Source organism: Pseudomonas sp. TH07 (assembly GCF_016651285.1).
Taxonomy (GTDB): domain Bacteria; phylum Pseudomonadota; class Gammaproteobacteria; order Pseudomonadales; family Pseudomonadaceae; genus Aquipseudomonas.
The window spans coordinates 7,100,299-7,157,969 of sequence record NZ_JAEKED010000001.1; the positions used below are offsets into that span (position 1 = coordinate 7,100,299).

At 58.3% G+C, this 57,671-nt stretch carries 47 protein-coding genes, 4 tRNA genes and 1 pseudogene (1 of these 52 running past the window's edge); 20 read left to right on the top strand and 32 right to left on the bottom strand.

Translation table 11 applies throughout. The features are described from left to right. Positions 1 to 931 carry the 5' portion of a CaiB/BaiF CoA transferase family protein gene (locus tag JFU57_RS32335; RefSeq protein WP_201131993.1) on the bottom strand. 251 nt of this gene lie to the left of the window's left edge, so the window shows 931 of its 1,182 coding nt (coding positions 1–931); the start codon lies at positions 929 to 931; its stop codon lies beyond the left edge, outside the window. Between the two features lie 150 nt (positions 932 to 1,081). Next, positions 1,082 to 2,416 (bottom strand): dicarboxylate/amino acid:cation symporter, encoded by a 1,335-nt coding sequence (locus tag JFU57_RS32340; protein ID WP_020295640.1) that lies wholly within the window; start codon positions 2,414 to 2,416, stop codon positions 1,082 to 1,084. 334 nt (positions 2,417 to 2,750) lie between these two features. On the opposite strand from JFU57_RS32340, the gene JFU57_RS32345 reads away from it, so the two are divergent. Then, positions 2,751 to 3,749, top strand: coding sequence for an AraC family transcriptional regulator (locus JFU57_RS32345; protein ID WP_078470827.1), 999 nt, complete (start codon positions 2,751 to 2,753; stop codon positions 3,747 to 3,749). A 10-nt stretch (positions 3,750 to 3,759) separates the two neighbouring features. Here JFU57_RS32345 and JFU57_RS32350 read toward each other — a convergent pair whose 3' ends face one another. The 3 genes from JFU57_RS32350 to JFU57_RS32360 form a co-directional block, all read right to left on the bottom strand. Then, positions 3,760 to 5,106: an ATP-binding protein gene (locus JFU57_RS32350; protein ID WP_078470828.1), complete on the bottom strand. Its 1,347-nt coding sequence runs from the start codon at positions 5,104 to 5,106 to the stop codon at positions 3,760 to 3,762. Continuing rightward, positions 5,103 to 5,780 carry a response regulator gene (locus tag JFU57_RS32355; RefSeq protein WP_020295644.1) on the bottom strand — a complete coding sequence of 226 codons (678 nt, stop codon included), beginning with the start codon at positions 5,778 to 5,780 and terminating at the stop codon, positions 5,103 to 5,105. Before JFU57_RS32355 ends, JFU57_RS32350 begins: the two co-directional genes overlap by 4 nt. A 122-nt stretch (positions 5,781 to 5,902) precedes the next feature. Then, a complete protein-coding gene (locus JFU57_RS32360) occupies positions 5,903 to 6,505 on the bottom strand; it encodes an outer membrane beta-barrel protein (protein ID WP_020295645.1) in 603 nt (200 codons plus the stop codon). A 245-nt stretch (positions 6,506 to 6,750) separates the two neighbouring features. Here JFU57_RS32360 and JFU57_RS32365 point away from each other — a divergent pair, with 245 nt between their 5' ends. After that, complete coding sequence (locus JFU57_RS32365) at positions 6,751 to 7,476, top strand: 4'-phosphopantetheinyl transferase family protein (RefSeq protein WP_078470829.1); 726 nt, start codon at positions 6,751 to 6,753, stop codon at positions 7,474 to 7,476. Positions 7,477 to 7,518: 42 nt separating this feature from the next. Here JFU57_RS32365 and JFU57_RS32370 read toward each other — a convergent pair whose 3' ends face one another. Next, on the bottom strand, positions 7,519 to 9,132 hold the full coding sequence (locus JFU57_RS32370; RefSeq protein ID WP_078470830.1) for an ATP-binding protein: 1,614 nt from the start codon (positions 9,130 to 9,132) through the stop codon (positions 7,519 to 7,521). Further along, positions 9,129 to 9,854, bottom strand: a complete 726-nt coding sequence (locus JFU57_RS32375) for a response regulator (protein WP_020295648.1) — start codon at positions 9,852 to 9,854, stop codon at positions 9,129 to 9,131. The genes JFU57_RS32370 and JFU57_RS32375 overlap by 4 nt, the downstream gene beginning before the upstream one ends. A gap of 735 nt (positions 9,855 to 10,589) precedes the next feature. On the opposite strand from JFU57_RS32375, the gene JFU57_RS32380 reads away from it, so the two are divergent. The 3 genes from JFU57_RS32380 (at position 10,590) to pbpC (ending at position 21,831) form a co-directional block, all read left to right on the top strand. Further along, positions 10,590 to 13,481, top strand: coding sequence for a ribonucleoside-diphosphate reductase subunit alpha (locus JFU57_RS32380; protein ID WP_020295649.1), 2,892 nt, complete (start codon positions 10,590 to 10,592; stop codon positions 13,479 to 13,481). A 171-nt stretch (positions 13,482 to 13,652) separates the two neighbouring features. After that, positions 13,653 to 19,499, top strand: coding sequence for an alpha-2-macroglobulin (locus JFU57_RS32385; protein WP_201131994.1), 5,847 nt, complete (start codon positions 13,653 to 13,655; stop codon positions 19,497 to 19,499). Between the two features lie 34 nt (positions 19,500 to 19,533). After that, positions 19,534 to 21,831 (top strand): penicillin-binding protein 1C, encoded by a 2,298-nt coding sequence (gene pbpC, locus JFU57_RS32390; protein WP_201131995.1) that lies wholly within the window; start codon positions 19,534 to 19,536, stop codon positions 21,829 to 21,831. Positions 21,832 to 22,228: 397 nt separating this feature from the next. Here pbpC and flgE read toward each other — a convergent pair whose 3' ends face one another. From flgE to JFU57_RS32420, 6 genes are all read right to left on the bottom strand, one after another. Beyond that, complete coding sequence (flgE, locus tag JFU57_RS32395; protein ID WP_078470833.1) at positions 22,229 to 23,563, bottom strand: flagellar hook protein FlgE; 1,335 nt, start codon at positions 23,561 to 23,563, stop codon at positions 22,229 to 22,231. A 30-nt stretch (positions 23,564 to 23,593) separates the two neighbouring features. Further along, positions 23,594 to 24,331 carry a flagellar hook assembly protein FlgD gene (gene flgD, locus JFU57_RS32400; protein ID WP_201131996.1) on the bottom strand — a complete coding sequence of 246 codons (738 nt, stop codon included), beginning with the start codon at positions 24,329 to 24,331 and terminating at the stop codon, positions 23,594 to 23,596. Between the two features lie 15 nt (positions 24,332 to 24,346). Continuing rightward, positions 24,347 to 24,790: a flagellar basal body rod protein FlgC gene (gene flgC, locus JFU57_RS32405; protein WP_020295654.1), complete on the bottom strand. Its 444-nt coding sequence runs from the start codon at positions 24,788 to 24,790 to the stop codon at positions 24,347 to 24,349. A gap of 3 nt (positions 24,791 to 24,793) precedes the next feature. After that, complete coding sequence (gene flgB, locus JFU57_RS32410; RefSeq protein WP_020295655.1) at positions 24,794 to 25,201, bottom strand: flagellar basal body rod protein FlgB; 408 nt, start codon at positions 25,199 to 25,201, stop codon at positions 24,794 to 24,796. 254 nt (positions 25,202 to 25,455) lie between these two features. Further along, on the bottom strand, positions 25,456 to 26,283 hold the full coding sequence (gene cheR / locus JFU57_RS32415) for a protein-glutamate O-methyltransferase CheR (protein WP_078470835.1): 828 nt from the start codon (positions 26,281 to 26,283) through the stop codon (positions 25,456 to 25,458). A gap of 44 nt (positions 26,284 to 26,327) precedes the next feature. Then, entirely contained in the window at positions 26,328 to 27,260 is a 933-nt protein-coding gene (locus JFU57_RS32420; RefSeq protein WP_020295657.1) for a chemotaxis protein CheV, read from the bottom strand. Between the two features lie 75 nt (positions 27,261 to 27,335). On the opposite strand from JFU57_RS32420, the gene flgA reads away from it, so the two are divergent. The 4 genes from flgA (at position 27,336) to JFU57_RS32440 (ending at position 29,931) form a co-directional block, all read left to right on the top strand. Next, positions 27,336 to 28,097: a flagellar basal body P-ring formation chaperone FlgA gene (gene flgA / locus JFU57_RS32425; protein WP_201131997.1), complete on the top strand. Its 762-nt coding sequence runs from the start codon at positions 27,336 to 27,338 to the stop codon at positions 28,095 to 28,097. A gap of 148 nt (positions 28,098 to 28,245) precedes the next feature. Further along, positions 28,246 to 28,572, top strand: a complete 327-nt coding sequence (gene flgM / locus JFU57_RS32430; RefSeq protein WP_078470837.1) for a flagellar biosynthesis anti-sigma factor FlgM — start codon at positions 28,246 to 28,248, stop codon at positions 28,570 to 28,572. Between the two features lie 48 nt (positions 28,573 to 28,620). Beyond that, entirely contained in the window at positions 28,621 to 29,088 is a 468-nt protein-coding gene (locus JFU57_RS32435) for a flagella synthesis protein FlgN (protein ID WP_020295660.1), read from the top strand. A gap of 96 nt (positions 29,089 to 29,184) precedes the next feature. Then, positions 29,185 to 29,931, top strand: a complete 747-nt coding sequence (locus JFU57_RS32440) for a flagellar brake protein (protein ID WP_043228721.1) — start codon at positions 29,185 to 29,187, stop codon at positions 29,929 to 29,931. A gap of 81 nt (positions 29,932 to 30,012) precedes the next feature. Here the strand turns inward: JFU57_RS32440 and JFU57_RS32445 are convergent, their stop codons facing one another. The 4 genes from JFU57_RS32445 to JFU57_RS32460 form a co-directional block, all read right to left on the bottom strand. Next, entirely contained in the window at positions 30,013 to 31,389 is a 1,377-nt protein-coding gene (locus tag JFU57_RS32445; protein ID WP_201131998.1) for an MFS transporter, read from the bottom strand. Between the two features lie 70 nt (positions 31,390 to 31,459). Next, positions 31,460 to 32,701 (bottom strand): glutamine synthetase family protein, encoded by a 1,242-nt coding sequence (locus JFU57_RS32450; RefSeq protein ID WP_201131999.1) that lies wholly within the window; start codon positions 32,699 to 32,701, stop codon positions 31,460 to 31,462. A gap of 244 nt (positions 32,702 to 32,945) precedes the next feature. Continuing rightward, entirely contained in the window at positions 32,946 to 33,638 is a 693-nt protein-coding gene (locus JFU57_RS32455) for a sensor histidine kinase (RefSeq protein ID WP_078470840.1), read from the bottom strand. Next, entirely contained in the window at positions 33,635 to 35,239 is a 1,605-nt protein-coding gene (locus JFU57_RS32460) for a tetratricopeptide repeat-containing response regulator (protein WP_078470841.1), read from the bottom strand. The genes JFU57_RS32455 and JFU57_RS32460 overlap by 4 nt, the downstream gene beginning before the upstream one ends. A gap of 369 nt (positions 35,240 to 35,608) precedes the next feature. Between JFU57_RS32460 and JFU57_RS32465 the strand changes: the two genes are divergently transcribed. The 8 genes from JFU57_RS32465 (at position 35,609) to JFU57_RS32500 (ending at position 42,313) form a co-directional block, all read left to right on the top strand. Next, on the top strand, positions 35,609 to 35,974 hold the full coding sequence (locus JFU57_RS32465) for a hypothetical protein (protein WP_201132000.1): 366 nt from the start codon (positions 35,609 to 35,611) through the stop codon (positions 35,972 to 35,974). 9 nt (positions 35,975 to 35,983) lie between these two features. Continuing rightward, positions 35,984 to 36,376, top strand: coding sequence for a hypothetical protein (locus tag JFU57_RS32470; protein WP_201132001.1), 393 nt, complete (start codon positions 35,984 to 35,986; stop codon positions 36,374 to 36,376). Positions 36,377 to 36,439: 63 nt separating this feature from the next. Then, entirely contained in the window at positions 36,440 to 37,174 is a 735-nt protein-coding gene (locus JFU57_RS32475) for a hypothetical protein (protein ID WP_201132002.1), read from the top strand. 458 nt (positions 37,175 to 37,632) lie between these two features. Beyond that, on the top strand, positions 37,633 to 38,949 hold the full coding sequence (locus tag JFU57_RS32480) for a tyrosine-type recombinase/integrase (protein WP_201132003.1): 1,317 nt from the start codon (positions 37,633 to 37,635) through the stop codon (positions 38,947 to 38,949). An 80-nt stretch (positions 38,950 to 39,029) separates the two neighbouring features. Beyond that, entirely contained in the window at positions 39,030 to 39,719 is a 690-nt protein-coding gene (locus JFU57_RS32485) for a hypothetical protein (protein WP_073454686.1), read from the top strand. 147 nt (positions 39,720 to 39,866) lie between these two features. Further along, positions 39,867 to 40,124 (top strand): helix-turn-helix domain-containing protein, encoded by a 258-nt coding sequence (locus JFU57_RS32490; RefSeq protein WP_073454691.1) that lies wholly within the window; start codon positions 39,867 to 39,869, stop codon positions 40,122 to 40,124. A gap of 309 nt (positions 40,125 to 40,433) precedes the next feature. After that, complete coding sequence (locus JFU57_RS32495; RefSeq protein ID WP_201132004.1) at positions 40,434 to 41,876, top strand: replication endonuclease; 1,443 nt, start codon at positions 40,434 to 40,436, stop codon at positions 41,874 to 41,876. A gap of 137 nt (positions 41,877 to 42,013) precedes the next feature. Continuing rightward, a complete protein-coding gene (locus tag JFU57_RS32500; protein WP_073454688.1) occupies positions 42,014 to 42,313 on the top strand; it encodes a hypothetical protein in 300 nt (99 codons plus the stop codon). Here the strand turns inward: JFU57_RS32500 and JFU57_RS33530 are convergent. From JFU57_RS33530 to JFU57_RS32525, 6 genes and pseudogenes are all read right to left on the bottom strand, one after another. After that, a complete protein-coding gene (locus tag JFU57_RS33530; RefSeq protein WP_342032593.1) occupies positions 42,310 to 42,807 on the bottom strand; it encodes a hypothetical protein in 498 nt (165 codons plus the stop codon). The genes JFU57_RS32500 and JFU57_RS33530 overlap by 4 nt on opposite strands. 15 nt (positions 42,808 to 42,822) lie before the next feature. Continuing rightward, positions 42,823 to 43,332 (bottom strand): annotated as a pseudogene (gene mobV, locus JFU57_RS33535) (MobV family relaxase); the annotation flags it as partial. Further along, entirely contained in the window at positions 43,323 to 43,799 is a 477-nt protein-coding gene (locus tag JFU57_RS32510) for a hypothetical protein (protein ID WP_201132006.1), read from the bottom strand. The pseudogene mobV and the gene JFU57_RS32510, both read right to left, overlap by 10 nt. A gap of 529 nt (positions 43,800 to 44,328) precedes the next feature. Further along, the gene (locus JFU57_RS32515) at positions 44,329 to 45,675 is read right to left on the bottom strand and encodes an ATP-dependent nuclease (RefSeq protein WP_201132007.1); all 1,347 of its coding nucleotides are present in this window, start codon (positions 45,673 to 45,675) and stop codon (positions 44,329 to 44,331) included. After that, positions 45,675 to 46,631 (bottom strand): reverse transcriptase domain-containing protein, encoded by a 957-nt coding sequence (locus JFU57_RS32520; protein WP_073454379.1) that lies wholly within the window; start codon positions 46,629 to 46,631, stop codon positions 45,675 to 45,677. Before JFU57_RS32520 ends, JFU57_RS32515 begins: the two co-directional genes overlap by 1 nt. 779 nt (positions 46,632 to 47,410) lie before the next feature. After that, positions 47,411 to 47,487: transfer RNA gene (locus tag JFU57_RS32525), tRNA-Arg, on the bottom strand. Between the two features lie 295 nt (positions 47,488 to 47,782). Here JFU57_RS32525 and JFU57_RS32530 point away from each other — a divergent pair. Both JFU57_RS32530 and JFU57_RS32535 read left to right on the top strand, forming a co-directional pair. Beyond that, positions 47,783 to 48,022 carry a hypothetical protein gene (locus JFU57_RS32530; RefSeq protein WP_201132008.1) on the top strand — a complete coding sequence of 80 codons (240 nt, stop codon included), beginning with the start codon at positions 47,783 to 47,785 and terminating at the stop codon, positions 48,020 to 48,022. A 23-nt stretch (positions 48,023 to 48,045) separates the two neighbouring features. Further along, positions 48,046 to 48,225, top strand: a complete 180-nt coding sequence (locus JFU57_RS32535) for a PA3371 family protein (RefSeq protein WP_201132009.1) — start codon at positions 48,046 to 48,048, stop codon at positions 48,223 to 48,225. On the opposite strand, the gene phnN is transcribed toward JFU57_RS32535, so the two are convergent. Beyond that, positions 48,200 to 48,781, bottom strand: a complete 582-nt coding sequence (gene phnN, locus JFU57_RS32540) for a phosphonate metabolism protein/1,5-bisphosphokinase (PRPP-forming) PhnN (RefSeq protein WP_201132010.1) — start codon at positions 48,779 to 48,781, stop codon at positions 48,200 to 48,202. The two genes, JFU57_RS32535 and phnN, sit on opposite strands and share 26 nt — an antisense overlap. Positions 48,782 to 49,162: 381 nt before the next feature. Between phnN and JFU57_RS32545 the strand changes: the two genes are divergently transcribed. After that, a complete protein-coding gene (locus JFU57_RS32545; RefSeq protein ID WP_003178899.1) occupies positions 49,163 to 49,489 on the top strand; it encodes an Arc family DNA-binding protein in 327 nt (108 codons plus the stop codon). Positions 49,490 to 49,645: 156 nt separating this feature from the next. On the opposite strand, the gene mgtE is transcribed toward JFU57_RS32545, so the two are convergent. The 8 genes from mgtE to ltaE all read right to left on the bottom strand — a co-directional run bounded on the left by mgtE (position 49,646) and on the right by ltaE (position 57,500). After that, positions 49,646 to 51,088 (bottom strand): magnesium transporter, encoded by a 1,443-nt coding sequence (mgtE, locus tag JFU57_RS32550; RefSeq protein WP_078470848.1) that lies wholly within the window; start codon positions 51,086 to 51,088, stop codon positions 49,646 to 49,648. A 440-nt stretch (positions 51,089 to 51,528) separates the two neighbouring features. Continuing rightward, positions 51,529 to 51,605 (bottom strand) — tRNA-Arg (locus tag JFU57_RS32555). A 72-nt stretch (positions 51,606 to 51,677) separates the two neighbouring features. Next, positions 51,678 to 51,754: transfer RNA gene (locus JFU57_RS32560), tRNA-Arg, on the bottom strand. A gap of 108 nt (positions 51,755 to 51,862) precedes the next feature. Next, positions 51,863 to 51,953: transfer RNA gene (locus JFU57_RS32565), tRNA-Ser, on the bottom strand. Positions 51,954 to 52,015: 62 nt separating this feature from the next. Then, entirely contained in the window at positions 52,016 to 52,204 is a 189-nt protein-coding gene (gene csrA / locus JFU57_RS32570; protein ID WP_002554426.1) for a carbon storage regulator CsrA, read from the bottom strand. Between the two features lie 187 nt (positions 52,205 to 52,391). Further along, entirely contained in the window at positions 52,392 to 53,633 is a 1,242-nt protein-coding gene (locus JFU57_RS32575) for an aspartate kinase (RefSeq protein ID WP_020295672.1), read from the bottom strand. Positions 53,634 to 53,730: 97 nt separating this feature from the next. After that, the gene (alaS, locus tag JFU57_RS32580; protein ID WP_078470849.1) at positions 53,731 to 56,349 is read right to left on the bottom strand and encodes an alanine--tRNA ligase; all 2,619 of its coding nucleotides are present in this window, start codon (positions 56,347 to 56,349) and stop codon (positions 53,731 to 53,733) included. Positions 56,350 to 56,495: 146 nt separating this feature from the next. Next, on the bottom strand, positions 56,496 to 57,500 hold the full coding sequence (gene ltaE / locus JFU57_RS32585) for a low-specificity L-threonine aldolase (protein WP_201132011.1): 1,005 nt from the start codon (positions 57,498 to 57,500) through the stop codon (positions 56,496 to 56,498). Between the last annotated feature and the right edge of the window lie 171 nt (positions 57,501 to 57,671).

Here is a 57,671-nt window from a genome sequence, read left to right on the forward strand (position 1 = left end):
CGACACAGGCATCCAGGGCGGCAAACAACTCGCAGAGCTCGGCAAAGTCGCGCTTCTCGAACTCGATCTGCAGCGCCTGTTTCAAGGCTTGCTGCTGCTCAGGCCTGGGCGACAGGCCCTGAGCTGCCAATTCCGGCCGGCCCAGGGCGTCGCACAGGGCCTGCATAAATCCGGGCTCCAGGCTGCCCACTGACAACCAGCGACCGTCACGGCTGCGGTAGTAGTCGTAAAAGCTGCCGCCATTGAGCATCTGATCCTCGCGCTGCGGCTCGACGCCACATGCCAGATAACCGGCGCCGGCCATGGCATTCAGGCTGAAGGCGCAGTCGGTCATGCTCACATCCAGGTGTTGCCCGACGCCGCTGTGCTGACGGGCGATCACCGCCGCCAACAGGCCGATCACGCCGTGCAGCGAACCACCGGCAATATCCGCCGCCTGAATCCCCAGCGGCAATGGCCCGCTGTCCTGGCGCCCGGTGTAACTGGCCAGCCCGGCCAGGGCCAGGTAATTGATATCGTGCCCGGCACGCTCCCGGTAGGGGCCGGTCTGGCCGTAGCCGGTAATCGAGACGTAGATCAACTTCGGGTTGAGTGCCTTCAACGCCTCATACCCCAGGCCCAGGCGCTCCATCACCCCCGGGCGAAACTGTTCGAGGACGATGTCGTAATCCAGCACCAGTTGCCTGACCACTTCCAGCGCCTCCGGCTGCTTGAGGTCCAGGGCCAGGCTGCGCTTGTTGCGGTTGAGGTAAGCGTGGCTGGCGGAGACCCCATGATCATGGGGTGGCAGCACCCGCAGCAGGTCCATGCGGGTCGGTGACTCGATGCGCACTACGTCGGCGCCCATGTCCGCCAGCAGCAACGAAGCGAAGGGCCCCGGCAGCAGGGTGGAGAAATCCAGAACTTTGAGTGTCGCCAACGGACCGTGCATGAACCCTCCTGACTCAAGATCGACTGCCCACAGAGTAGGCAGCCGATGCCCACCCGGCAATTACCGCAACGCTCAGGCGGGCTGACGCTTGCGCTCGAAATGCGGGCAATAAAAAACCCGCCGCAGCGGGTTTTTCATTAACACACAGCTTTATTTGAGGATGCTTGGCGCCGGGCCTTCGGCCACGCCCAGGTCATCTTCTTCACGGGTGTCGGAGATACCACGACCACCGGAAGCCAGCTCGACCTGCAGCTTGTCTTCGTCCAGTTCCTTGACCCACTTGGCAACCACCAGGGTGGCCACGGCGTTACCCACCAGGTTGGTCAGGGCACGGGCTTCGGACATGAAGCGGTCGATACCCAGGATCAGTGCCAGACCGGCCACCGGCAGGTGACCGACCGCCGACAGGGTGGCCGCCAACACGATGAAGCCACTACCGGTCACGCCCGCAGCGCCTTTGGAGGACAGCAGCAGCACCAGCAGCAGAGTGATCTGGTGCGTGATGTCCATGTGGGTGTCGGTCGCCTGGGCGATAAACACGGCTGCCATGGTCAGGTAGATCGACGTGCCGTCGAGGTTGAAGGAATAACCGGTCGGGATCACCAGGCCGACTACCGACTTCTTGGCACCCAGGCGTTCCATTTTGATCAGCATGCGCGGCAGAGCCGATTCGGACGAGGAAGTACCCAGTACGATCAGCAGCTCTTCACGGATGTAGCGGATCAGTTTCAGCACGCTGAAACCGTGAGCGCGGCAGATGGCGCCCAGTACCACCACCACGAACAGCACGCAGGTGATGTAGAAGCAGATCATCAGTTGACCCAACTGCACCAGCGAGCCGACACCGTAGGCACCGATGGTGAAGGCCATGGCGCCCAGGGCACCGATTGGCGCGAGCTTCATGATCATGTTGATGATGTTGAACATCACGTGGGCGAAGCGATCGATGAAGTCCAGCACCGGCTTGCCGTAGGCACCCAGGCGATGCAGGGCGAAACCGAAGATCACCGAGAACATCAGCACTTGCAGGATGTCGCCATTGGCGAAAGCGCCGACGATGGTGTTGGGGATCACGTTGAGCAGGAAGCCGACGATGCTCTGGTCAGCACCGGCCGTCACGTAGGCAGCGACTTTCGAAGCGTCGAGGGTAGCGACGTCGATGTGCATGCCGGCGCCCGGCTGAACGACGTTGACCACGACCAGACCGATCAGCAGCGCGATGGTGGAGACGATTTCGAAGTACAGCAGCGCGTAGCCGCCGGTCTTGCCGACCGATTTCATGCTCTGCATGCCGGCGATACCGCTGACAACGGTGCAGAAGATGATCGGGGCGATGACCATTTTGATCAGTTTGATGAACCCGTCACCCAGCGGCTTCAAGGCGACGCCGGTCTGCGGGTAGAAGTGACCGAGCAGGATGCCGATAGCGATGGCAACGATCACCTGGAAATACAGGGATTTGTACAGTGGCTGACGAGTCGTCATTGCAAAGTTCCTCAAAAGCCCCGGTGAACATCATCCATCGATGCACACGACGCCTAAAGTGCGAACCCTCCTGCACTGGAGGGATTTGTTTTGTCGAGCTGCGCGCAGGCATCTCTATCGGCCTTATCGCAAAGCCCGTGCCACCTTGCTGAAAATGCCCTGGAGGCCTTTAGACATCAGGGTCACAACCCAACACTCGGATTCTTGGCCGGGGCTCGACATGGCGGATTTCCGCCCATTGCCCCTCGCTCGTCCTACAATTTGGCGGATATCCGCCTTGTCCGACCTGCGCCCGCTGACTACCATCCGCCACTCAATGGACGGATCAGCCCGCATGCGCGAACGCACCATCGCCAGTCATTTCGCCCGTGCCGCTCTTGGCGGCGCGCGTCGGCGTGGCCATGACTGCTCGGCGCTGCTGCAACAGGTGGGCATCAGCGCCGAACTGCTCAACGAGCCCAGGGCACGCATCGCCCCCGAGCAGTTCAGCGGCTTGCTGCAATTGCTCTGGCAAGCGCTGGATGATGAATACCTGGGGTTCGCGCCCGAACCGAGCAAGCGCGGCACCTTCGCCATGATGTGCCACGCGCTGATTCATTGCCGGACCCTGGGGAAGGCGCTCAATCGCGGCTTATTATTTTATAGCCTATTCCCGCAGGCCCCGCGCCTGAGCCTCAGTCGTGAAGGCGAGATGACCCGCCTGAGCCTGGACGACAGTCAACTGCGGGACCCGGATCACTTCCTCAGCGAAAGCCTGCTGGTGATCTGGCATCGCCTCGGCAGTTGGCTGGTCGGCCAACGGATTCGCCTGGAGCAGGCGACCTTCAGCTACCCCCGGCCCGGGCACGGTGCCGAATACGACCTGTTGTTCCCCTGCCCCCTGGTGTTTGGCGCCGAGCACAGCAGCCTGCTGTTCCACAGCCGCTACCTGGACCTGCCATTGCTGCAGGACGAACGGACCCTCAAGCATTTTCTTGAACGCTCGCCGGCCGACCTGCTGTCGCGGCCGGACCCTGGCGACAGCCTGAGCAGCCAGCTACGCCGCCTGCTCAGTCGCGACAGCGAGCACTGGCCAGACCTGGAAAGCGTGGCCCGGCAACTGCACATCAGCCCCCAGACCCTGCGCCGGCACCTGCGTGAAGAAGGGTCGAGTTTTCAGGAGTTGAAGGATCAGTTGCGGCGCGATATCGCCATCTATCACCTGGGGCGGGCCGACCTGTCGTTGCAACAGATCGCCGAGCAGCTGGGGTTTTCCGAGCCCTCGGCCTTTCATCGGGCCTTCAAGAAGTGGACCGGCCTGACCCCGGGCGCCTACCGCGCCCAGGAGCATTGAGCCCACGGCTTCAAATAATCGGGAAGTGAATCCGGAATGCCGCGCCACCCAGGGAGGAATCTCCCAGCGTCAGCTGCGCGCCGTAGCTGTCGATGATGTCCTTGACCACCGCCAGGCCAATCCCCTGCCCCGGATGCTGGCGGTCCAGGCGTTCGCCACGCTGCAGAATCCGCGCACGCTGGTCCGGTGGTACGCCGGGGCCATCATCCTCGACACAGAGTTCGGCCCCGTCGAGGGTTTCGCGCACGCTGATGCGCACCTGGCTCAGGCACAGGCGGTAGGCGTTTTCCAGCAGGTTGCCGAGCATTTCCAGCAGGGCACCGTGCTCGATCGGCACATAACACTGCTCCGGCAGGTCAAAAGAGACCCGTACCTGCTTGTCGCGGTACACCTTGTCCAGGGTGTCGCACAGGCTCTTAAGCACCGGACGCAACCTGACCTGGTGCCGCACCAGGCCGCTTTTACGCAGGCTGGCGCGCTGTAGCTGATAGCTGATCTGCTGGCTCATGCGCTCGATCTGGCTTTGCAGGACCCAGGCCTGGTCGCGGTCCTGGGGACGCTGGGCCATGTCTTCACTGACCCCCTGCAGTACCGCCAGCGGGGTTTTCAGGCTGTGGGCCAGGTCATCCAGCGAGTCGCGGTATCGGCTGCGCTGCTCGCGCTCGCTGTGCAACAGACGGTTCAACGAGCCGGTGAGCCGCAGCAGCTCGCGCGGGTGTTCTTCGCTGAGGCTTTCGCGGGTGCCGCTTTCGATCTGGTCCAGCTCCTGGCTCAAACGGCGCAAGGCCTGCAGGCCCCAGGTCAGGCCGAGCCAGAGCAATGCCAGCAACACCAGCAACGCCGCGCCGAAACCCAGGTAGAGGTTTTCCCGCACGCCTTCCAGGGTCAGCTGGTACTCACGCACCGGCTGCAAGGCGACGATACTGAAGGCCGCACTTTTACCGCCCAGCAGCTTGACCTCGACGTCGTAGACGAAGAACTCCTGGCCATCGGCTTCGCGGATTCTGGCGAATTCGTTGCCACGCCCGTCATAGCGCGGCTTGTAGTTGATGCTCTCTTCCTGGGTCGCTTTCGAGCGCCACACCAGGTGCCCTTCGCGATCATAGATGTAGCCGAGCAAACGGCTGTCGGTGAGGTTGAAACGCTCATCCGGCAATTGCATCGGCATCTGCAGGTGATTGCCTTCGACCCGCGCCGCCGAGATCAAGGTGGTCACGTCGGAGGCCAGGCGCTGCTCGATGGAGTCCTGCAGCGCCAGGCTGAACGCGCCTTGCATGGCCGGCAGCAATGCCAGCATGAACAGCACCGCCAGGGTGGTGGCGGCCAGCATCAGGCGCAAGCGCAGCGATCGAATCATCGGCAGCGCTCATTGAACAAGTAGCCCAGGCCACGCACGGTCTCGATCGGCTTGAAGCCCGACGGCGCCTCCAGCTTGCGCCGCAAGCGCCCGACCAGCACTTCGATCACGTTTGGATCGCGCTCGTCGTCGTCCGGGTACAACTGCTCCATCAACCGATCCTTGGCCACCACCTGCTGGTGATGACGCATCAGGTATTCGAGAATCCGGTATTCATAGGCGGTCAGCGCCAGCGGCTGCTCATCCAGGGATGCCTGCTTGCGATTGAGGTCGAGCAGCAGCGGCCCGGCGATGATGGTCGACTGGGTAAAGCCACTGGAACGGCGCAGCAAGGCGTTCAGGCGCGCATCCAGCTCTTCGAACTGGAAGGGCTTGACCACGTAGTCGTCAGCGCCGGCTGCCAGCCCTTCGACCTTGTCCTGCCAGTTGCCGCGAGCGGTCAGGATCAGGATCGGGAACGTCTTGCCACGGGCGCGTAACTGGCGGATCAGGTCCAGGCCACCCATGCCCGGCAGCCCCAGGTCGATCACCGCCAGATCGTGATTGAACTGCTCGCTCTGATACAGCGCCTCTTCGGCGTTGGCCACGGATTCGACCACATGACCACTGTCCGTGAGCCGGGTTTGCAGGTGATGGCGCAGCAGCGCCTCATCCTCAACGACCAGCAGTTTCATAAAGCTCTCCCAGGCAAAATTTCCACAACTCCAAAGGGCGTTCAGGCCCCCTGATTACTCATACGGCAACGCCGGATCTGCCTTTGGGCCAGATCCGGCGTCAGTCAAAACCAAGGTACGTGTCAGAACGCGTAGTTGGCCGACAGGTAGGTCTGGGCGCTGCTGTCCAGGTTCAGCGAACCCTGCTTGCTGCCGCCGCGCTCGCTCATTTCGGTGCTGGCGTTGCTGCGCAGGTAACGATAACCCAGCTCAACCGAGGTGTTCTGCGAAACTTGCTGCAGCACACCGGCCTGTACGCCGACCGCATAACCGATGTCGCTGTCACGGCTGAAGCCTGGCGATTCCTGGGTCATTTTGACCAGGCCGGCGGTGGCACCACCGAACAATTTGGTGCTGCTGGTCACTGGCAGGAACATATCGTAGCTGCCCAGCAGATTTTGCTGACGCAGTTTAATGCCATTGTGCGAGCCCGAAACATATTCATAAGTGGCGTAGTAACGGGCCTGGTCATTCAACTGGCCGAAGCGCACACCGAAGGTGCTGTCCTTGGCAATCACACCATCGGAATCCGGGTGGCCGAGGTTGTTGTTGAGCAGGCTGGACTTGCTGACCTTGTCGCTGGTGAGGCCGTAGCTCAGACCGGCGAAGTTGCTGTCAGCGGCTTGGGCAGCGGCGCTGGCGCCGAGAACAGTGAAGGCCAGGATCATCTTTTTGATAGAAGTCATTAGGGAATTTCCTCATTCGCTATGTGCTTTTTGGGTACGGAGCTAGGTTAACCACCGCCCCCTGAACTCCCCCTGAACACACTCTGAACCTGGCCTGAACCGAATCCACCCTGCTGTTTTTTCAGCTATTTTTCGCAAAACAGCGGCAATGAGTCATCAGACGCCACACGGGCGCCGCAGCTTACAAAGGCGCCCTCAAACCCCGGGGCTACCCCGCAACCGCGCAACCCGGCAAAATGCCGGGCATGAATTCTCTCCCCGCCCTGCCCGCCTGCTGCACTCCACTCGACGCCCACTGGCCGCTGCCCCAGGCGCTGGCCAATAGCGTCCTGCTCAGCACCCACTTCAATCCCGCGCAACTGGCGGCGGACGACTTCCAGCGCTGCGCCATCGAGCCGCCGGCGAGCATTCAGCGCTCGGTCGCCAAGCGCCAGGCCGAGTTCCTTGCCGGGCGCCTGTGTGCCCGCGCCGCCCTACAACGCCTGGAAGGTCTGGACTGCACCCCGCCCATCGGGGACGACCGGGCACCGGTATGGCCGGCCCACATCTGCGGCTCGATCACCCACAGCACCGGCCGGGCAGCGGCCATCGTGGCGCGCAAGGAGCACTGGCGCGGCCTGGGCATGGACCTGGAGAACCTGCTGGATGCCGAGCGTGCACGGCGCCTGGCGGGCGAGATCCTTACCGCGCCGGAATTGCAGCGCATGGCCGCCGGCCCCAGCGAGCATCTGGCGCTGTGGGTGACCCTGACCTTTTCAGTGAAGGAAAGCCTGTTCAAGGCGCTGTACCCGATCGTCCAGCAGCGCTTCTATTTCGAACATGCCGAAGTGCTGGAGTGGACCGAGGCCGGCCAGGTGCGTCTGCGTCTGTTGCAAGACCTGTCCAGCGAGTGGCGCAACGGCACGCAACTGGACGCGCAGTTTGCGCTGCAGGATGGGCAGTTGCTGAGCCTGGTCAGCATTCCCGGTTGAGACGCCCACAAGCCCCGAGCCCCGGGCCTGAGGTCTGCAGCTTCAGGGCTTCTCTTCTTGATGGCGTGGCCAGCTCAGGCTGAAACAGGCGCCGCCCAGGCTCTTGCTGCGCCCGATCAGCGCGCGGCCGTCGTGCCAGTGAATGATCCGCCGCACAATCGAAAGGCCCAAGCCATGCCCACCGGAGGCCCGGGTACGACTGTCGTCCAGCCGCAGAAAGGGGGTAAAAATCCGCTCCCAGGCGCTTTCCGGAACCCCGGGGCCATCGTCTTCAACGTCCACCCGACACCGCACCTGCCCGACCTGATAGCTGATGGTCACCTGGGATTCGGCGTGGCGCATGGCGTTGCTCACCAGGTTCTGCAAGGCCCGATGCAGGTAGCGCGGTTCGGCCTCGACCCAGGCGTCATCACAATTGGCGGCCGACAGGCACAACCCGCGCTGGACCTTGACCTCGGCCCGCAGCGGCGCCAGTTCGCTGATCACCTGGCTGACCAGGGCATCAAGGTCGATGCGCTGGAAGTTCAGCGCTGGCGAACCCTGCTCCAGGCGCGCATACGTGAGCATCTCATCCACCAGGCGGTCCAGGTCCTGGATATCGCTGTCCATGCCCTCCATGTACTTTTCCCGTGCCACAGGGGTGGTGGCCGAGCCGATCATTTCCAGGCCAAAGCGCAGGCGTGCCACCGGCGTGCGCAACTCGTGGGACACCGCCCGCACCAGCTCACGCTGGATCGCCAGCAGACGTTGCAGGTGCTCGGCCATGCCGTTGAACGCGGCGGCCAGGCGCCCGATCGAGTCGGCGCCGCGGGCGGGAACCCGGGTTTCCAGGCTGCCCTTGGCGATGCGCGTCGCCGCTGACTCCAGCCCGCGCAGGCGCCGCTCCAGCTGACGCACCAGGAGATAGACGATCAAGCCGATCAGGCTCAGCCCCAGTACGGCGATCAGCACCAGCCATTCGGGCGGATAGGGGTTCATCTGATACAGCGGGCCGATTTCCAGGACCCAGGGCGTGCCAACCATGCCGGCAAACACCCGGATCGAATCGCCCCCCTTGCCCAACGCCATCACGGTATCGCCCTCGGCGACGCGGCGGCGCTGGTCTTCGTCCATGTCAGCCTGTTCAAGGATCACCAGGTGCATATCGAAACCAAAACCCTTGGCTTCCTTCAAGTCCGCCAGGCGTTGCGGTTGCTCAGCGACCGGGTAGCGCACCAGTTCGTCGGCCAGCAGGTAGATAGTCGCGCGCGCCAATTGCTCGCTGATCTGCTGCACCTCGCCGGTCAGCAGCAGTTGTTCCTTGTCGCTGACCAACCGGTAGACCCGCGCCGCGTGTGGCCCGGTCTGCTCCACCAGGGCCTGGCCCCGCAGCACGCGGCTGCGCTGGCCGCTGTCGAGGCTGGTCTGGGCGAATGTCTGCAAGGCCAGGGGAATCCCCAGGAGACGCTCCCACAACGCCAGGACGCGCCGACGCTCGATCTCACTCATCGGCTGCAGGTTGTCGGCCATCAGCGAAAACGTGCCATGGGCCAGGCGCTCGCGATACTGCTCGCTGCGCACATTATTAAGCAGGTGCAGGGCCAGCACGCCAAGCAGCGCCACCAGGATCAGGGCGGCGCACATGCCGCCGTAGATCCGCAGGAAGATCGAGTTCACAGCGGCATATCGGCGGCGGCTTCAGGGACAAACAGGTAGCCCTTGCTGCGGATGGTCTTGATCAGGCGCGGGTGCTCCGGATCGTCGCCGATCTTGGGGCGAATGCGCGAGATGCGCACATCGATCGAGCGGTCCTGGCCGTCGTAGCCGATGCCACGCAGGGCGGTGAAGATTTCTTCGCGGGACAGAATGCGCCCGGCGTTGGCCACCAATAGCCAGAGCAGGTCGAACTCGGCACTGGTCAATTCGATCCCCGCCTCGTTCAGCCAGGCTTCGCGCAGCGCACTGTCGACCACCAGCGGGCCGAACTGCAGGCGTCGCTGCTTCTCCGGGACCGCCGCTTCCGGCGCCTCGCTGCGCCGCAGCAGGGCCTGGATCCGCGCCAGCAGCAGCCGCGGGCGCACGGGTTTACAGACATAATCGTCGGCGCCCAGGTCCAGGCCCATGACCTGGTCCATGTCGTCGGAACGCGCGGTGAGCATCAGGATCGGCCCGTCATAGCGGTGGCGCACCTTGCGGCAGATGCTCAAGCCGTCTTCGCCCGGCAGCATCAGGTCGAGAATCACCAGATCCGGCTGCTCGTTGATGATCCGCGCCGCCGCCAGCGCACCATTGCCTTCTATGGCCACCTGCAGGCCGTTGCTCTCCAGGTACTCACGGGTCAACTCGGCCAGACGCTGGTCGTCCTCAACAATCAATACCTGCCAGGCTTCTTGCTCCACGGGTGACCTCTTCTTGCCAAGAACATATTCAGGAAGGATCCACCCGTCTTTTTGTAATGTTTGAGGTGGATAAGACTGCTTAAAGCGCGGCCGATTGTAGCAATGGCCAGGCAGGTGAACACAAGGAGGCAAATCGGTTCGGACAGCGGCCTTTTTTGTGATAGGGTTCGCGCCCGCAAAAATCCGCCCAGGACAGTTTCCGGCGGTAAAAAACAGTGACAAACGGTTTGATCCAGGCCTACTGCGGCCTGCATGAGGTTTGCGGCTTTCATACACAATTTACGCACAACCTTATCCACAGGCTGTACATTGCATTCACCCCCAAAAACGCATTATCTTGTAGCCCGGCGCAAAAAAAACCCTACATCTAGGGTTTTGCGCAAAAAACCAAACACAAATCAGACAAGAAACTCAAGCCCTTTTCTTGCCCAAGTTTGGTGAACCAATCGCTTTTTTAGAAGACCAAGACCGCGCGTGCGGATGGCTACTGTTTTCCAACCTGCCACAGGGGAAAACGGTACGGGTGTTGCAGTCACAGACTGTCATCCATCAGGAACAGGTGCTTGAGCCAAAAGCTCGGGACCCAAGACTTCGGCATGGAAGCGGCGCCAACAGCCCCCTTCCTGAACTGTCCCGAAGTGGTTATGCCCGGCCCATGCCGGTTGTAGTGCTTCAGGACGGAACGGTGGGCACCGTGATGGTGCCCAAACAAACATAGAGAACGTGGAGACACCCATGCAAACCGACACAACTCGCGAGAACCCGCAGGGCACCGCGCCGCAGGCCGCTGATTCAAATCTGGATCTGTCCGCCACCGCGCCCGGCCAACTGCGCGTGATCAAGCGTAACGGCACTGTCGTTCCTTACACCGATGACAAAATCACCGTCGCTATCACCAAAGCGTTTCTTGCAGTTGAAGGCGGCAATGCTGCCGCTTCGTCGCGAATCCACGACACCGTGGCCCGCCTGACCGAACAGGTCACCGCGACCTTCAAGCGCCGCATGCCATCGGGCGGCACCATCCACATCGAAGAAATCCAGGACCAGGTCGAACTGGCCCTGATGCGTGCCGGCGAGCAGAAAGTGGCCCGCGACTATGTGATCTACCGCGACTCGCGCGCCAAAGAGCGCGCCGTGCGTTCCACCAGCGAAGAGCCGGTGCAGGCTCACCCATCGATCCGCATCACCCGTGCCGATGGCAGCATGGCGCCGCTCGACATGGGCCGCCTGAACACCATCGTCAGCGAAGCCTGCGAAGGCCTGGAAGAAGTCGACGGCGACCTGATCCAGCGCGAAACCCTGAAGAACCTCTACGACGGCGTGGCCCTCAAGGACGTCAACACCGCCCTGGTGATGACCGCCCGTACCCTGGTCGAGCGTGAGCCGAACTACTCCTTCGTGACCGCTCGCCTGCTGATGGACACCCTGCGTGCCGAAGGCCTGAGCTTCCTCGAAGTAGCCGAAAGCGCCACTCACCACGAGATGGTCGACCTGTATGCCAAGGCACTGCCTTCCTACATCGCCAAGGGCATTCAATTTGAATTGCTGAACCCGGTCCTGGCCGAGTTCGACCTGGAAAAACTCGGCAAGGCCATCAACCACGAGCGCGACCAGCAGTTCACCTACCTGGGCCTGCAAACCCTGTACGACCGTTACTTCATCCACAAGGATGGCGTGCGTTTCGAACTGCCACAGATCTTCTTCATGCGCGTGGCCATGGGCCTGGCGATCGAAGAGAAACAACGCGAAGACCGCGCCATCGAGTTCTACAACCTGTTGTCGTCCTTCGACTACATGGCTTCGACCCCGACCCTGTTCAACGCCGGCACCCTGCGTCCACAGCTGTCGAGCTGCTACCTGACCACCGTGCCGGACGACCTGTCGGGCATCTACCACGCGATCCACGACAACGCCATGCTGTCTAAATTCGCCGGTGGCCTGGGTAACGACTGGACTCCGGTGCGCGCACTGGGTTCGTACATCAAGGGCACCAACGGCAAATCCCAAGGCGTGGTTCCGTTCCTCAAAGTAGTGAACGACACCGCCGTTGCCGTAAACCAGGGTGGCAAGCGCAAAGGCGCTGTCTGTGCCTACCTGGAAACCTGGCACATGGACATCGAAGAGTTCATCGAGCTGCGCAAGAACACCGGTGATGACCGTCGTCGTACCCACGACATGAACACCGCCAACTGGATCCCTGACCTGTTCATGAAGCGCGTCTTTGATGATGGCCCGTGGACCCTGTTCTCGCCGTCCGAAGTGCCGGACCTGCACGACCTGACCGGCAAGGCCTTCGAAGAGCGTTACGAGTACTACGAAGCCCTGTCCCAGTACCCAGGCAAGATCAAGCTGTTCAAGACCATCCAGGCCAAAGACCTGTGGCGCAAAATGCTGTCCATGCTGTTTGAAACCGGCCACCCATGGCTGACCTTCAAGGACCCGTGCAACCTGCGCAGCCCGCAGCAGCACGTGGGCGTGGTCCACAGCTCGAACCTGTGCACCGAGATCACCTTGAACACCAACAAGGACGAGATCGCTGTTTGCAACCTGGGCTCGATCAACCTGCCGAACCACATCACCAACGGCAAGCTGGACACCGCCAAGCTGGCACGCACCGTGAACACCGCCGTACGCATGCTCGATAACGTGATCGACATCAACTACTACTCGGTGCCACAGGCGCAGAACTCCAACTTCAAGCACCGTCCAGTGGGCCTGGGCATCATGGGCTTCCAGGACGCGCTGTACCTGCAGCACATTCCTTACGGTTCGGATGCTGCGGTCGAGTTCGCCGACAAGTCCATGGAAGCGGTCAGCTACTACGCGATCCAGGCTTCCTGCGACCTGGCCGACGAGCGTGGCGCCTACGAGACGTTCCAGGGTTCGCTGTGGTCCAAGGGCATCCTGCCGCTGGATTCGCAACAGATCCTGATCGAGCAACGTGGCCAGAAGTACATCGATGTCGACCTGAACGAATCCCTGGACTGGGCACCGGTTCGCGCCCGTGTGCAGAAAGGCATTCGCAACTCCAACATCATGGCCATCGCACCGACCGCCACCATCGCCAACATCACCGGCGTATCGCAGTCGATCGAACCGACCTACCAGAACCTGTATGTGAAATCGAACCTGTCGGGCGAATTCACCGTGATCAACCCGTACCTGGTTCGCGACCTGAAAGCCCGCGGCCTGTGGGACTCGGTCATGATCAACGACCTGAAGTACTACGACGGTTCGGTACAGCAGATCGAGCGCATCCCGCAAGAACTCAAAGAGCTCTACGCGACGGCCTTCGAAGTGGACACCAAGTGGATCGTTGACGCCGCCAGCCGTCGTCAGAAGTGGATCGACCAGGCTCAGTCCCTGAACCTGTACATCGCCGGCGCTTCGGGCAAGAAGCTCGACGTGACCTACCGCATGGCTTGGTACCGTGGCCTGAAAACCACTTACTACCTCCGTGCCCTGGCCGCGACCAGCACCGAGAAGTCCACCATCAGCACCAGCAAGTTGAACGCTGTTTCCAGCGGCAACCACGGTGATGACTCGGTCCTGGCCGCTCCAGCAGGTCCCGCTCCAGTGCCGAAGGCTTGCGCCATCGACGAGCCGGATTGCGAAGCCTGCCAATAAGCTGAACCTTTGAGCGCCGCCAGGCGCTTGAACCGAACCCCCGATAGACCTCTGGTTTATCGGGGGTTTTCTTTTGCTTGCAATTTACCGGTGACAACCGCTTAAACCACGGTTTGTGGCGGGTGTTCAGGTGTAAGATGGCGCGCCATTCAACTTCAGGGATTTTTTGCAATGTTTGCCAGGTGCAGGGACGCAGCGCGCCGCCTTTTCGGCGTTTTATCAACCGTGGCACGCCTGTTGTTCGGGCTGACCCTGTGGCTGGCGCAAAGCCTTCTTGGCCAATGGCGCCCGCCCTATTGGCTGCGCAAACTGATCCCTGCACTGGGACGAGGCCTGACCGCCATCGGGCGCAAGGTCCAGGCCTACCCACGGCAATTTGCTGCCGGCATCGCGACCCTCGCCGTGCTGAGTGCCGGCGGCCTGTATGGCTGGCACTGGTACTCCAACCTGCCGCAACCGCACACCGTGCATTACAGCGTGCAGGGCCCCAGCCTGACCGACTACACCCGGCAGCCGCTGCTGATCGACACCCTGCGTATCCGCTTCAATGAATCGGTGGCGCCCCTTGAAGCCATCAATCAACCCGTGACCGAAGGCATCACCCTGAGCCCGGCAGTCGCCGGCAGCTGGCGCTGGGTCGAGGACCGCACCCTGCAATTCACCCCGGACCAGGACTGGCCGATCGACGCCAAATACAGCGTCGAGCTGGCCAAGAAAAAGCTGCTGGCCGATGGCGTGCTGTTGAGCCAGTACAGCAACACATTTTCCACTCCCGCATTCAGCGCCACCCTGGTTCAGAACGAGCTGTATCAGGACCCGGTCGACGCCAGCCTGAAACAGCAGGTCGCCACCTTCAGGTTCACCCACCCGGTGGATGAAGAGAGCGTGCGCAAACGAATCAAGTTCTCCCTCGGCACCGGCCTGCAATACCGCGACCCAAAAGCCGCGAATCAGCCCGAGATCAGCTTCGACACCTTCAAGCTGCAGGCCTATATCCGCTCTGCGGCGTTGGCCACACCACTGGAAACCAACCAGATCAGCCTGACCCTCGGCGAAGGGGTCAAGTCTCAACTGGGCGGCAACGCCACCCCTTCCTCGCAAACCCGCCTGGTGACGGTGCCCGGTCGCTATCGGCTGACCTTCAGCAACAGCGAAATCAACTTCGCCGACAATGATCGCGGCGAACCCGAGCCGGTGCTGATGTTCACCAGCTCCAGCGCCGTGGCCGACGAGGCGATTGCCGGCAAGGTCCAGGCCTGGCTGCTGCCGGAAAAACCCCAGGACGACCTCGCCCCCTGGAACGCCAAGGACATCGACGAAGCCCTGCTGGCCCGCTCGCAACCGATCAAGCTCAGCCATGTACCCAGTGTCGAGCCGCTCAATACCGAGCACGCCTTCAAGTTCAAGGCACCCGCGGGGCGCACCCTCTATGTGCAAATCCCGGCGCGGATCGAGGCGATTGGCGGCTACCTGGCGAAAAACCCTACAACCTCATTGCTGAGCATGCCGGCCTACCCGCGCACCCTGCGTTTTCTGTCCGACGGTGCCCTGCTCAGCCTCACCGGTGAAAAACGCGTAGGTTTCATGGCCCGTGGCGTACCCGGCGCCCACGTGGAGATCGCCCGCGTCCTGCCCAACCAGCTGCAACACCTGGTCGACCAGAGCAGCGGCAGCTTTGCCCGCCCCAACTTTGCCAATGACTATTTCGACCGCATGGTCGAGCGCCAGTCCCTGGACATCCCGCTGTCCGCCAGCGATCCGTCCAAGACCCAATACGACAACGTCGACCTTGGCAGCTACCTCAGCGCCAACGGCGGTCGCCGCGGGATCTTCGTGCTCAAGCTCAGCGCCCAGGACCAACCGAGCCAGCGCACCTTCGACGGTTACTCGCAAAGCGCGACCAATGACCTGCGTTTTATCGTGGTCACGGACCTTGGCATCATCGCCAAGCGCTCCAGCGACGGCAGCCATGACCTGTACGTGCAATCCATCGGCAGCGGCCTGCCGGTGGCCGAGGCCCAGGTCGAGATCATCGGACGCAACGGTTTGCCGGTCAGCAGTGGCAAGACCGACGCCCAGGGTCACGCGCACTTCGCCAAGCTCGACGAGCTGCGACGCGAGAAAACCCCGCTGATGTATGTGGTGACCCGCGGCAACGATCAGTCATTCCTGCCGATCGCCCGCCAGTCGCAACAGTTGGATCTGTCGCGCTTCGACGTCGGCGGCCTGCAGGAAGACGGCACCAGCAACCGCCTGAGCGCCTACCTGTTCAGCGACCGGGGCCTGTACCGCCCGGGCGAGACCGCACACCTGGGCATGATCGTGCGCAGTGGCGACTGGAAAGGTGCCTTGCAGGGCCTGCCGGTCGAACTGCTGATCACCGACCCACGGGGCCTGACGGTGGTGCGCGAGCCCCTGAAGCTGTCCTCCAGCGGTTTTGAAAGCTACGACTTTGCCAGCAGCGACGTGGCGCCGGCCGGCGATTACACCGCGACCCTGCAACTGATTGGCGACAAACAACTGCGTACCCACCTGGGCAGCGTCAATTTCAAGGTCCGCGACTTCGAGCCGGACCGCCTGAAGGTCAGCCTGAGCCTGCACGACACCCCGGTCGCCGGTTGGATCGCGCCGGATCAGGTTGAGGCCAAGGTCACGGCGCTGCACCTGTTCGGCGCGCCGGCCGCAGGGCGGCGGATCACCGCCAACCTGTCGCTGAACCCGGCACTGGCGGGGTTCGAGCGTTACCCCGAGTACCGCTTCCGCCTCAACGACTCGCTGACTGAAGCCAGCAGCGAAGACCTGGCGGAAACCACCGCCGACGACAATGGCCAGGCCGTGCTCGACCTGGACCTCAAGCGTTTTGCCAACAGCACCTACCGCCTGCAGGTCCTGACCCAGGTGTACGAGGCCGAGGGTGGGCGCAATGTGGCGGCGCAAAGTTCGTTGCTGGTGTCTTCGGCGCCCTACCTGATCGGGGTGAAGAGCCAGGACTCGCTGTCCTACGTGGCCAAGGGTACGGCGCGCCAGGTGCAATGGCTGGCTGTCGGGCCGGACCTGAGCCCGCGTGCGGTTGAAGGCCTGGTCAGCCAGGTGATCGAGCACCGCTACGTGTCGGTGCTGGTCAAGCAGGCCAATGGCACCTACAAGTACGAGTCACGCCTCAAGGACACGGCTCAACCCGCCTCGCCGCTGACGCTCACCGAGCAGGGCGCGACCCAGGTGCTGGACACCCAGACGCCGGGCGACTTCACCCTGCAACTCAAGGATGCCAACGGCAACCTGCTGAACCAGATCGACTACAGCGTCGCTGGCAAAGGCAACACTTCGCGTTCCCTGGAACGCAACGCCGAACTGCAACTGCGCCTCGACAAACGCAGCTACGCCAGCGGCGACGAAATCGCCATCAGCATTCGCGCGCCCTACACCGGCGCCGGGCTGATCACCATCGAGCGCGACAAGGTCTACAGCCAGCAGTGGTTCAAGGCCGACAGCACCAACAGCGTGCAGCACATTCGGGTGCCCAAGGGCCTAGAGGGCAACGCCTACGTCAACGTGCAGTTCGTGCGTGACATCGGCTCGTCCGAGGTCTACATGAGCCCGCTGTCCTATGGTGTGGTGCCCTTCAGCATCAACCTCGACGCGCGCCGCATGCCGCTGAAAGTCGAAGGGCCGGCGCAGATCGAACCGGGGCAAGTGCTGGATATCAAGGTCAGCAACGACCGGCCGACCCGCGCGGTGATCTATGCGGTCGATGAAGGCATCCTGCAGGTTGCGCGCTACAAGACGCCTGACCCGCTGGGCTTCTTCTTCCAGAAACGTGCCCTGGAAGTCGGCACCAGCCAGATCCTCGACCTGATCCTGCCGGAGTTCAGCCGCCTGCTCAGTGGCGCAGCCCCGGGTGGCGACACCGAGGGCGCCCTGGCGTCGCACCTCAACCCGTTCAAGCGCAAGCACCAGCCGCCTGTGGCCTGGTGGTCGGGGGTGGTGGACCTGCCGGCGGGCGAAAGCGTGCTGCACTACCAACTGCCGGACAACTTCAACGGCAAGCTGCATCTGTTTGCCGTGGCGGTGGACGCCAACAGCGTCGGCGTCAGTGAAGGCGCGAGCGAGGTGCGCGGCCCGCTGGTGATCACGCCGAACGTGCCGGCCTTTGTCGCCCCAGGGGATATTTTCACGGTCAGCGCCGGGGTCTTCAGCAACCTGGAAGTCGATACCGCCGTGAAGTTCGAGCTGCAAACCAGCGCCGGGCTGCAGGTCGAAGGCGAACCCGGGAGCACACTGCAACTGCAACCGCGCAAGGAAGGCGTGGCGCAGTTCCGGATCAAGGTCCTGGAAAACCTCGGCTCCGCCGACCTGCGCTTTATCGCGGTCTTGCCCGACGGCAAACGAATCCAGGTCGCGGAAACCACCTCGGTCCGCCCCTTGAGCGAACACCGGGTGGCCCTGACCCTCGGCCGCTTTGAAGGCGCCAGCCAGGAACTGCTGCCGACCCGCAATCTGTTCAGCGAGTTGCGCAATGTCCAGGTGGGTGTTGCCGCGTCGCCACTGGTATGGGCCGACGGCCTGAAACACTACCTGGACGACTACGCCTACGCCTGCACCGAGCAACTGGTGTCCAAAGCCATGCCGGCGCTGATCTGGCGCGATGCGCAAGCGAGCGTGCCATCCACACAGGGCTTCGACGGCCTGCTGCGGGTACTGCGCCAACGGCAGAACCAGGCCGGCGGCTTCGGCTTGTGGGCGGCCAACCCACAGGTCACGCCCTATGCCAGCCTGTACGCCACCGACTTCCTGATCGAAGCCCGCGAACGCGGCCTGGCCGTGCCCGGCGACCTGCTGGAGCGGGCCAATGCCTACCTGACCGAGATCGCCAATGGTCCGAGCGAAGGCCTGCAGGAATTGCGCAACCGCGCCTACGCCAGCTACCTGCTGAGCCGCCAGGGGATCCTGGTCAGCGGTGCCCTGAGCGATATCCGCGAGCGTTACGAAACCTATCACCGCGATACCTGGCAGAACGACCTGGGCGCGGCCTACCTGGCGGCCAGCTATAAGCTCCTGAAACAGGATCGCCTGGCCGATCGGCTGTTCCGCAAGCTTCCCTGGCGCACCCTGAACGACCGCTGGGATAGCGACGGTTTGTATTACGACCCCCTGGTGCACGATGCCGAACACCTGCACCTGCTGAGCAAACACTTCCCCGACCTGGTGGACGATGTGCCGCTCGAGTTGCTGGATAAACTCGGCAAGCGTCTCAACGAGCAGCGCTACAACTCACTGTCGGCCGCCCTGCTGTTGCGGGCGCTGGACAACTACGGGCAGCGCGCCGAGAGCGGCATGCACCTCAAGGCCAGCGCCTGGCTCAACGACAAGTCCCAGCAATTGCTGAACATGATCGGCCAGCCACCGCGCAGTGCGGTGCCGGCGGCCACTGAAAAGCTGCTCCTGGAGAAGTCCTCCGGTCCTGCCGCGTTCTACATGCTCAGCGAAGCCGGTTTCGATCGCGGCGCCAACACCCAGCCCCTGAGCAATGGCCTGGAAGTGATCCATGACTACCTCGACCTCAAGGGCCAGCCGGTGACCCAGGTCAGCGTGGGCGATGAGTTCCTGGTGCGCCTGCGCCTGCGGGCCACCGAACATGACCAGGTGCAGCAAGTGGCCGTGGTCGACCTGTTGCCAGGTGGCGTCGAGCCGGTCTATCGCCTGCCGCCGCAGCCCAAGCAGCGCGACGAGGAGGATGAAGACCAGGAGCAATCGTCCGGCGATGACGACGAGGAATCCTGGCAAGCGCCGGTCGGTGAGAGCGAGTTGAGCAACTGGCAGCCGGAGTACATTGATGTGCGCGATGACCGTGTGGTGTTCTACGGCACCGTGCTGCGCGACGCCGCGACCTTTGTCTACCGCGTGCGCGCCACCAACGCCGGGACCTTCAACACGCCGCCGGCGTATGCCGAAGGGCTCTACCAGACCACCCTGCAAGGACGTGGCAAGGTAGGCCAGCTTGAAATCGTCAAACCTTGAGCCCCAGCCCCAACGCAGGCCCCTTGGACAGCGCTTGAGACCGCTGTTCAAGGGCCTGCTGTTGGGGGCAATCGGCTTGGGGCTGCTGCGGCTGTGGCCCCATGCGCCGCTGCAACAGGCGGCGCCTTCGTCGCGAGTGGTGCTGGCCGAGGATGGCACACTGCTGCGCATGACCCTTGCCAGCGATGGTCAATACCGTCTGTGGTTGCCTCTGGAGCGCATCTCGCCGTCACTGGTGCAGGCCCTGCTGCTCAAGGAGGACCGCAATTTCTACTACCACCCCGGGGTCAACCCGCCGGCGCTGTTGCGCGCTGCGCTGGCCACCTACAGCGGCGGGCTGCGCCAGGGCGGTTCGACCCTGAGCATGCAGCTGGCGCGCAGGCTGTATGACCTCAACACCCGACAGGTTCCCGGCAAGCTGCAACAGATGGTGCTGGCCCTGTGGCTGGAGGCGCGCTACAGCAAGCACGACATCCTCGAGGCCTACCTGAACCTGGCGCCCATGGGCGGCAATATCGAAGGCGCCGAAGCGGCCAGCCGTGTCTACTTCGCCAGGCCGGCAGCCCAGCTCTCGCTGTCGCAAGCCCTGGCCCTGGCGGTGATTCCGCAACAACCCAACCGCCGCGCGGCCTTCACCGCCGACCTGCAACAGGCCCGGCTGCGCCTGATGGCTGCCTGGCGCGAGGCCTATCCGGATGACCCACGCAATCAAAGCCTGCTGGAATTGCCCCTGGAAGCCCGCAGCCGCCAGCAATTACCGTTTCTTGCGCCGCACCTGAGCGAACAACTGCTGGCCGCCCACGCCGGCAGCGAGCTGCAAAGTACCCTCAACCTGCCTCTGCAACGCCTGCTGGAGCGCCTGATCCAGGGTTATATCGGCGAAAAACACGACCTCGGCGTGGACAATGCGGCCGCCATCCTGCTCGATACCCGCGACCAGAGCGTCAAGGCCCTGGTCGGTTCGGCCGACTATTTCTCGCTGCCGATTCAGGGCCAGGTCAACGGCGTGCTGGCGCGACGCTCGCCGGGCTCGACCCTCAAGCCGTTTCTCTATGGGCTGGCGATCGACCAGGGGCTGATCCACCCCATGAGCATCCTCAGGGACATGCCGAGCAACTTCGGTTACTTCCAGCCGGAGAACTTCGATGGCAGTTTCATCGGCCCGCTGAACGCGCAGGAGGCGTTGATCCGCAGTCGCAACATTCCGGCGGTATGGCTCGCCAGCCAGCTGAAAACCCCGACCCTCTACGACCTGCTGCAACGCTCCGGCGTCAAGAGGCTGCGCGCGCCAGGGCATTACGGCCTGGCCCTGGCCCTGGGCGGCGGCGAGATGAGCATGGAGGAACTGGCCCGGCTGTACCTGATGCTGGCCGGTGACGGCCACCTGCGACCGCTGCGCTACCTGAGCCAGCAGCCGACCGGCAGCGGCGAGCAACTGCTCAGCCCGCAAGCGAGCTTTATGGTGCGCGACATGCTGCGCCACAACCCGCGTCCGGATGGGCTGCCGGCCGACAGCCGCGGCCGGCATTGGCGCACTGCGTGGAAGACCGGCACCTCCTGGGGGTTTCATGACGCCTGGAGCGCCGGACTGGTAGGGCCTTATGTGCTGGTGGTGTGGGTCGGCAATTTCGACGGCCGGCCCAACCCGCAGTTCATTGGGGCCAAGACCGCGGGGCCGCTGTTTTTCAGGATCGCCGACGCCCTGCCGCTGGCCCTGCCCACGGTCGCCGAGCGCGCCGACAAACCGCCGTCCGGGCTGACGCGGATCCAGGTGTGCAGCGCCTCGGGCGAACTGCCCAACCGCTGGTGCCCACAAACCCGCAAGACCTGGTACATCCCCGGCGTGTCACCGATCCGGGTGTCTAACCTGCATCGCCCAGTGCTGATCGACACCCGCACCGGCAAGGCCGCCTGCCCGCCGTTTGACCCGCAGTACACCCGCGAGGAGGTCTTCGAATTCTGGCCCAGCGATGTGCGCCGGCTATACCGAGCCGCGGGGTTGCCAAGGCGCGCAGTGCCCAATGTGCTCAAGGCCTGCCAGCCCGAGCGCAATGCCGATCAGAGCGAGGCGCCACAAATACGCTCGCCGCTGACCCAGGTGACCTACAACCTGCGCCTGTCGCGGCCGGAAGAAAACATCCAGCTGAGCGCCAATGCCGCCAGTGACGCACGCCGGTTGTACTGGTTCGCCGACCAGACCCTGATCGGCCAGGGCCCACCCCAGGTCGGCCTCACCTGGCGACCAAAAAGGTCCGCCAGCTATCAACTGCGAGTCACCGATGACCAGGGCCGCAGCGCCAGCCGCACCTTGAACGTAGAGTTCCAACCCTGACCCAGCCTGTAGCCGCTGCCGAGCTTGACGAGGCTGCACTGCCCCTATCAGGCACTGGATTACATCAGGGAAAACTGCGCCGTCTAAAAGGGCCAGCGTCCGAACGCGGCCCGAGCCTGGCGGCAGCGGCTACAGCGGCCCGAACCCGCGCTATCCCAGGCACACCCAGGCGAAGGTCATGCCGCAGAACAGCATCGGCAGGAGATCAAGAAAAACATTCATTCGGGCACGTTCCCTGTTGGCGAGTGCCAGCAATGTAGTCGCTGAATATGACAATTGTCTGTCGCGCCGCCGCTCGCCACTGCGCCCTGCCCAGCCCCAAAACAGAAAAGCCCTGCTGGCATGAACCGGCAGGGCTTTTCGTGGCGAGTCGGGCTGAATGATCAGCCCGCCAGCATCAGGTCATCTGGATGATGGTCTGCATGATGGTGCTCTGGGTGGAGATGGTCTTGGCGTTCGCCTGGTAGTTGCTCTGCGCCTTGATCAGCTCGACCAGTTCGTTGGTCAGGTTGACGTTGGACTCTTCCAGGGAGTTGGACACCACAGAACCCAGGGTACCGGTCTGTGGCGCATCGTAGCCCGGGATGCCCGACGCGAAGGTTTCTTTCCAGCTGGTGCCGCCTACCGGCTGCAGGCCCTGCTCGTTGGTGAAGCTGGCCAGGGAAATCTGACCGATCGGCTTGGTCTGGTTGTTGCTGAAGTTGGCCAGCAACACACCGCTGCCGTCGATGGTCAGGTTGGTGATCTGGCCAGTGGCGTAGCCGTCCTGGGCCGGGATCGAGCGGGCGGTATCGGCGTTGAACTGGGTGGTATTGGCCAGGGAGACCGATACCGTGCCACCAGAGCTGGCGCCATTGGATTTCCATACACCATTGGTCACGGTGCCTGGAACCCAACCAGTCAACTTCAGGTCGTTGCTGATGATGGGTTTAGTCGCGTCAGCCGGGTTAGGTGTACTGACCTGCACCAACTTGCCGGATGTATCAAAAGTAATGGTCGAAGCGACCGGATCGGTGGTACTGCCATCCTTGGTTGGCAAGCTGCCGTCCAGGTTGCGGCCGTCGATCAGGGTGTAGGTCTTCCAGGTGTTGGCGCCCGTCTTGACCATGTACTGGTCCATGCGGTGCTCGTTGCCCTGGGTATCGAAAATCGGCGTGCTGAACTGTTTGGTGAAGGTTGCCGACAGTGTCGGGTCAAACTTGTTACCCACGATCGTGTCGTCGATAGGATCGGACGTCGAGTTCAGGTTGATGGTCGAAGACACCGAAGTGGTCGCCTTGGGCGCCAGGTTCGAAGTGTCGATCCGTAGGTCGGTCAACACACCATTGATGATCTTGCCATTGGCGTCCACACCGTAACCCTGCAGGCGAGCGGTGCCGTCGGAGTTGGTGACGTAGCCTTCCTTGTCGGTCTTGAAGGTACCGGCACGGGTATAGGTCAACGAACCGTTGTTGCTCAGGACAAAGAAGCCCTGGCCCTGGATCCCCATGTCCAGCACGTTGCCGGTGTTGTTCACGTCACCCTGGTTGAACTGCTGGGAAACGTTGGCCAGGCGCACGCCGTTGCCAATCACTTTGCTGCCGCTGCCCAGCTTGGTGGCCGAGTAGACGTCGGCGAATTCCGCGCGCGACGATTTGAAACCGGTGGTTGCGACGTTGGCGATGTTGTTGCCGGTAACGTCCAGCTGCTTGTTGGCTGCATAGAGACCGCTAAGGCCGATATTGAAAGACATATTCCACTCCTTGTGCCGGGTTAGTCGGCTCTATATACCAATGGTTTTGACTTTGGACAGAGCGATCGGGCTGCTCAGTCCGGCGAGGTTCAACATCAACTCACCGCCAGTCTGGCTGATGGTGACGCTATTGACCGTCGCAGGCAGGTAGGTGACCAGAGCGACCGCGGTGTTATCGATCGTGGTGCTGGCTTTGAAGGTGTAGTTGCCCGGGTCGGCCTTGGTGCCGTCGGTCTTGGTGCCGTCCCAGGTGAAGCTCGAGGTGCCCGCAACCTGGCTGCCCAGGTCGATGGTTTTCACCGCTTTGCCGTCTTTGTCGGTGATGGTCACGGTCACGCCCGCGACGCTGCTCGGCACAGTGATCGAACCGGTCATGCTCTTGGTGGTGTCGACCTGGGTAGTGCCGGACTGCACGATCACCGAGCGACCGACCAGGGACGAGGCCTGCAGGGCCTGGCTCGACTTGTAGTTGCCGGAAATCGCGGTGACCGAGTCATTGAGCGTGGTGATGCCTTCCAGGCTGCTGAACTGCGCCAGTTGCGCCACGAACTCGCTGTTGTCCTGCGGGTCCAGGGGGTTCTGGTTTTTCAGCTGGGTCACCAGCAGTTGCAGGAACGCATCCTTGCCCAGGGCTTTTTTACCGGTGGCGCTGTTGGTGGCCGAGGTAATGCCGTCGGCGCTTGAGGTCGCAGTCTTTTTCGACGAGTTCGCGAGAATCTGATTCAGACTCAAGCTGCTGGTGGTGCTGGTGGTGTCGTTAATGCTCATTGGAGAGGCCCCTTATCACTGACCGAGGGTCAGGACCTTCTGCATCATGGTCTTGGCGGTGTTCATCATTTCGGCGTTGGTCTGGAACGAACGGCTCGCGGAAATCATGTCGGCCATTTCTTCAACCACGTTGACGTTGGGGTAGTAGACATAACCCTTGGCGTCAGCGGACGGATGGTTAGGCTCGTAACGCGCTTCGAGGTTGCTCTGGTCTTCGACCACACCCAGCACCTGCACGCCCTGGCCGGTGGAGTCCTGGTTCTGGAACAGCGACTGGCTGCCACCGCTCTGCGCACCCTGGAACATGGTGGCGAACACCGGGTGGCGGGCACGGTAGGTCTGGTCGATGCTCGACGACACGGTCTCGGCGTTGGCGATGTTACTGGCGACGGTGTTCAAGCGAGTGGTCTGGGCACTCATGCCGCTACCGGCGATATTGAAAACACTGGCGAGGGACATGGATTACTCTCCGCGCAGGGCCGAAATCAGCCCTTTGAATTTGCTGTTGAGCAGCGTGAAGCTGGCCTGGAAGTTGACCGAGTTCTCGGCGTAGTTCGACTGTTCCAGTTGGGCGTCCACGGTGTTCTGGTCGATGGAAGGCTGCATCGGCGTGCGGTACAGCAGCGACTCGTCGCCGTTACCCATGCCTTCAGCTTCGATATGACGGCTGTTGGTCATGTTCAAGGCAAAGGTGCCGTTCTTGGTCTTCTCGTTCTGCTCGGCGAGCACGGCGGAGAAATCCAGATCCCGAGCCTTGTAGTTCGGGGTGTCGGCGTTCGCGATGTTGTTGGCCAGAACTTCGGCGCGCTTGGCGCGAAAGCCCAGAGCCTGTTCATGGATACCGAGCGCTTTATCGAAGCTGATGCTCATGTCGGGAAACCTTTGGGTGACCTGATTTTTCGTAATCTGGATATAGCAAGCCCCGTGCCAAGTGCAAAAGCCCCGTAAATCAAGGCTTAGCCGGTAGCGGCAAGGCGGCAATGCCAGAAAAGCGGCAATGGATTTCCGCGATGCGCCAGCAAAGCGGCAACCTCACTGCCGCTTTTACGCCGCGACCCGGCAACGACCAGGCACAAAAAAGGAGGCCCAAGGGCCTCCTTTTATCGACTCGCTCTCCACCCGGCCTACTTCGCCTGGTAGATGATCCCCGGGCTGCACTGAACCATCTGGAAATGATCAGGCAGGCCGTTGAGCGCCTCGGATGCGCCAAGAAACAGGTAACCGCCCGGCTTCAAGGTGCTGTGAATGCGCATCAGGATGTCCTTCTTCACCTCAGCGGAGAAGTAGATCAACACGTTGCGGCAGAACACGATGTCGAACTTGCCGAGGCTCGCGTAGCTGTCCAGCAGATTGAACGAGCGGAATTCCACCCGACTCTTGATCGGCGCCTTGATCGCCCAGCGCCCCGGCCCTTTCGGGTCGAAGTAGCGTTGCAGGCGCTCGGCAGACAGGCCGCGGCCAATGGCCAGGCTGTCGTATTCGCCGGTCTTGCAGTTGTTGAGCATGGTGCCGGACAAATCGGTGGCAACGATCTGCACACCCATCTTCAGGTGGCCCATGTTGGTCCGTTCGAACTCGTCGATCGACATCGACAACGAGTAGGGTTCCTGGCCCGACGAGCAGGCGGCCGACCAGATGCGCAAGCGCTGGTTCGGACTGGCCTTGATCGCTTCGGGAAGGACCTTGTTCTTCAGGACCTCAAAGGGATAGGTATCGCGAAACCATAAGGTTTCGTTAGTGGTCATGGCATCCACCACCTGCTCGCGCAAACCGCTGCGCGGCTGGGTCTGAATACGCTGCACCAGCTCACCCAGGGATTTGATGCCCTGCTGTTCCATCAGTTTGTTGAGACGGCTCGATACCAGATATTGCTTGTTCTCACCCAGCAAGATCCCACAGGCTTTTTCCAGGAAGACCCGGAACTGTTCGAAATCCAAATTACCCGTAGACAATGATGCCGCCTCTTAAATCGTATGACCGCCAGGAGCCGATGCCCCTAGCTGTTGTCTGCTGCTTTGATCCGGTCGACTACCCGGGATGCCAGGTCATCAGGACGGAATTTGGCAAGAAAGTCATCGGCACCGACCTTCTTCACCATCGCCTGATTGAATACACCTGACAACGAAGTATGCAGGATGATATGCAGCTTTTGCATGCGCGGATCGTTGCGTATCTCGGCCGTGAGGGTGTAACCGTCCATCTCCGGCATCTCGATGTCGGAAATCATCATCAGAAATTCTTCTTCCGGCTTCTTGCCCTCGTCCACCAGCTTGCGCAGGTAATCCAGGGCCTGGCGGCCGTCGTTCAGCGCGACCACTTCCACGCCAACCGTCTGCAGGCAGCGCGTCACCTGCTTGCGCGCCACCGACGAATCGTCGACGGTCAGTACCCGCAGGGAAATCGCCTTGTGCTGGGTTTCGACGTCCACCACACCGACTGAAATCACTTCCGAGGTCGGCGCCACTTCCGCCAGCACCTTCTCGACATCGATGATTTCGACCAACTGATTGTCAACCCGGGTCACGGCCGTCAGGTAGTGATCGCGACCGGTGCCCTTGGGTGGCGGATGGATCTCCTCCCAGTTCATGTTGACGATACGTTCCACCGACCGCACCAGAAATCCCTGGGTCTTGGTGTTGTACTCAGTGATGATCACAAACGGGTTGCTCAGGTCTTTCAAACCACCCGAACCGGTGGCCATTGCCAGATCCAGGATCGGGATGGTCGCCCCGCGAATACTTGCGACACCGCACACGACAGGACTGGATTTAGGCATCAAGGTCAGTTTCGGGCACTGCAACACCTCCCGAACCTTGAACACGTTGATCCCGTAAAGCTGCTGGCCGTCCAGACGGAACAGCAGCAGCTCCAGGCGATTCTGCCCAACCAGTTGCGTGCGCTGGTTAACCGCATCCATTACACCCGCCATGCCCAGACTCCCCAAAGCTTTAAGTTCCGACGCACGCTCATCGCTAAACGGCACGGGGCTTGCTTTTTAACTGTTATGAACGCCAAAACGACATTTTTCCGACGCCTGACATCAAACTACCGCAAATTACTTTGCGCGCTGTCAGTTTTGTCTATTTTCAACCCTGGCGGCCCTGCCCTTGCTGACTCGGTCACCCTGCCTGATCTACTTATCGGCGTCACTCAAGGGTTTCTTGAATTCACCGTAGAAGACTATCTGGCCACCAGTCAAACCGCCGGACGCTATGAAATCACGGTTGCCCAACTCGATCCGCGCATGCGCATGCCCAATTGCGACAAGGAATTGACAGCCACCCTTGAAAGCCCGGCGCAGCCCATTGGCCGTGTCACGGTCAAGGTCCGCTGCGACGGCGCCTCGCCCTGGACCGTGTTCGTGCCGGCCCAGGTCAAACTGTTTCGCGAAGTGGTGACCACAACCCGCCCCCTCAAGCGCGCCGGTATCATTGCGCCGGAGGAGGTCACTTTGCGTGAACGTGACATCAGCCAGATCAACCAGGGTTACCTGACCTCGGTCGACGATGCCATTGGGCAGAAACTTGTCCGACCAATGGTCGCCGATCAAGTCATTACCCAACTGCACCTGGAGCAGGCCGAGGTGGTGCGCAAGGGCGATCAAGTGGTGATATCTGCCCGCAGCGGCACACTGAACGTGCGAATGCCAGGCGAAGCACTGTCCAACGGCGGCATGAACGAGCAGATAAGGGTCAAGAACCTGAACTCGAAACGTGTGATCAAGGCCCGGATTACCGCTCCCGGCCAAGTAGAAGTCGCAATGTAGGAACTGGCGCACAAGCCCGCCCTTCCCTAAACTGTGGTCCATGCGGGCCGCAGCCATGGGCGTTGGTTAATCGACAATAGCGCCTAAAGTTTTCCAGGGTATGGCCGAAAACATGGCAAGCGTCCAAATACCCAGAGGTTTTTTTATCATGGTCATCGATTTCAGCCGTTTAAACAGCTCCCCCTCACTTACCGGCAGTACGCGTACCAGCGCCAACAAAGACATCGGCGACACCGACAAGTCTGCGCCGCTGGCTACCCCGGCTGAACAAGCCAGTACCACCAAAAGCGGGGAATCGGTACACCTCAGCAATGAGGCTCAGCGTTTGCAAAAGGTCACTGACAAGCTGCGCGATCAGCCTGCCGTCGACAAAGCCCGCGTGGCCGAGTTGAAAGCAGCGATTGCCGATGGCAGCTATAAAGTCGACAGCAACCGTGTAGCCAGCAAACTGCTCAATTTCGAAGCCCAGCGCTAGCCAAAGGCCTGCGCCAGGCTTTTGGACGCTTAAAACCCAAGGCCAGCCATGCACGACTCTAATTTACTGCAACTGATCACTGAAGACTTTGCTCCAGCTCAACAATTGCTGGAACTGCTGAAGACCGAATCCCTCGCTCTGTACGGCCGCGATATGCCGCTACTGGAGGATATTCTGGCGCAGAAACATGCGCTGATCATTCTGCTCGAACAGCATGGCCGCAAGCGCAGCGAGATTCTTGCCAGCCTGAACCTACCCGCCAGTCGCGCCGGCCTTGAGCAACTCGCCGAACATTCCTCGATCGGCCCGCAATTGCTTGAGCAAAGCGATGTGCTGACCGAACTGCTCGCCGAGTGCCAGGCGACCAATGAACTCAACGGTCGCTCGATCCAGGTTCAGCAGGCCACCACCGCGAACCAGCTGAAAATCCTCAACGGCGGCGAAAGCCCCGCACTGTATGACGCCCGCGGCTCGACCTCCCTGCTTGCGAAGCCGCGCCCGCTCAGTCAGGCTTGACCCCGGAAAATGTGCGCGCCCTATCAAGCTGCGAAACATGCTGGCAAAATGCTGGCTCTTGCGTGTAGTCGTATTTTGTCTGGAGACTGATGAACCGTGTTCAATGCCCCAAGCGCGGAAGATGCTCCGCAGCCCCCTAAGGTTCTCACCACTCCTCTGGAGATAGCTTCGAACCTGCGGATGCTACAAGAGAGCCATGACCCGCTGATCATCACCTTCCATGAGCGCAGCCAGCGCTTTCAGAGCTATCTGGTCGAAGTCGATCGCGACAGCAACATGATCGCCCTCGATGAAATGATTCCCCGCGACGGTGAACGTTTCATGCTGGCCGGCGAGCCATTTCGCGTCGAAGGCTTCCATGAAGGCGTGCGTATCGCCTGGGAAAGCACCAGTACCCCGACCCTTGATGAGTCCAACAACGGTCGCTGCTACCGTGGCACCCTGCCGGACGAAGTGGTCTATCACCAGCGCCGCAGCGCCTTCCGCGCAGCGCTCAAGCTTTCGCAACTGGTCAACGTCGAACTCGACGGCGAAAAGCTCAAGGAGTCCATCCGCGGCAAGCTGCTGGATATCTCGGCCACCGGTTGCAAACTGCGCTTTGAAGGCGATATCTCCGAGCGTCTGCAACTGGGCCAGGTCTACGAACGTTTTATCGCCGCCCTGCCCTTCGGCAGCATGACTGCTCCCGTCGAGCTGCGGTATCTGCACTATGAAGAGCGCATCGATATCACCTTCGCCGGGGTCCGCTTTCATAATATGAGCGGCCTGGTACAGCGCCAGGTCGAGCGTTTCGTCTATCAGCTGCAACGCGAAGCACGGCGCTTCGATAAAGACGACATGTAAGCCAACGCCAGACATGAAAACGGGCAGCCCCTTGCGGTGACTGCCCGTTTTTTTGCGCCGCCTTCCGGCAACCGCCAGACCCTAAGGCCTGGCGCCACTGAGATGATGCGGCCCCTCATCCTCGGGCTTGACCTCATCCTCAGTCTCGGTTGCCGGCGACTCATCAACCGCTGGCTCGTCGACCACCGGCTCGACGGGGTTCTGCATCTGATCCTGCACCACTTGCTCATCCACCCGCGGGTCAAGAGCCGCCACCAGTGGTGAGCTGGACATGCTGTCCGGCATCGCCACGTGCTGCAGCGGGGCATCATCGACCTGATGCAGATTGGTCACCGCCTTCGGCCGGATCCGCCACACCAGGACCAACGCGAAGAAACTGAAGAACGCGTAGAGCATCTGGCTGCCGAAGAGCTTCATCAGCACGCCCGCCACCAACGGCCCGATGCTCGCGCCCACACCGTAGGTCACCAGCAGCATGGCGGTCAGCGACACACGGCGATCGCCTTCGACATGGTCATTGGAAAAAGCCACCGCCAACGGATACAGGCAGAACTGCACCAGCGAACACAGGAAACCCAAGGCAAACAGCACCTCCAGCGGCACACTCGGAAAGATCGCCAGGGGCAGCGCCGCCACCGCCAGAAACATCGCAAAGCAGCGAATCAGCATCGCCCGGTCATAACGATCCGAGAGCCAGCCCAACGGCCACTGCACCAGCAGGCCGGCAAAAATGCAGCAGCCCATGAACAGACCAACCTGCTCGGTGCTCAACCCCTGCTGAGAGGCGTACAGCGGCGCCAGGCCGTAGAACGAGCCAACAATCAGCCCCGCCCCCAGCACCGTACTCAGAGATTGCGGCACGCGTTTGATAAAGAAGCGTGGCTCCATCGGCGCCGGGTGCAGTGGCGCCGGGTGAATGCGACGGGTCATGGCCACCGGTACCAGGCACAGAGCGAAGCACAGGGCTACCAGCATCAGCAGTTCCAGGCCAAGGGCCGGGTGCATGACCAGAATCAGTTGCCCCAGGACCAGCCCCAGGTACGAAGCGATCATATAGCCGCTGAACACCAGTCCACGCTGCTTGGCCTCGGCCTGCTCGTTCAGCCAGCTCTCGATGACCATGTACTGGCACATCATGCCCAGGCCGACGATCACCCGCAGCACCAGCCAGGCCGGCAGCCAGTCCACCAGGCCATGGCCGAGAACGGCAGCCCCGACGATACCGGCACAGGTGGCGTAGGCGCGGATGTGCCCGACCCGGGCAATCAGCCGATGGCCGATCTTGCCGCCCAGGACCAGGCCGAAGTAGTTGGCCGCCATCAAGGCACCGACCCACAAGCCATCGACATGGTCGGCGGCCAGGCGCAATGCCAGATAAGTGCTGAGCAAGCCCGAGCCGATAAGCATCATCAGCGAGGCGAAATAAAGCGCTCGAAAGGATTTCCAGATTTGGCGCATCGGCGTTCCGAGCGGCTCCTTGAATTGAGTGTCGGGCCGTCTTCACGACAGCCCGACGGCGACGGTTCAGTTAGGCCTGGGCCGCTAAAACACGCCGTTCCCAGGGAGTAATTTCATCAAAGAAGCTGGTCAACTCCATGGTCTTCGAAGCGATGTAGCCTTCGATGAACTCTTTGCCGAACAGTTCCTTGGCCAATGGACTACGTTTCAGACGTTCAAGGGCCGCATGCAAGGTACAAGGCAGTGACAAACTGTCCGGCACTTCGAATTCACCCTGGATCGCGGCTTGCGGTTCCAGCTCATTTTCGATGCCGTGCAGGCCGGCTGCCAGGCTGGCGGCGATGGCCAGATAAGGGTTGGCATCCGCCCCCGGCAGGCGGTTTTCCACCCGGCGCGCCACCGGCGAACTGGCCGGAATACGCAAGCCTGCGGCGCGGTTGTCATGGGACCAGCACGCATTGTTCGGCGATGCGTAAGGATGGCACAGGCGCTGATAAGAATTGACGTTGGGCGCGAACAACGCGGTGAAATCCGCCATGCCGGCCTGCTGTCCGCCGATAAAGTGACGGAAGGTCGCCGTCGGCTGCCCCGCGTCGTCGCTGAACACGTTTCGCCCACTGCCGATCTCGACGATGCTCTGGTGAATATGCATCGAACTGCCCGGGGTATGGGCCAATGGCTTGGCCATGCACACCACGGTCAGGCCATGCTTGAGCGCCACTTCCTTGAGCAGGTGTTTGAACAGGAATGTCTGGTCGGCCAGCAGCAGGGGATCGCCGTGCAGCAGGTTGATCTCGAACTGGCTGACGCCCATTTCATGCATAAAGGTATCGCGGGGCAGGCCCAGCGCCGCCATGCACGCATACACCTCGCTGAAAAACGGACGCAGGCCATTGTTGGAACTGACACTGAACGCCGAATGCCCGTCCTCGCGACGCCCGTCCAGACCTACGGGCGGCTGGAATGGCTGAGTCGGATCGGTGTTGGGCGCGAACACAAAAAACTCAAGTTCGGTGGCCACCACCGGCGCCAGGCCATGGGCCGCATACCGGGCGATCATCGCCTTGAGCTGGCCGCGAGTGGACAGACGCGAGCTTTCGCCCGTCAATTCATCCGCATCGCAGATCGCCAGGGCACGTGGCTGCTGGCTCCAGGGCAGGCGATGGATCTGTTGCGGATCGGCCACGAGCGCCAGGTCGCCGTCGTCGCTGCCGTAAAAGCGCGCGGGCGGGTATCCGCCCATGATGCATTGCAGCAGCACGCCCCGTGCCATCTGCAACCGCCGCCCTTCGAGAAAACCTTCTGCGGTCATTACCTTGCCGCGGGGCACTCCATTGAGGTCCGGAGTGACACATTCAATCTCATCAATGCCCGTCAATCGCTGTGCGAGTGAACGATGGCCATCGGTTGTCATGACTCAATCCTTGTTGTTGTACGAGCCGAGAACGGCGACCCGTACAAAATAGGCTTCGGCTGTTCGGAATATCAAGCAGCCGTGAGCAAAAAACCACAAAGCCCGGCACACCTCACCCACGGCACCCGCTGCCGGCCGTCCATCAAGGCAGATAAAGACTGAACACACCGCCGCCCAAAGGCCCGCCGTTGCTGATCCGGGTACGACCACGGATGCCGTTGCGCTGATGCAACTCGGCAATCCTGCCAGCGAAGTACAGGCCCAGGCCGGTGCTGCCGCTGCTGTGGTTGATGCCCTGCACGTAATCATCCTGGCGCTCGATCATCTGCGGCGGGTAACCGTCGCCGTCATCATTGATGGTCAGCACCGTCTGCCCGGCTTCGTCGTGCACGCTGATCAGCAGCGCATGACGTGCGTAGCGGATGGCATTGTTGATGCTGTTGGCCAGCACCGAGGCGATCAGCTCGCGGTCGAAAAAGCCCAGCGGGCTCAATGGATCAACGTCATAGCTCGCGGCAATGCCACGGCTCTTGAACACGTCCTGATGGCTGGCCAACTGGGCTTCGATAAAGTCATCCAGCTCGTGGTAGTCGGGCCGCAATGGCAACTGGTTGGCGCCGAGTTTGTACAGCCCCAGCAGCTGCACCAGCATGCCGTTGAGGTGGGCGAACTCGAAATCGATCACCCCCTGCTCCGAGCTGTTGCGCTCAGGCTCGGGCAGGCGTGCCAGCCACTGGGCCTGGGCCTGCATCAGCAAGGTCAGGGAGTTTTTCATGTCGTGTACGGTGGAGGCGATCACCGTGGAAAAATCCAGCCCCTGTTCACTCTCGTTCATTCGCCAAACGCCTTGCTTCGCAGCTTCTGGTAACGGGGATAGCGCGGGTCGCTGTCGGGCATCAAGCCCACCATCTTCAAGCTCGCCCGGCACTCTTCGAGCAATGCCGGATCGGCGCTGGCATCGGCGCCGTGCAACAACGACTGCGCCATGTTCAGCGCGATACTGATGTTCTTCGGCTGCATCGCCAGCGCCCGGCGGAACAGCTCGCGCGCCTCGCCCAGGGTGCCGGCCTTATAGCTGCGCACACCTTGGCGATTGAGATCGGCCGCAGCGTTGGAGGTGTTGAGAATAGTCGGGTCGTCGGTGAGCTTGGCAATGCCCTGCATCACCTTCGGATCATCACCGTAGATCTCCGCGCAGTTTTTCAACATCGATGCGCCGGCGCTCGCCTGGCCGAGCATCTGCAACTGCTTGGCCACTAGCAGCGCGGCCTCCGGACTCATGAACTGCTCCATGCCATCCAGCCGCAGCATGGCTTGCTCGGTGAGTTTTTCCGCGGTTTCCGCATCGTTGAGCAACAGGCTGGTGGCCTTCATCAGCCGTGCGCGAATCTGCAAGCCCGGGTCGGTGGGGTTTTCCTTGGCCACCGCACTCAGGGTGGTGTTGATTTCCAGTCGGGTCCGGGTATCCAGGCCTTTTTCGCTGCCCTTGCTGATCAGGGCGTGGGCCAGGCCGAGGTTGCTCTCCGGGTCCTTGAACCGCGACTGCGCACCTTGGGACACCGCCTGGCGATAGGCCTTGGAGGCGGTCTCGAAGTCTTCGTTGCCCATCGCCAGCTTGCCCAGCAACGCCTGGCGACGCACCGCCAGCGGCGACAGCCGCACCGCCTCTTCCAGCACATGCTGCGCGCGCTTGGCATCGCCTTCGACCACCAGCACGTCGGCCAGGCCGTCATAGAGCGCAGGCATCATCGGAAACTGCTTCAGGGCCTTCTCGTAGACATCCTTGGCCTGCCCCACCTGGCCACGCTTGAACAGCAAGCGGCCCAGGCCGACATAGGCCCAAGGCAACGGACGGTCCGCCAGAATCGTGTTGTACAAACGCTCCAGCGCTTCGTTCTGATTCATATCGCGCAACGCATCGGCCCGATAACGCAGGCACAGCGGCGAATAACGCGGGTCCTGCTTGCACAGGGCAATGCAGGCATTGAGCACTTCCACCGGCTTGCCGCGATCCAGGGCCTCCAGGATCGGCTTCAGCAGATTCTTGCGCTGCTGCAGGCGCTCCAGGCGCTGGGCCAGGCCGGAACGGTTGAACGGCTTGGTCAGGTACGCATCGGGCTCGTGCTCCAGGGCACTGAGAACCATGGCCTGGCTGCTCTCGGCAGTCACCATCAGGAACACGCTTTCATGGCTGATCAGCTTGTCGGTCATCAAGTCTTCGAGCACTTGCTGGCCGTTCTTCTTGCCGTCACCCAGGTGGTAGTCCTGCAGGATGAAATCGTAGCGCTTCTGCGCACACATACGCAGGGCCTGCTCGCCGGTGTCCGCTGTGTCCACGTCCTTGACGCCCAGCTCACGCAACATCGAACGCACCGAACTGCGGAAATCGGAGAAATCATCGACGATCAAAAAGCTTTTTTGGTGGTACGCCAGCATCGAAGATTCCAGGCAATTAAGAAGATGAACCCATTGGCCACTGCAAGGACAAGCCCGGCCCATTTCGGCGCGCAGATAATAACGGGTAGCGATGAGCCATCAACCGCTTTTACGGTTTATCTGTGATTGCCCGCACATGCACAGAGCGCTTGCAGGCGCCGGCGCAGCCCGAGAAAACCACTGTCCAACGAGTTATCGGCCAAGAGCGCCGTTCCCTTATAGGGAGGCGGCAGGCAATACGCATTTTTTAGAGCCAAATCTGCAAGGTACAAACGTGCCCCCATCGGCCGAAGCCGGCGGTTGCACAAAGATGCTCGCCATCGGGCCAGGCTGCTGGTAAATAGTCGTCCCATTGCTCGGGAAGGACCCATGATGCGCGCCCTGATTTTTATCCTGTCGGCGCTGGCAGGCAGCAACGCCCTTGCCGGCTACGACCTGCACATTACCCGTAAGGCTTTCTGGGCCGATGAGACGGGCCCCGCCATCAGCGCTGCGGAGTGGACGGCCTACGTGGCTGCGGACGCTCAAGTGCAGCGAGATCCAGACAACAGCGAAAATGACTTTATCGTCCTGATCGGCGCAGAGCGCTTCCCCCTCTGGTTTGACCTGGAACGCGGGGAAGCCTACACAAAGAGCCCGTCAGACCAGGCCATCACCAAGCTGATCGACATCGCCCAGCGCCTCGACGCCCAAGTCCAGGGCGATGACGGCGAACCCTATCCACCCCACGATTAAGACGCCCCGATGTCAGCCGAGCAATCCATACCCCTTTCCGAATACCTGGTATTCCTGTCCTACCTGTCTGCCCCGGCGCTGCTGCTGGGGTGGGTATTGCAGGGCTTTTTATTCGCCAAACGCCACGCGCTTGCCTGGAGGTCGGCCCACCGAATACTTATCGGCTACGCACTGACCCTGATAATCAGCCTGCCCCTGACCCTGTTGCTGACATTGCTCGGCGGAGCCCTGGAGCCCGCCTGCTGCAAACGCCTGCTCAGCGCACTGCTGGCTCCAACCGGCTTCGGCCCACTGGTTTTGACTCCAGCCAGCTTGGTGGTGGTTGCGCTGGTAACCCCGCTCACCACCTGGTGTACGTTATTAGGGCACAAAGCCGTCAACCGGCCCGCCACCGACTACTGAGCCTATCGATCTCCCGCTGATAGACATGAGCGGGCACACTCAAAGACATCGACAAATCTTTAAATGAACTTCGATCACATTCTATTTATTGCAAGCACCGACTGCTTTGGCGAGAAACTGTTCGCCGAACGATCCACCGCGGACTTGGTAGAGATAAAGAGAATCACCCGAGAACAAACCCTGACGCTAATGGGCGACAACTCGGACTACTACTATGACTCGGACTTTTCACAAGAAAGAATAAACAAGACAAAAAACGCCTTACTTCAACGACTGTCGGCACTCAATAATGGCCACTCCATACTCGGTAAATTCAGCGAACTCGACTCAATCAGCAACAAGCAGATTTCAACCAAACGCCTCCATCCGCTCAGGCTTATAAAGGACATCTGTTCACAACTGTACTGGCTGAACACCAACGACTTCCAGGTTGAAATCTGCGACGCGCTGCTTGAAGCGGCCATCCAGGCCCAGAGCCTGGGCTTGCCTCTGGACGCGGAAACCTATCCAGGCTGGGATGAAGTCGATGCTGCGTGGGAACAAGCCTCGTCCGATTGGGATTGCTACATAAAGAGCATCATGCGCGACGTGCCTGACGGGCTGTGTGCAGTATTTAATGACCTGTATAACTCCCCCTTGTCTTTGCGCCATCTCTATAGCTGGAAAAAAGGATTACCAAGAGTGCAGTTCTTGACGTTAATGCGGGCCATTGAAGATGAAGCTTTTATGCAAATGAACAAGACCAACCCGGATTACGCATTGCTGGTGAGGGCCGCCATGCAGCAGTTTCATGAGTAACTCTTTTATATCGTCACAAGTACTTATAAAAGACAGATCTTGTTGTTCACACCGAGTGCTGAGGGACTTAACCGCAGATCTTATGCCAAGACTTCCGGTTGAAGATTGACACTTGCGGTCTCATGAGTCAGCGCAAACTGCTATAGCCCTTCATGAAAAAGCCCCGCCCGATCAATGCCCGGTGGGGCTTTTTTGGCCCGCTGTCATCCTGTTGCCCTATGGCTGCACAGGAAAATGACTGGAGGCCTTTCAATGTGGTGTCCCAGGCGGGGTTCGAACCTGCAACCTTCCCCTTAGGAGTTTGAAGGTTTGGCCTTTTACCAATTTATATGAGCTTTCACCAACCCTTATATTGCGGGCTTTTCAGCAAATCTATACCTTTACCAACCTTCACCAATCACGGTGCAAATTGATAGCCCGTGCTAGCCCGGTGATAGCCTAAAGGAGAGCAGCCTGAAATGCTCAAGCTGAAATTCACGAAGACCGCACTACTCGCCTTGGCACCCGCAGAGGATGGCAAGCGCCAAACCATCTACGACACCCAAATTCCCAAGCTGGCCCTCCGACTAACCGGCAAAGGCTGCAAAACGTACTACGTGATCAAGCGTACCGGCTCCACCATGGCCTGGTTGAGACTTGGTACCTTTCCTGAAATGAGCGTCGAACAAGCACGCACTGACGCGACTTTAATTCTTGGCGAATTCGCAGCTGGGGCGAACCCTGCAAAAGCAAGGCGCGCTATCCGAGGCGAACCTACGTTCCAGGAGGTATTCGAGCGCTTCTTGAAAGAGAGAAAAAAACGAGACGGGACGGGTTTGGCTGAAAAAACCAAACGCAACTACAGTGACATTTTGCGGCTTTATTTAAGCCCAATAAAAAATAGCAAACTAAGTGATATTACCCGCGCAGATGTTAAGGCAATACATGCCAAAGTCACGAAAACGAGTGATTTCCAGGCCGACCGTGCGGCGACCCTGATCTCGTCAGTGATAGCTTTCGCAACGGATCTTGAGCTTTTTGACGGCGTCAACCCCGCCAGCCGCATACAAAAGAACCCGTCGAACTCTCGAGATCGTTTTGCACAAGCCAGAGAACTGCCTTATCTATTTGCGGCAATTGCGGAATCCACCTTGTGCGATTTCTTTCTTTTAGCCCTGCTTACAGGTGCCCGGCGCTCGAACGTTCAGGCAATGGCCTGGGGGGATATTGATCTTGAGGCCAGTGTCTGGCGTATCGGAAAGACGAAAAACGGTACCCCCCAAAACGTTACTTTGTCTCCTGAAGCAAAGACCATCCTGACTGACCGCAAAAGCATTACAGAAAGCTCACACTACGTATTCCCTGGAATCGGTAAGACCGGCCACCTCGTTGAACCAAAAACATCGTGGGCAACCATCCTGATTCGCTCCAGCATGCATTGCCTTCTGGATCACCTACAAGATCGGGGAAACATAAGCCATGAAGAGCGAGAGATCGCAAATGATTTGCTGACCACTGCACCAACAAGGGCAAAAAAACAATACTTGGCTATCGCACGGGCAATGGAAATCGATCCAGCCATTTATGACATGACCGACCTAAGAATTCACGACCTACGTCGCACTTTGGGCAGTTGGCAGGCAAAAACAGGCGCTTCCCTAGCGATTATCGGAAAAAGTCTGAATCACAAGAGCCATCAAGCCACAGCTGTATATGCCCGCCTTGATCTTGACCCTGTTCGCCAATCAGTCAACACAGCGACTCAAGCGATGCTGGCTGCCGCCAGAAAAGAGTAGCCCGCCATGAGAGTGGCTGTGTCGAACCATGAAGACATGGCCAACCATGCCAAAAATTCAACCAATCAAATTAGCAAAACATGCGATCTGACGTATATATAAACGCGAAGCCTGACGATTTCCTCAAGGAAAGCCTAATTTCTTTTTTTACAAAAGCGCGCATCGCTGGCGATAAGAAGGAACTGTTAGCCGAATACATTCTTCGCAGAGTAAACACGAGAGATGCCTCCAAAAGATGGCGTAATGAAAACCCTACCACTGCGGATCATCTAGAAAAAATAGAGACTTACATTGAGTCACTTACCCAAACACGCAAAGCATGGCTTGCGCTCCCGGTAATGACACAAGAAATTCTACCAGAGATGATCCCAGAAATTGATTCATCCTTACTTTCCGGGGAGGTCACAACAGCCCTATCCTCAAAACTCTACAGCGATAAGAGTAAGCTACCGGACTGGAGACTTAAAGGACTGAGCAATTTAAAAAGTTGGGGTGCGGATCTGGAGATGATCGACCTACTGACGGCAAATATCACGCACTGGAGAGATAAGTATTTCATCGACTTTAACAGGCGCGATAGCTCGCATATTGGACTGATCGCAGGTATCGCAGAGTTATGTGCGGAACACGGGATAAAAATATCCCACACCCCCCGGAGCCACTTCGTCCAGATTCTGATGCTGGTATTTCCCAACCTTACATCCCCACGCGCGTCGATTAAAGAAGCAATGGCATTGCTGGAAAGGACAAACGCTCGCACCTCCTCCTGACAAAGCTCCGTACTAGCACACCTTGATGCAGGTGTGGCCTGGTGGATGGATGAATCGCATCGATATTCCAACATTCTCATCCATCCCACCCTCCATTCCTTCCATGCAAAGCTCTACCTCATCAAGTTACATCAACTGAGGAAGAGAATGGACAACTACCATATCACTGCGTCCATCAAAGATGAGATCGCATTGGCGCTCGGCTACGACCCCAAGAAGCCGCCCGTCCAGGTAGATGATAGAGATGCCGCAAATGTACTTGGAGTTAAAACTTCGACACTTGCAGTGTGGCGTTCTACTGGAAGATACGACCTTCCATACATGAAGGTAGGTCGCCTTATCCGATATCGAGTAAGCGACCTGGCAGACTTTCTGGCGAAATTTACGACAACAAAAACAGCGTAATAACCTAAAGGGGCTAGCTTTGGATATTTTCCGCGTACATGGCATCTCGTTCATGGTTTTCAAAAGCAGCTACATTACCCGCCGAATATTGAACTACGAAACCGAAGAAACGAGCGAGCTCTGTTATTCAGCTGAATATGAGGCCTTGTCCTCATGTCGCAATCACTATTTCTATTTTGAAGTACCTTCCTCTCTTGAGACTCCAACCCCACAACCATCTGCAATTGAGGCTGAATTCCGGTGCAGAGCCATTGAATACTTTGAACTCTAACCACACCAGATAAAAAAAATATGAACGAGCACAAACATATGACCTACTCAGCACCAGCAAAAGACAACGAAACCAACCAGGTAAAAGAGACCTCAGTATATTTACTTTCTGACAACCTGGGACGTCTCCCGCCAGCTTATACACTGACCAGAAAGCAAGTAGTAGCCCTTGCATTGCGACTGGCATCAATCCATGCAATCCAAACACAAGAAACACATCTTTCTAAAGGAAAATATTACAGCGACACCGGCGTTTATGGGATACGGATCGAGTCGAATACAAAAAAGGGGGTAACCGCGAAGGCAGGCTGTGCCAAATTCTGGCGCACGTCTCTTGAGAACAAGGTCAACCTGGATCGGATTAACTTTGAAGCAAAGCATAGACTGATCGGCGGCCCCTTCAATGAGCAAGCTGAAAATTACAGCTCCAATGCAACTGTAGAACGAATGCGAGAAAAAACGGAAGCCTCCAACCTTGCCCTCTCGAAGCTAGCGGTTAAAAACACTATCACCGGAGAGGAGTCTTCAATGCTTAGCATTGCAAATGCTTCGTTTTCAAATAGATTTAATGAGTTGTACTCTTTCACCAAAAACTTTGAAGCCATGGCCAAAGAAAATGGAATGGACTGGTTATTTGTAACTTTTACTGCTCCGCCGGAATACCACCCGAACCCCTCCAGCCCAAATAGCAAATGCTCATACAGACCAGAGCTAGGGGTCAAGGCAAGTCATGTTTACATTAACCGTGCCTGGGTTTTGATTCGAGCCATGTTGAGCAAATGGGGAGTTAAGGCCAGCCCTACCACTTACTTTGGGGCCAGGACAGTAGAGGTTCATAAAGACGGCTGTATCCACTGGCACCTACTGATTTTTATAGACAATAGCTTAATCGAAAAATTTACCAGAGCTTGCAGGGAAAAGTTTCCTCTACCTGGCCAGCTAAAGGTTGTAATGGGTGACGACAATAAGGGTAGCGCTTCTTCGTACATCTTTAAATACCTTATGAAGGAGTTCGATACCAATACCCTTGATCGGCGTATAACTGGCAGGTTAACGGAAGCAGATGAAGAAAAAGACAGGGAGCGAGAGCAGATGGATCTCGCATCTATTGAAAATAGCGAAAGGGTTAGAGCTGCGATACGGGCTATGTGTATACGCCAATACCAAACGATAGGACTGCTTAGAGTGACAACCCTACTCCGGAAAATTAACAAACTTAACCTTTCAGGGATCTGCGACACTGACGAAAGCGTCTTGGGGTTCATTCAAAAGCACGTCTGGAGGAATCCGATGGGACTCAAGAACCTATTGGGAAAACCACATATCTTCAGTCGAAGCAACGATCAAAATCCGTCAATCAGACTCATCAAAGAAAACACATTGAGTCGTTATGGCGAAGAGCGAGAACGAGCAATTGGCATTGAGATTGGTGGTCAACAATTCATTTCGAAAGGCTTGTTTCAAATCGTAAAAAAACCATAACAAAACCGGAGGTTACAGTTATACATAATGTTCCAAGTTAAAGCTTAGGCGATTGAGTAAAACCATACAAACATAACCCTCAAGCCATTATCGACCTGTCTCCAACCACCAAAAAAACCCACCAAGAACTATTTCACATGAACAACTTTCCAAAAGATGAACTAGCCAAAAATATTTGCTATAGCTGGGCTGAAGACTTTAAGGCTATGGGGATGATGAACAATTTTAGTGTTTGGCAGGCCGCTGGATTTGCATTTGAGAGCGGCGCATCCGTGCATGATTCTTTTATCATCACCAAGATTAAAATAAGTATCAAAATTAGGATTGAGTCTTCCAAGCTTTCAGCCGTTCTTCCTAACTCCGTCGCAAAGGCGCTTCTCGAAATCACCCGCGAGGCGAAATACCTCGATATGCTTATGACCCATACATTTGGCTAACTTAGAGAAGGTGACTCTTCATATGTGCGAGCCCTAAGAGGGGCACGGATCTTGATGGCTTCTCGGTCTTCAAGCATGTTCAATCGACGCTCCAGGGCGTCCCTTTCCCCTTCCAGCGACAACACCCTACTTTCCGCTGCGCGAATCTCTACTTCGCGCAGAGCCAGGGCCACAGAGCGCTGCTCTAGGTTAAACTCTTTCATGCCATGCTCGATATCTCGGTGTGAAGAGACCTGTTGTTTCAAGTCTAACTCTTTGGCCGTCTGTTCCAGGCCCCGACACCTTGAACGTGTGGCCTGCCTTATGCGAGGCTCCCTGGCAGCACACACAGCATTGGCCCTTGCTACATCCTCCGCCTCAATCCAGCGCTTAGTTTTTTTACCGAACGCCGCAGCTGCATAGTCTTTAAAGCCTAAGAGAGGTGCCGCACCGGTAGTTTTCATTACCTGATAAAAAGCCGCCACCTCTTCGTGCTTTGCATTTGAACCTCTCACGCCGCGCTCCAGCCCACGGCTAGACCCGCAAGTAGCGTGAAAATCGTCTTGCATCTGCCGGAGTTTGGCTGGCCCCCCAAGAAAGTCCCGACACGACAAACGCCCGTCCTTTGTGAGAGGTACTACGTAAGCAACTAAATGTGGGGTCGACTCGTCCAGATGGACAGTGGAACTAACGACATTGTCCGCTCCATGGCGCCTCTTCAGCCACGCAAGCGCTTCAGAGAAATACCCACCGCCTAGATCGTCTAAATGCCCTCCATGGCGTTTGAAGGCCTCGGGCGATGCCGTGATTAGATATTCAATGCAAAGTACCGCATCACGTCTCCGCTTGTCCGGGAGCCTGCTCTTTAATAATTTTAGCAATCTGTCGGCGCCTTGAGCCCCCACCGTGCGATTGCGACTTAGTTGGGCTGGGTCGGCATTGGGTGTAGGTTGCTCTCTAAAAGTGTGACGAGCTGAACGGGCCAGCGCACCTATGCTTTTTAGCTTCTTAGCGCGCAAAATCGCGTAACTCATGGGCATGGCTCGTCAAAACCAACCCTTTGAGCCTGGCGCCTCCACGTCGGAACATACGGCTTAACTTCAGGTGTTGCTAGCTGCGCAGGCATGACCGCCGCAGGCGGCTTTCCTCCGCCACCAGCACCTGGCACAAGCATCCCATGGATGACATCCAGCAGCAGCGCCAATACAAGCAAAATAGCGTCTAGAAGCGTGACCTCGACTCTCAAAACTTCCCTAAACTCAGTTTCGTCAGTCTCAATGTGCCTGCGCGCTAAGCCCGTATTTTGTAGCTTGAGTAGCGCGTCGAAAGCCTTTGGCGCATCCGTTCGACGGATCTCGTAGAAGTCGACAATAGACCGATCATAGGGAATATCTTCAAGTGCCCTGGTGATCACCTCGTTTAGTTTGTCACCAGGAAAAGTCGAACCTGCCCTGGACAACATTAAGCGGTGATCTTTGGACAAATAAAGGGGGGTGTTGTAATTCATTGGCGGCATCTCCTGGCGCTCTCATTGTTGTCCTACCAGTATGCAAATGGAGCAACGAACGATACAACCCCGACCGAGACACTATGTGTAACCCACTACACTTCCGTACCGGAAGGTGGGCCAGCGTGCCGCTGGACTGCTCGGCGCTTTGCGCCTCAAAGATCGCGCCCTCTTTGGGCGCCCCCAGCCCAGGTATCGCCCTGGACGCTCGGGGAATGGGGACAGGAGCACTCCCCATCCCCTCGGCCAGATTGCGACCTGAATGGCGTCAAGGGTTCGCTGCGCCACGATCCTCGCCCGGTCCTGCTTGCTTCGCTGCGCAGGCTGCGGCCTCCGGTCGTGCCCTTGACCCAGAGCAGATGAAGCGCCTGACATATTTCGATCAAGAACGCCGTCACGTATATGCTTATATGTCTTTCAACTCACAACAAATGAGCCATAGGGAGAACACTACGGCTCAATCTCATATCAACGACTCACAGAGCGCACAGTTTCTAGATATCCAGACACAAAAATCATACTTCAAAGCTCAGGAGTTGGGTCTATTTAGGAAATCCCTGAGAGCGTTGCAAACCTCTTCAACCTGATCAGGATATTTATCACTCAAGTAAACATACAGGTCTTGATGCGATATTCTAAACTGCCTCTTTATCGCCTTAACAAATTTCTTATCAAGTTTATCGCCTCGCAACTCTACATCCAGGGCAGAGGGCAAAACAAAACTACCACTATTGTAATCCTCTAGTATTTTCTTTTCGATACTTTGAAATGGGATACAGTATGTATTTTTTTTGCGACCGCTACGCGTGCCCTCATAGTCCCCGTCAAGAATAGCCATCACGTTTTCTTCTGAGCCGAAAAACCCTTCGAAAACATTCTTCTGCCGTAGCTGGGCTACATTATCACCACCGCCAACCGGAATGATCTGAAACGAGTAGAAACTAGGAATATTGTGCCTCGCTATAAGGAACTTAAAAAAGCCTTCTAGCACTGGGTCTTCGGTTAAAATATAACGATCCCACCCTTTAAAGCCAAAAAGAACCGACTTCACATAGTTATATGAAACAGGATACGTGGTTATGACATCATCTTCACAACTCATATAGTAAAGCTCACCATCATTCATGGTTCGCATTATCGCCATAGAATGAGTAGTAAACACCATGCTTATACTTTCAACTTCGCAGAACTTCCTAAGCCATCCGATCAGCCTGCTTTGAGCGGCAGCATCCAATGAAATATCAATCTCATCAATCACGATAAGTTTAGCCGGGCCCTTTATTTTCCTATAAAGTGATATTAAGAAAAACTCCCCCGAACTCAGATGATCCTCCCTAACATAACGATCATCCTTCAAGGGCATTATATAATAATTATTCTTACCTATTCTAACTTCTTTCAAATCTGAAAACTTATTATCCCCATAAACGTCAGCCAATAACAATATTAGCTCTTCAGGCACCGAATAGTCGCCAATCATAACAGCAGTACGGATATCGCTATCAGCAGAGCTAATACTCTGATACCCATTAAAACGTTGCCCCCAAGGAATGGGCAACTCAACTTCAATTTGCTTTTTCAACCCTTGAGGAAAAACATCCTTACTGTTGAGATCTTCAATATTATGATCATACTCAAAATGATAAGCTGCACCATCACAAATATAACTTATCTTACTACCAGGCTTTATTGCACCAGGCTGAGCCATTTTTGAAAAAGTATCGGCAATTTTCAAATTTCTAATAGACTTAATTAGAGTAGTTTTACCTACACCATTTTTACCCACTATACACGTCAACCCATTCCGGTTCAGACCCAAATCAATGCGAAGATCGTTAATATGCTGGACATTCCTAACTTCGACAAAGAGCTGCATTATGAAGCAACCGAAATATGGATTATTTTATCTACAGCTGCGGCCCCGTACTTTTTCCTTAACTTATCTAAAAAACTAGGATCGACTGTATTAATGTAATTAAGCTGACCTGAAAATTTTTTCAGCGACTTCTCCACATCTTCTTCCTTTAAAAAAGACGCGAACATTTTTTTATCTTTCAGCAAAAGATGCATCGCTGTTTCCGAATGCTTTTTAAGTCTTCCATCAACAGAGACTTTACCATTTGGCAGAATTGCAACACCGAGTATTCTTACTTTTTCTCCGGGACGAATAAACTTTGTCTTATTAGAGTTTAATTTCATACCCTTACCAAACTCAGCATCCAACAGCTCAGTAATTTTAGGGATCAGCAAGTGCATTTGCTCCTCACTTTTACCTGAAACGATTATGTCATCGGCATACCTAGTATAAGTAAGGGAATTACTGTCACACCAACCAATAAATTTTTTATCGAACGCATAAAGACAAGCATTACTAATCGCCGGAGAGGTGGGATAGCCAGGCGGAAGCACTCCATCAACTGTAACAAGCTCCATTATCCTGTCCAGCCAATCTTCAATGTCTGCTATAGGACATAACTCAACAGCAGCAAGGATAGTATTACTGATGAGTTCTCGATTTATACTACCAAAAAAGTTCTCTATATCGGACTGGAAAAAATATTTGTTTTCAGAGTGCTTTTCTACTGCATCAACAACATTCACGCCCTTCCTGTATGAGAACACCACTTCTTTCGCAACAGGAAGGCGATCAAACAACACCCTACTTAAGAAACCCAAGTAAAGCTTTAATGTTTTGTCTGGTATGTATATAGATCGCCCATCAAAATCCTTTTTTGAGTAAGCAGTATTTACATTAACCTTTGAAAAATCTGCAAACTCCTGCTTCCCTCGAAACGTCGCATAAAACAACTGCTCTAACGGTCTTCTATTCATGGCTTAATTTGCCCAATTTGCCGATTTTAAATCGGCAGTTATTTATCCGTGTGTGGTTTTAGCCAATCTAGCTTGCATGCTAGTCGATTCCAGACAAAATTTCGAGGTCTTCTAACTTTCCGAAGAGCATGGCCGAAACGAAGTTAGCAGACGGATACTACGCAAAAGAACCAGTACACTGACCTAGAGTCGAAATTCCATAGAATTACAGACGAAATCTAGAGCTGCGCACGCTTACAACAAGCGAAGAGGCCTGAGAAGAGCAGAAGAGAGTCAGGGTGGTTATAGGTGCTGGAGGCTGGAGGTACTGCTGAAGGTTCTGAAGGTTCTGAAGGTTCTGAAGGTTCTGAAGGTGCTGCTGAAGGTGAGAGGTGCTGCTGAAGGTTCCGGAGGGGGAGGTGCTGCTGGAGGGCTCCTTACTATCTGTGCAAGGTTATGCAGTTACTTACCCTGCATAACCCTACACAAACGTAAGACGGAGACTAGACACCTGTAGAGGCCAGTATTCCAAACCGACTGGAGATTCTCCTAGTCACTGACATGCATCAGATCATAAGCGATGCTTTGCCTATAAGCAAGGCAGCGGGGTGCAGAACAGAATTCGCAGCAAAGAATGCACATCCAGCTCCACCCAACAACGATGTCGCTCACCGACTACACGCAGCGTATTAGCCGGCACGCCTAATAGAGCAGACACTCAAAGCTTGGTTGGTCGCTAGCCCGGTGATAGCCCGAAAGAGTCGCAGGCGACGCACGTAAGCTAGACACACTTGTTTATATGGTGTCCCAGGGCAGGTTCGAACTGCCAACCTTCCCCTTAGGAGGGGGATGCTCTATCCAATTGAGCTACTGAGACATATCGTCGACCGCCCGAAAAGTGGGCGGTGCGGGGAACGGCGTGCATGTTAACGGCCAAGCCTGACTTTGTCATGCAATCCGTAGGGCTTTTTGCATGATCTAGGCCCTGGAGCCCAGGCCGCTGGCAGGCGTCGTGCAATTTGCATTACCGCAAAAGGCCATCATTGCAAAATGCAATTAACCGACTTCTAGAAAACATTATAACTCATTGATTTTAAAGTATTTTTTAAGATAATGCGGTTGGCACGCGCACTGCTTTATAACCTCTATAAAGAACCGCGGAGACAACGCACATGAACAGCGCCCTTTTCCTTTTGAATGCGATCGCCATTGCCGTGTTGCTGGCGTTTCACTTTCAACCCGATAACAACGCTGAACCTGTCGCCTACTCCAGCGCTCACTACATCCAGCAGCAAACACCACAACTGGCCGTGATGAACAGCCAGGCGCAGACAGCTATTGCCACTCAGGTTGCAACCGAGCAAAAAGCCGCCGCGCCCGTTGGGCCACGTACCCAGAGCTGGGTATTTTAAGCCCGTTACTCCAGGAGCACTTTATGTCCACATTTGCCAAGAGCCTTCTTATCCTGGCCATCCTCAGCGGCGCGCTAAGCCTATTACTGCCTGAGAGCAGCTTCAGCAGCCTGCCGCTGATTGCCTGTGGCACCTTCGGCGGTTTATTTGTGCTGGCCCTGGTTATAGGGCGCAGGATCAAGTTTGATCCTGTACTGCGCTGATCCCCTGCTGCTGCAGCAACCGCAACAAATGCATGACGGTCACGGACAATTCGCCCGAGTTGTCCAGATGCACGATGTTCTGATCGTCGCCCCAGCCCTCATCGGCAAACACAGCGTTGCGCTGCATCCGGCGCTCGATCTCCTCCCCGCTCTCACGCCCGCGGCGAATCAAGCGGCGGCGCAGCACTTCGTTGGTGACCGTCAATAAAATCGGAATCAGCTCTGGGTACCGCTCACGCGCCTGCTGCAGATGCCCCCTGGAACCATTGACCAATACATGTCGACCAGCGGCCAGCCACGCGTCGATCTGCACAGGAATGCCATAGCCAAGGCCATTGGCCCGCCAGCACAAGGCAAACTCCCCGCGCTGCACTGCCTTTTCAAACTCCTGCGCAGAAACCTCAAGGGCTTGCTCTCCCACCGACTCAGCCGAACGGGTAATGACACGCTGCGCGACCTCACAGCCGATTTCATGCAACGCCTCGCGGGCTGCAGCGATCAGGCTGTCCTTGCCTGCGCCCGACGGCCCCAACAGGTAAATCAGTTTGCCCGGCATTCAATATCACTCTGCCATATATCGCTAGTAAATCGGCCATTTGCCACTATCCTGTACAAGGTAGGGGCCGCAGCAACCGATACCCCTAGCATGCACGTTTAAGAAGGCTTAAACAGCTTCTGACGAGCGGCAGGATAGATGGAGTGACCGGGCCAGAGCGATCTTTTCAAACCAGTCCGCATTTCTGATAATTGGTGCTGGCATAACGCCTTTATCCGGTTCAATATTTGTCACAGAATTGGCGCCAATGATCTGGCAATTTTGAGGCATGATTCGGGCCTCTTAAACAATTCAGGTTGAACATTTGGCTTTAAGGCTTGTCCTAAAGACATCCTGCGGCCAATTCCGAGAACCGCTCCCCTGAACTAACCGGTTAAATATATGCGCCCATTGAAACAGGCAATTTATTCCAGCCGTACGGCTGACAAGTTCGTCGTACGTCTACCCGACGGGATGCGTGAACGCATTGCCGAGGTGGCTCGCAATCATCACCGCAGCATGAACTCCGAAATCATCGCGCGCCTGGAACAGAGTCTTATTCAGGAAGGCGCTTTGGGTGAAGAGTTGAGCATGCGTCTGGACAGCCCCGAGCTGTCTTTGCATGAACGCGAACTGCTTCAACGTTTCCGTCAACTCTCCCACCGCCAGCAGAACGCTCTTGTTTCGCTGATTGCCCACGACGCCGAAATGGCTGCAGACGCTTCCTGATTCATCCCGTAAGCACTAGGCCAGCCTCGCGCTGGCTTTTTTTTGCACAAAATTTGGCTGCCGACGCCACGAAGCGCTGGGCTTGAGAGAGATACGAGAAAGAGGGAGGCGCAACGAAAACGCACCGCCCGGCCAGAACCGGGAGGTGCGCAGGACTCAGAGCAGGAAGATGGTTGCCAGCCCGAGGAAGATAAAGAAACCACCACTGTCGGTCATCGCGGTGATCATGACGCTCGCACCCATCGCCGGATCGCGACCCAGGCGCGCCAGAGTCATGGGGATCAGTACCCCCATCAGCGCAGCGAGCAACAGGTTAAGGGTCATCGCGGCAGTCATCACCACCCCCAGCGACCAACTGCCGTAAAGCAGGTATGCCACAACTCCGATAACGCCGCCCCAGACCAGACCGTTGATCAGGCCGACGGCCAGTTCCTTGCGCATCAAACGTGCGGTATTACCGGTACTGACCTGGTCGAGCGCCATGGCGCGCACGATCATGGTAATGGTCTGGTTGCCCGAGTTACCACCGATACCGGCCACGATCGGCATCAGAGCCGCTAGCGCCACCAGCTTTTCGATCGACCCCTCAAACAGCCCGATCACCCGCGATGCGACAAAGGCGGTGATCAGGTTGACCGCCAGCCACGCCCAACGGTTGCGCAGGGATTTCCACACCGAGGCGAAAATATCTTCCTCTTCCCGCAGACCGGCCATGTTCAGGACTTCGGTCTCGCTCTCCTCACGAATCAAGTCGACCATTTCATCGATGGTCAAACGGCCGATCAGCTTGCCGTTCTTGTCGACCACCGGGGCCGAAATCAAGTCGTAACGCTCAAAGGCCTGGGCCGCGTCATAGGCGTCCTCATCCGGGTGAAAGCTCACCGGATCGCTGGCCATCACTTCAGCAACCTGTTTGTCCGGATCATTGACCAGCAGCCGTTTGATCGGCAGCACGCCCTTGAGCACCCCGCCGTTATCGACCACGAACAATTTATCGGTGTGCCCCGGCAATTCCTTGAGACGACGCAGGTAACGCAAAACTACTTCCAGGCTGACGTCTTCGCGGATCGTCACCATCTCGAAGTCCATCAGCGCGCCGACCTGCTCCTCGTCATAGGACAGCGCGGAGCGAACACGCTCACGCTGCTGGCCATCGAGGGCTTCCATCAGCTCATGGACGACGTCTCGCGGCAGCTCGGGGGCCAGGTCAGCAAGTTCGTCGGCGTCCATCTCCTTGGCAGCAGCCAGGAGCTCATGATCGTCCATGTCGGCGATCAGGGTTTCACGTACGGAGTCGGATACTTCGAGAAGAATGTCGCCGTCGCGTTCGGCCTTGACCAATTGCCAGACGGTCAGACGCTCTTCCAGCGGCAAGGCTTCAAGGATGTAGGCAACGTCGGCGGAGTGCAGATCATCGAGCTTGCGTTGCAACTCGACGAGGTTCTGCCGGTGAACCAGGTTTTCAACCCGATCCTGGTGATGACCTTCCTGGCGATGAGTCAGGTCTTCGACGACTCGCTGGCGGTGCAACAGCTCAACAACTTGAGCGAGGCGGTCCTGCAAGCTGTCTTGTGTTTTCTTTACTTCAACTTCGGTCATAGGCGAACTCCACTCCCAGCAGCGGGGCACGCCGGAAGGATCAATCAGTCAATTCATGATTGGAAAAGCGAGGTACTGAGTTACTACTGGGTAAGTCCATGGAGGTATTCCACAAGCCCCGGCGGGGCTGACGGGCGCAATCATACACCGCCTGGCGGCTTTAAACGTTAAAAATCATGGTCAGAACAAGCGCTTGCGAGACAAAGCTAAGCGCTGCCCGAATCTATGAAGCTGCGACGACTGCCCGAAAAAAGAAAACACACCACCGGCGAAAAAAGTCGCCGACAGCAGCAAACAAGGGGCAGAAATACAGGCCACACGCCAACTCAGACGCCAGAACACCCGCAGCGTTCAAGTCAGGCCCGAAGAAGAGAAGGAAAGAAAAAAGATAAATCGCAGAAAGCAAAAAGCCCGCATCAAGATGCGGGCTTTTTGGTGTTTGGTGCACTCGACAGGATTCGAACCTGTGACCGCTCGGTTCGTAGCCGAGTACTCTATCCAGCTGAGCTACGAGTGCAGATTGTGTTTTTAGACCAGATCACAACTGGTTGGAGCAAAGTTACTTGCATCACTGCAAACAACTCTTAAATGGTGCACTCGACAGGATTCGAACCTGTGACCGCTCGGTTCGTAGCCGAGTACTCTATCCAGCTGAGCTACGAGTGCATTTGTTGCCGCGCATTATAGGCCGTTCAATCTCTATGTAAAGCGATTTTTTCTAGTAATTTCAACAACTTACCGAAAAATCCAGATTGCAACGTACTAAGCAAATAATGGCGGAGAACGGGGGATTCGAACCCCCGACACCCTTTTGAGGTGTACTCCCTTAGCAGGGGAGCGCCTTCGGCCACTCGGCCAGCTCTCCGCAACACGGGGCGTATATTAACCAGCTTTATCCCCGTTTGCAAACATAAAAAACGATAAAAATTAATGGCTTGGTTCTTCGTCCTTCTCTTTCTTGATCCGCAGGTAAATTTCCTCACGATGCACAGCCACCTCTTTCGGGGCGTTGACACCAATACGCACTTGATTTCCTTTGACGCCGAGCACGGTCACAGTGATTTCGCCATCACCAATAATCAGGCTTTCTGCGCACCGACGAGTCAGAATCAGCATACCTTTCTCCTCACGCATTTCATTTCAGGGACAACAGTCTGCAAAAAAAAGGGTGTTGGCCTACAACCAGGACGGCTGCATTCCTACACGCCTAAGTATTGACCAGCGCCAGCAAAAGAACAGTTTTCACTCACGCCGGCCAAAAAAGACAAGGGGCGCGGCAAGGCCGCGCCCCTTGGGCAACGCATCACTCGCCCTGGCGGGCCGGTGCGTCCAGTTCGAAAGCCGTGTGCAGAGCGCGCACAGCCAGTTCCAGGTACTTCTCTTCGATCACTACGGACACCTTGATTTCCGAAGTCGAGATCATCTGGATGTTGATGCTTTCTTTAGCCAGCGATTCGAACATCCGGCTCGCCACACCTGCGTGAGAGCGCATGCCGACGCCGACGATCGACACCTTGGCAATCTTGGTGTCGCCGACCACTTCGCGGGCACCGATCTCGCGAGCGGTGTTTTCCAGCACGGTCTGCGCCGCCAGGTAGTCGTTGCGGTGCACGGTGAAGGTGAAGTCGGTGGTGTTATCGTGCGCGACGTTCTGCACGATCATGTCGACTTCAATGTTCGCGCCGCTGATCGGACCGAGAATCTTGAAGGCCACGCCGGGGGTGTCTGGCACGCCACGGATGGTCAGCTTGGCTTCATCGCGATTGAAAGCGATGCCGGAAATGATCGGCTGTTCCATGGATTCCTCTTCATCAATAGTAATGAGGGTGCCCGGACCCTCCTTGAAGCTGTGCAGTACGCGCAGCGGAACGTTGTACTTGCCGGCGAATTCAACCGCACGGATCTGCAACACCTTGGAACCGAGGCTGGCCATTTCCAGCATCTCTTCAAAGGTAATCTTGTCCAGTCGCTGCGCCACCGGCACTACCCGTGGATCGGTGGTGTAGACGCCATCGACATCGGTGTAGATCTGGCATTCATCGGCCTTCAAGGCCGCTGCCAGTGCCACGCCGGTAGTGTCGGAACCGCCACGTCCCAGGGTGGTGATGTTGCCGTGCTCGTCAACGCCCTGGAAGCCTGCCACCACAACCACACGGCCGGCCTTCAGGTCGCCGCGAATCTTCTGGTCGTCAATCTGCAGGATGCGCGCTTTATTGTGCGCGCTGTCGGTCAGGATCCGTACCTGGTTACCGGTGTACGAGACCGCCGGCACGCCGCGCTTGATCAGCGCCATGGCCAGCAAGGCGATTGTCACCTGCTCACCCGTGGAAACGATCACATCCAGCTCACGTGGAACCGGCTGGCCATCGCCACTGATTTGCTTGGCCAGATCGATCAGGCGGTTGGTTTCGCCGCTCATCGCAGACAGCACAACTACCAGGTCATCGCCGGCTTCGCGGAATTTCTTAACCTTGTCGGCGACCTGCTCGATTCTTTCGACAGAGCCGACCGAGGTGCCTCCAAATTTCTGTACGATCAAAGCCATTTCTAAGCCGCCTCAGCCCGTAAAGGGGCGCCTATTAATCAATCAAACTGCAAAGCGCAAAAGGCCCGCCACTAGACGGCGGGCCCGGCTCGGAGCCTTAAATACCCTGTTCGACAAAGGGTACGGTCAGGGCCAGCGCGCCATCCAGCGCTGCGGCGTCAACGCCACCGCCTTGCGCCATGTCCGGACGACCACCGCCCTTCCCGCCCACTGCCGCAGCGGCCTGTTTCATTAAATCACCGGCTTTGAGTTGGCCAGTCAGGTCCTTGGTTACGCCCGCAACCAGAACGACCTTTTCCTCATGGACACTGCCGAGCAGGATCACTGCGCGACCGAGTTTGTTTTTCAATTGATCGACCAGCGCCAACAGCGCCTTGCCGTCCTGGCCGTCCAGGCGCGCCGCCAGTACTTTCACACCTTTGACGTCCACAGCGCTGGCCGACAGATCGTCGCCAGCGGCGCTGGCAGCCTTGGCTTGCAGCTGCTCGAGTTGTTTCTCCAGCAGGCGATTGCGCTCCAGCACGGCCGACAGCTTGTCGATCAGATTGTCGCGGCTGCCCTTGACCAGGTTGGCCGCTTCCTTGAGTTGTTCTTCCGCAGCGTTCAGGTACGCCAGCGCCGCAGCGCCGGTGACCGCTTCGATACGGCGCACGCCAGAGGCCACGCCGCCTTCGCTGATGATCTTGAGCAGGCCGATGTCGCCGGTACGATTGGCGTGGATACCGCCGCACAGTTCGACGGAGAAATCGCCGCCCATGCTCAGCACGCGCACGTTGTCGCCATACTTCTCGCCAAACAGGGCCATGGCGCCTTTTTTCTTGGCGGTTTCGATGTCGGTTTCTTCGGTTTCCACCGCGGAGTTCTTGCGAATCTCGGTGTTGACGATGTCCTCCAGTGCCTTGAGCTGCTCGGGTTTGATCGCCTCGAAGTGGCTGAAGTCGAAACGCAGACGCTGGCTATCGACCAACGAGCCTTTCTGTTGCACGTGCTCGCCCAGCACCTGGCGCAGCGCAGCATGCAGCAAGTGTGTCGCGGAGTGATTCAGGGCCGTGGCGTGACGCACCTGGGCATCGACCTGGGCTTGCACCGGAGCACCGACCGTCAGGCTGCCCGACGCCAGCACGCCGTGATGCAGGAAGGCACCGCCGGTCTTGGTGGTATCGCGCACGTCGAAACGCGCCGCACCAGCCTGCAGGTAACCGCAGTCGCCGACCTGGCCGCCCGACTCGGCGTAGAACGGGGTCTGGTCCAGGACCACCACCGCCTCTTCGCCTTCGCTCAGGACGTCGACCGATTGGCCGTCTTTATAGAGAGCAACCACCTTGGCCGCGCCGCTGGTGGCGGTGTAGCCGGTGAACGCAGTGGCCACGTCAACCTTGACCAGGGTGTTGTAGTCCAGGCCGAACGAGCTGGCCGAACGCGCACGTACGCGCTGGGCTTCCATCTCGCGCTCAAAGCCCTCTTCGTCAACCGTCAGGCTGCGCTCACGGGCGATGTCGGCGGTCAGGTCCATCGGGAAACCGTAGGTGTCATACAGCTTGAACACCACGTCGCCCGGCACCACGGTGCCTTTGAGTTCCAGCAGATCCTGCTCGAGAATCTTCAGGCCGTGCTCCAGGGTCTTGGAGAACTGCTCTTCCTCGGCCTTGAGTACGCGCTCGATGTTGCTCTGCTGCTTCTTCAATTCAGGGAAGGCTTCGCCCATCTCGGCAACCAGTGCCGCGACGATCTTGTAGAAGAAGCTGCCGGTTGCACCCAGCTTGTTGCCGTGACGGCAGGCGCGACGAATGATCCGGCGCAGCACGTAGCCGCGACCTTCGTTGGACGGCAGCACGCCGTCGGCAATCAGGAAGCCGCACGAACGGATGTGGTCGGACACGACTTTCAGCGACGACTGATCGCCATTTTCGCAGCCGATGGCCTCGGCCGATGCGCTCAGCAGGTTCTTGAACAGGTCGATGTCATAGTTGGAATTGACGTGCTGCATCACCGCACTGATCCGCTCCAGGCCCATGCCGGTGTCGACCGAAGGGGCTGGCAACGGATGCAACACGCCATCGGCGGTGCGGTTGAACTGCATGAACACGTTGTTCCAGATCTCGATGTAACGGTCGCCGTCTTCTTCCGGCGACCCGGGTGGGCCGCCCCAGATGTGGTCGCCGTGATCGTAGAAAATCTCGGTGCATGGGCCGCACGGGCCGGTATCGCCCATGGTCCAGAAGTTGTCGGATGCGTAAGGCGCGCCTTTGTTGTCGCCGATGCGAATCATGCGCTCGGCTGGCACGCCGATTTGCTGGGTCCAGATGTCATACGCTTCGTCGTCCGAGGCGTAGACCGTGACCCAGAGTTTTTCCTTCGGCAGCTTCAGGACACCGGTCAGAAAGGTCCAGGCATAGGTAATCGCGTCGTGCTTGAAATAGTCACCAAAGCTGAAGTTACCCAGCATTTCGAAGAAAGTGTGGTGACGAGCGGTATAACCGACGTTTTCCAGGTCGCTGTTCTTGCCACCGGCACGCACGCACTTCTGGCTGCTGGTGGCGCGGGTGTAGGCTCGTTTTTCCTGGCCCAGAAAGCAGTCCTTGAACTGGTTCATCCCCGCGTTGGTGAACAGCAGGGTTGGGTCGTTGCCCGGAATCAAAGAGCTGGAGGCTACACGGGTGTGGCCTTGCTCTTCGAAGAAGCGAAGGAAGGCTTCACGGATTTCTGCGCTTTTCATTAGGTTCTTCCACGGAGGCTGCGGCCAAAGGCCTGTGCGAAACGTCAACAGACGAAGCGACGGCAAAGGGCCGCATTATATCGGCGTTAATCAGCAGGTACAGCGTGTTTGTACGATACAAACAGTCAATTGGACGGCTAACACTGTCAGTTGCGGGAAAACTCGGCAAAAGCATCGACGACTTGCTCGATTTGCGCCCGGCTGACGTCCAGATGCGTGACCATGCGCAAGCGTGACGCCGCGCCCAGCCTGATCCCGCGCTCGCCGGCAAAGGCCTTGAGGGCTTCGGCACGGTCACCGACCTGGGCGTACACCATGTTGGTCTGCACCGGCTCGACGCTATAGCCGGCCTCGCGCAGGCCGTCGGCCAGCAGGCGGGCGTTGGCATGGTCGTCGGCCAGGCGCTGCACCTGGTGCTCCAGGGCATAGAGGCCGGCCGCCGCGAGAATCCCCGCCTGGCGCATGCCGCCTCCGACCATCTTGCGCAGGCGGCGCGCCTTGGCAATCAGTTGCTCCGAGCCGCACAGCACCGAACCCACCGGTGCGCCCAGACCTTTGGACAGGCACACCGACACCGAGTCGAAGTGCCGAGTGATCTCCCGTGCATCGACCCCCAGTTTGACCGCCGCGTTGTACACGCGGGCGCCGTCCAGGTGCAGGGCCAGGCCGTGTTCACGAGTGAAAGCCCGCGCCTGGGCCAGATAGGTCAGGGGTAGCACCTTGCCCTGCATGGTGTTTTCCAGGGCCAGCAGGCGGCTGCGGGCAAAGTGGAAGTCGTCGGGCTTGATCGCGGCTGCCACCTGGGCCAGGTCCAGCGAGCCGTCGTCCTGGAATTCCAGGGGCTGTGGCTGGATCGAGCCGAGCACCGCCGCACCGCCCCCTTCATATTTGTAGGTGTGGGCCTGCTGGCCGACGATGTATTCGTCGCCACGCTCGCAATGGGCCATCAGCCCCAGCAGGTTGCTCATAGTGCCGCTGGGTACGAACAGCGCGGCGGCAAAACCCAGGCGCTGCGCCAGATCGGCCTCAAGCTGGTTGACCGTCGGATCCTCGCCGTACACATCATCCCCGGTCCTGGCACCGGCCATCGCCTCGAGCATGCCTGCGCTGGGCTGGGTGACCGTGTCGCTGCGAAGATCGATAACACTCATGGGGCGGGCCTCATCAATAGGACGGGTAAGTCGATGCCGGCAGTAAAGTCTGCGGCGAGCTGTTTTTCTACGGTCGACACCACGATTAATCAAGGGCCGCAGCGGAAAAACCCGCCTAACCCTGCAAAAAATCGATGCCTATCATCCAAAAGCAGCGATGCAGCAGCAAAA

Excerpts from the sequence above, each read along its gene's own strand:
- flgD (WP_201131996.1), bottom strand. The coding sequence starts at position 24,331 with ATGAGCATTAACGACACCACCAGCACCACCAGCAGCTTGAGTCTGAAT.
- JFU57_RS32480 (WP_201132003.1), top strand. The coding sequence starts at position 37,633 with ATGCTCAAGCTGAAATTCACGAAGACCGCACTACTCGCCTTGGCACCC.
- JFU57_RS32450 (WP_201131999.1), bottom strand. The coding sequence starts at position 32,701 with ATGACCGCAGAAGGTTTTCTCGAAGGGCGGCGGTTGCAGATGGCACGG.
- JFU57_RS32510 (WP_201132006.1), bottom strand. The coding sequence starts at position 43,799 with ATGAATTACAACACCCCCCTTTATTTGTCCAAAGATCACCGCTTAATG.
- JFU57_RS32500 (WP_073454688.1), top strand. The coding sequence starts at position 42,014 with ATGAACAACTTTCCAAAAGATGAACTAGCCAAAAATATTTGCTATAGC.
- JFU57_RS32575 (WP_020295672.1), bottom strand. The coding sequence starts at position 53,633 with ATGGCTTTGATCGTACAGAAATTTGGAGGCACCTCGGTCGGCTCTGTC.
- flgE (WP_078470833.1), bottom strand. The coding sequence starts at position 23,563 with ATGTCTTTCAATATCGGCCTTAGCGGTCTCTATGCAGCCAACAAGCAG.
- JFU57_RS32520 (WP_073454379.1), bottom strand. The coding sequence starts at position 46,631 with ATGAATAGAAGACCGTTAGAGCAGTTGTTTTATGCGACGTTTCGAGGG.
- JFU57_RS32435 (WP_020295660.1), top strand. The coding sequence starts at position 28,621 with ATGCACGACTCTAATTTACTGCAACTGATCACTGAAGACTTTGCTCCA.
- JFU57_RS32365 (WP_078470829.1), top strand. The coding sequence starts at position 6,751 with ATGAATTCTCTCCCCGCCCTGCCCGCCTGCTGCACTCCACTCGACGCC.
- JFU57_RS32350 (WP_078470828.1), bottom strand. The coding sequence starts at position 5,106 with ATGATTCGATCGCTGCGCTTGCGCCTGATGCTGGCCGCCACCACCCTG.
- JFU57_RS32475 (WP_201132002.1), top strand. The coding sequence starts at position 36,440 with ATGAACTTCGATCACATTCTATTTATTGCAAGCACCGACTGCTTTGGC.
- mgtE (WP_078470848.1), bottom strand. The coding sequence starts at position 51,088 with ATGACCGAAGTTGAAGTAAAGAAAACACAAGACAGCTTGCAGGACCGC.
- JFU57_RS32495 (WP_201132004.1), top strand. The coding sequence starts at position 40,434 with ATGACCTACTCAGCACCAGCAAAAGACAACGAAACCAACCAGGTAAAA.
- JFU57_RS32485 (WP_073454686.1), top strand. The coding sequence starts at position 39,030 with ATGCGATCTGACGTATATATAAACGCGAAGCCTGACGATTTCCTCAAG.
- flgA (WP_201131997.1), top strand. The coding sequence starts at position 27,336 with ATGAACGCCAAAACGACATTTTTCCGACGCCTGACATCAAACTACCGC.
- flgM (WP_078470837.1), top strand. The coding sequence starts at position 28,246 with ATGGTCATCGATTTCAGCCGTTTAAACAGCTCCCCCTCACTTACCGGC.
- JFU57_RS32345 (WP_078470827.1), top strand. The coding sequence starts at position 2,751 with ATGCGCGAACGCACCATCGCCAGTCATTTCGCCCGTGCCGCTCTTGGC.
- JFU57_RS32515 (WP_201132007.1), bottom strand. The coding sequence starts at position 45,675 with ATGCAGCTCTTTGTCGAAGTTAGGAATGTCCAGCATATTAACGATCTT.
- JFU57_RS32445 (WP_201131998.1), bottom strand. The coding sequence starts at position 31,389 with ATGCGCCAAATCTGGAAATCCTTTCGAGCGCTTTATTTCGCCTCGCTG.
- JFU57_RS32535 (WP_201132009.1), top strand. The coding sequence starts at position 48,046 with ATGTCCACATTTGCCAAGAGCCTTCTTATCCTGGCCATCCTCAGCGGC.
- JFU57_RS32455 (WP_078470840.1), bottom strand. The coding sequence starts at position 33,638 with ATGAACGAGAGTGAACAGGGGCTGGATTTTTCCACGGTGATCGCCTCC.
- JFU57_RS32470 (WP_201132001.1), top strand. The coding sequence starts at position 35,984 with ATGTCAGCCGAGCAATCCATACCCCTTTCCGAATACCTGGTATTCCTG.
- JFU57_RS32460 (WP_078470841.1), bottom strand. The coding sequence starts at position 35,239 with ATGCTGGCGTACCACCAAAAAAGCTTTTTGATCGTCGATGATTTCTCC.
- JFU57_RS32530 (WP_201132008.1), top strand. The coding sequence starts at position 47,783 with ATGAACAGCGCCCTTTTCCTTTTGAATGCGATCGCCATTGCCGTGTTG.
- JFU57_RS32340 (WP_020295640.1), bottom strand. The coding sequence starts at position 2,416 with ATGACGACTCGTCAGCCACTGTACAAATCCCTGTATTTCCAGGTGATC.
- ltaE (WP_201132011.1), bottom strand. The coding sequence starts at position 57,500 with ATGAGTGTTATCGATCTTCGCAGCGACACGGTCACCCAGCCCAGCGCA.
- alaS (WP_078470849.1), bottom strand. The coding sequence starts at position 56,349 with ATGAAAAGCGCAGAAATCCGTGAAGCCTTCCTTCGCTTCTTCGAAGAG.
- flgB (WP_020295655.1), bottom strand. The coding sequence starts at position 25,201 with ATGAGCATCAGCTTCGATAAAGCGCTCGGTATCCATGAACAGGCTCTG.
- JFU57_RS32355 (WP_020295644.1), bottom strand. The coding sequence starts at position 5,780 with ATGAAACTGCTGGTCGTTGAGGATGAGGCGCTGCTGCGCCATCACCTG.
- JFU57_RS32420 (WP_020295657.1), bottom strand. The coding sequence starts at position 27,260 with ATGGCGGGTGTAATGGATGCGGTTAACCAGCGCACGCAACTGGTTGGG.
- JFU57_RS32465 (WP_201132000.1), top strand. The coding sequence starts at position 35,609 with ATGATGCGCGCCCTGATTTTTATCCTGTCGGCGCTGGCAGGCAGCAAC.
- phnN (WP_201132010.1), bottom strand. The coding sequence starts at position 48,781 with ATGCCGGGCAAACTGATTTACCTGTTGGGGCCGTCGGGCGCAGGCAAG.
- JFU57_RS32545 (WP_003178899.1), top strand. The coding sequence starts at position 49,163 with ATGCGCCCATTGAAACAGGCAATTTATTCCAGCCGTACGGCTGACAAG.
- JFU57_RS32490 (WP_073454691.1), top strand. The coding sequence starts at position 39,867 with ATGGACAACTACCATATCACTGCGTCCATCAAAGATGAGATCGCATTG.
- JFU57_RS32385 (WP_201131994.1), top strand. The coding sequence starts at position 13,653 with ATGTTTGCCAGGTGCAGGGACGCAGCGCGCCGCCTTTTCGGCGTTTTA.
- flgC (WP_020295654.1), bottom strand. The coding sequence starts at position 24,790 with ATGTCCCTCGCCAGTGTTTTCAATATCGCCGGTAGCGGCATGAGTGCC.
- csrA (WP_002554426.1), bottom strand. The coding sequence starts at position 52,204 with ATGCTGATTCTGACTCGTCGGTGCGCAGAAAGCCTGATTATTGGTGAT.
- JFU57_RS32380 (WP_020295649.1), top strand. The coding sequence starts at position 10,590 with ATGCAAACCGACACAACTCGCGAGAACCCGCAGGGCACCGCGCCGCAG.
- JFU57_RS32360 (WP_020295645.1), bottom strand. The coding sequence starts at position 6,505 with ATGACTTCTATCAAAAAGATGATCCTGGCCTTCACTGTTCTCGGCGCC.